The organism is Scytonema sp. PCC 10023 (assembly GCF_963920835.1).
Lineage (GTDB): Bacteria > Cyanobacteriota > Cyanobacteriia > Cyanobacteriales > Nostocaceae > Kalymmatonema.
In genome coordinates, this window is sequence record NZ_CAWUDP010000025.1 from 1 (window position 1) to 57,671 (window position 57,671).

The 57,671-nt window shown below is 42.3% G+C and carries 44 protein-coding genes and 2 pseudogenes (1 of these 46 running past the window's edge); 28 read left to right on the forward strand and 18 right to left on the reverse strand.

The window, feature by feature from the left end:
* From ACM0OZ_RS16710 to ACM0OZ_RS16730, 5 genes are all read left to right on the forward strand, one after another.
* Positions 1-235 (forward strand): WD40 repeat domain-containing protein (locus ACM0OZ_RS16710; RefSeq protein ID WP_414583942.1); only part of this gene is annotated, 235 nt, incomplete at its 5' end.
* A gap of 657 nt (positions 236-892) precedes the next feature.
* Positions 893-1,066 (forward strand): hypothetical protein, encoded by a 174-nt coding sequence (locus ACM0OZ_RS16715; protein ID WP_414583943.1) that lies wholly within the window; start codon positions 893-895, stop codon positions 1,064-1,066.
* Positions 1,067-1,569: 503 nt separating this feature from the next.
* Positions 1,570-3,309, forward strand: a complete 1,740-nt coding sequence (locus ACM0OZ_RS16720; protein ID WP_414583944.1) for an alpha/beta hydrolase — start codon at positions 1,570-1,572, stop codon at positions 3,307-3,309.
* Complete coding sequence (locus ACM0OZ_RS16725) at positions 3,302-3,439, forward strand: hypothetical protein (RefSeq protein ID WP_414583945.1); 138 nt, start codon at positions 3,302-3,304, stop codon at positions 3,437-3,439. Before ACM0OZ_RS16720 ends, ACM0OZ_RS16725 begins: the two co-directional genes overlap by 8 nt.
* A 372-nt stretch (positions 3,440-3,811) precedes the next feature.
* Positions 3,812-4,255, forward strand: coding sequence for an Hsp20/alpha crystallin family protein (locus tag ACM0OZ_RS16730; protein ID WP_414583946.1), 444 nt, complete (start codon positions 3,812-3,814; stop codon positions 4,253-4,255).
* A 114-nt stretch (positions 4,256-4,369) separates the two neighbouring features.
* Here the strand turns inward: ACM0OZ_RS16730 and ACM0OZ_RS16735 are convergent, their stop codons facing one another.
* The 4 genes and pseudogenes from ACM0OZ_RS16735 to ACM0OZ_RS16750 all read right to left on the reverse strand — a co-directional run.
* Entirely contained in the window at positions 4,370-5,008 is a 639-nt protein-coding gene (locus tag ACM0OZ_RS16735; RefSeq protein ID WP_414583947.1) for a transaldolase family protein, read from the reverse strand.
* 56 nt (positions 5,009-5,064) lie between these two features.
* Entirely contained in the window at positions 5,065-5,400 is a 336-nt protein-coding gene (locus tag ACM0OZ_RS16740) for a zinc ribbon domain-containing protein (RefSeq protein WP_414583948.1), read from the reverse strand.
* On the reverse strand, positions 5,345-6,478 hold the full coding sequence (locus ACM0OZ_RS16745; RefSeq protein ID WP_414583949.1) for an RNA-guided endonuclease InsQ/TnpB family protein: 1,134 nt from the start codon (positions 6,476-6,478) through the stop codon (positions 5,345-5,347). The genes ACM0OZ_RS16740 and ACM0OZ_RS16745 overlap by 56 nt, the downstream gene beginning before the upstream one ends.
* A gap of 341 nt (positions 6,479-6,819) precedes the next feature.
* Positions 6,820-7,215: pseudogene (locus tag ACM0OZ_RS16750) on the reverse strand (Uma2 family endonuclease); the annotation flags it as partial.
* 170 nt (positions 7,216-7,385) lie between these two features.
* On the opposite strand from ACM0OZ_RS16750, the gene ACM0OZ_RS16755 reads away from it, so the two are divergent.
* From ACM0OZ_RS16755 to ACM0OZ_RS16770, 4 genes are all read left to right on the forward strand, one after another.
* Positions 7,386-8,198: a sulfurtransferase gene (locus tag ACM0OZ_RS16755; protein WP_414583950.1), complete on the forward strand. Its 813-nt coding sequence runs from the start codon at positions 7,386-7,388 to the stop codon at positions 8,196-8,198.
* A 500-nt stretch (positions 8,199-8,698) separates the two neighbouring features.
* Positions 8,699-10,924 (forward strand): CHASE2 domain-containing protein, encoded by a 2,226-nt coding sequence (locus tag ACM0OZ_RS16760; protein WP_414584024.1) that lies wholly within the window; start codon positions 8,699-8,701, stop codon positions 10,922-10,924.
* A 30-nt stretch (positions 10,925-10,954) separates the two neighbouring features.
* A complete protein-coding gene (locus ACM0OZ_RS16765; protein WP_414583951.1) occupies positions 10,955-11,215 on the forward strand; it encodes a hypothetical protein in 261 nt (86 codons plus the stop codon).
* A 48-nt stretch (positions 11,216-11,263) separates the two neighbouring features.
* Complete coding sequence (locus tag ACM0OZ_RS16770; protein ID WP_414583952.1) at positions 11,264-11,446, forward strand: ribbon-helix-helix protein, CopG family; 183 nt, start codon at positions 11,264-11,266, stop codon at positions 11,444-11,446.
* A gap of 79 nt (positions 11,447-11,525) precedes the next feature.
* Here the strand turns inward: ACM0OZ_RS16770 and ACM0OZ_RS16775 are convergent, their stop codons facing one another.
* The 6 genes from ACM0OZ_RS16775 to ACM0OZ_RS16800 all read right to left on the reverse strand — a co-directional run bounded on the left by ACM0OZ_RS16775 (position 11,526) and on the right by ACM0OZ_RS16800 (position 23,134).
* A complete protein-coding gene (locus tag ACM0OZ_RS16775) occupies positions 11,526-14,831 on the reverse strand; it encodes a GAF domain-containing protein (RefSeq protein WP_414583953.1) in 3,306 nt (1,101 codons plus the stop codon).
* A gap of 276 nt (positions 14,832-15,107) precedes the next feature.
* Positions 15,108-15,485: a response regulator gene (locus tag ACM0OZ_RS16780; RefSeq protein WP_414583954.1), complete on the reverse strand. Its 378-nt coding sequence runs from the start codon at positions 15,483-15,485 to the stop codon at positions 15,108-15,110.
* Positions 15,486-16,056: 571 nt separating this feature from the next.
* Positions 16,057-16,446: a response regulator gene (locus ACM0OZ_RS16785; protein WP_414583955.1), complete on the reverse strand. Its 390-nt coding sequence runs from the start codon at positions 16,444-16,446 to the stop codon at positions 16,057-16,059.
* Between the two features lie 494 nt (positions 16,447-16,940).
* Positions 16,941-17,318: a response regulator gene (locus ACM0OZ_RS16790; protein ID WP_414583956.1), complete on the reverse strand. Its 378-nt coding sequence runs from the start codon at positions 17,316-17,318 to the stop codon at positions 16,941-16,943.
* A 302-nt stretch (positions 17,319-17,620) separates the two neighbouring features.
* Positions 17,621-20,863 carry a PAS domain S-box protein gene (locus ACM0OZ_RS16795; protein ID WP_414583957.1) on the reverse strand — a complete coding sequence of 1,081 codons (3,243 nt, stop codon included), beginning with the start codon at positions 20,861-20,863 and terminating at the stop codon, positions 17,621-17,623.
* 363 nt (positions 20,864-21,226) lie between these two features.
* Positions 21,227-23,134 carry a response regulator gene (locus ACM0OZ_RS16800; protein ID WP_414583959.1) on the reverse strand — a complete coding sequence of 636 codons (1,908 nt, stop codon included), beginning with the start codon at positions 23,132-23,134 and terminating at the stop codon, positions 21,227-21,229.
* A gap of 771 nt (positions 23,135-23,905) precedes the next feature.
* Between ACM0OZ_RS16800 and ACM0OZ_RS16805 the strand changes: the two genes are divergently transcribed.
* Together ACM0OZ_RS16805 and ACM0OZ_RS16810 are read left to right on the forward strand one after the other, a co-directional pair.
* Entirely contained in the window at positions 23,906-24,937 is a 1,032-nt protein-coding gene (locus ACM0OZ_RS16805) for a VOC family protein (RefSeq protein ID WP_414583960.1), read from the forward strand.
* 53 nt (positions 24,938-24,990) lie between these two features.
* On the forward strand, positions 24,991-25,596 hold the full coding sequence (locus ACM0OZ_RS16810; RefSeq protein ID WP_414583961.1) for a YdcF family protein: 606 nt from the start codon (positions 24,991-24,993) through the stop codon (positions 25,594-25,596).
* A gap of 568 nt (positions 25,597-26,164) precedes the next feature.
* On the opposite strand, the gene ACM0OZ_RS16815 is transcribed toward ACM0OZ_RS16810, so the two are convergent.
* The 3 genes and pseudogenes from ACM0OZ_RS16815 to ACM0OZ_RS16825 form a co-directional block, all read right to left on the reverse strand.
* Positions 26,165-26,980, reverse strand: coding sequence for a DUF1838 domain-containing protein (locus tag ACM0OZ_RS16815; RefSeq protein ID WP_414583962.1), 816 nt, complete (start codon positions 26,978-26,980; stop codon positions 26,165-26,167).
* A gap of 178 nt (positions 26,981-27,158) precedes the next feature.
* Positions 27,159-28,343, reverse strand: coding sequence for an AbrB family transcriptional regulator (locus ACM0OZ_RS16820; protein WP_414583963.1), 1,185 nt, complete (start codon positions 28,341-28,343; stop codon positions 27,159-27,161).
* A gap of 301 nt (positions 28,344-28,644) precedes the next feature.
* Positions 28,645-28,860 (reverse strand): annotated as a pseudogene (locus tag ACM0OZ_RS16825) (DUF190 domain-containing protein).
* Between ACM0OZ_RS16825 and ACM0OZ_RS16830 the strand changes: the two are divergent.
* Positions 28,824-28,979, forward strand: a complete 156-nt coding sequence (locus tag ACM0OZ_RS16830) for a hypothetical protein (RefSeq protein ID WP_414584032.1) — start codon at positions 28,824-28,826, stop codon at positions 28,977-28,979. The pseudogene ACM0OZ_RS16825 and the gene ACM0OZ_RS16830 overlap by 37 nt on opposite strands.
* A gap of 438 nt (positions 28,980-29,417) precedes the next feature.
* On the opposite strand, the gene ACM0OZ_RS16835 is transcribed toward ACM0OZ_RS16830, so the two are convergent.
* Positions 29,418-30,269, reverse strand: coding sequence for a hypothetical protein (locus ACM0OZ_RS16835; protein WP_414583964.1), 852 nt, complete (start codon positions 30,267-30,269; stop codon positions 29,418-29,420).
* A gap of 1,199 nt (positions 30,270-31,468) precedes the next feature.
* Here ACM0OZ_RS16835 and ACM0OZ_RS16840 point away from each other — a divergent pair.
* The 3 genes from ACM0OZ_RS16840 (at position 31,469) to aspS (ending at position 34,924) form a co-directional block, all read left to right on the forward strand.
* Entirely contained in the window at positions 31,469-32,359 is an 891-nt protein-coding gene (locus ACM0OZ_RS16840; protein ID WP_414583965.1) for a zinc metalloprotease HtpX, read from the forward strand.
* 194 nt (positions 32,360-32,553) lie between these two features.
* Complete coding sequence (locus ACM0OZ_RS16845) at positions 32,554-32,955, forward strand: hypothetical protein (protein WP_414583966.1); 402 nt, start codon at positions 32,554-32,556, stop codon at positions 32,953-32,955.
* 181 nt (positions 32,956-33,136) lie between these two features.
* A complete protein-coding gene (gene aspS / locus ACM0OZ_RS16850; RefSeq protein ID WP_414583967.1) occupies positions 33,137-34,924 on the forward strand; it encodes an aspartate--tRNA ligase in 1,788 nt (595 codons plus the stop codon).
* A 286-nt stretch (positions 34,925-35,210) separates the two neighbouring features.
* Here aspS and ACM0OZ_RS16855 read toward each other — a convergent pair whose 3' ends face one another.
* A complete protein-coding gene (locus ACM0OZ_RS16855) occupies positions 35,211-36,458 on the reverse strand; it encodes an RNA-guided endonuclease InsQ/TnpB family protein (protein WP_414583968.1) in 1,248 nt (415 codons plus the stop codon).
* A gap of 1,004 nt (positions 36,459-37,462) precedes the next feature.
* On the opposite strand from ACM0OZ_RS16855, the gene ACM0OZ_RS16860 reads away from it, so the two are divergent.
* The 12 genes from ACM0OZ_RS16860 (at position 37,463) to ACM0OZ_RS16915 (ending at position 52,828) form a co-directional block, all read left to right on the forward strand.
* On the forward strand, positions 37,463-37,912 hold the full coding sequence (locus ACM0OZ_RS16860; RefSeq protein WP_414584026.1) for a hypothetical protein: 450 nt from the start codon (positions 37,463-37,465) through the stop codon (positions 37,910-37,912).
* 380 nt (positions 37,913-38,292) lie between these two features.
* The gene (locus ACM0OZ_RS16865; RefSeq protein WP_414583969.1) at positions 38,293-40,512 is read left to right on the forward strand and encodes a GumC family protein; all 2,220 of its coding nucleotides are present in this window, start codon (positions 38,293-38,295) and stop codon (positions 40,510-40,512) included.
* Positions 40,513-40,605: 93 nt separating this feature from the next.
* Complete coding sequence (locus ACM0OZ_RS16870; protein WP_414583970.1) at positions 40,606-41,955, forward strand: flippase; 1,350 nt, start codon at positions 40,606-40,608, stop codon at positions 41,953-41,955.
* Between the two features lie 100 nt (positions 41,956-42,055).
* On the forward strand, positions 42,056-42,994 hold the full coding sequence (locus ACM0OZ_RS16875) for a glycosyltransferase family 2 protein (protein ID WP_414583971.1): 939 nt from the start codon (positions 42,056-42,058) through the stop codon (positions 42,992-42,994).
* 44 nt (positions 42,995-43,038) lie between these two features.
* Positions 43,039-44,301, forward strand: a complete 1,263-nt coding sequence (locus tag ACM0OZ_RS16880; protein ID WP_414583972.1) for a glycosyltransferase family 4 protein — start codon at positions 43,039-43,041, stop codon at positions 44,299-44,301.
* 42 nt (positions 44,302-44,343) lie between these two features.
* Positions 44,344-45,609, forward strand: a complete 1,266-nt coding sequence (locus ACM0OZ_RS16885) for an O-antigen ligase family protein (RefSeq protein WP_414583973.1) — start codon at positions 44,344-44,346, stop codon at positions 45,607-45,609.
* Between the two features lie 45 nt (positions 45,610-45,654).
* Positions 45,655-46,533 (forward strand): glycosyltransferase family 2 protein, encoded by an 879-nt coding sequence (locus ACM0OZ_RS16890; protein ID WP_414584027.1) that lies wholly within the window; start codon positions 45,655-45,657, stop codon positions 46,531-46,533.
* Between the two features lie 82 nt (positions 46,534-46,615).
* A complete protein-coding gene (locus ACM0OZ_RS16895) occupies positions 46,616-47,740 on the forward strand; it encodes an exostosin domain-containing protein (protein WP_414583974.1) in 1,125 nt (374 codons plus the stop codon).
* Between the two features lie 81 nt (positions 47,741-47,821).
* The gene (locus ACM0OZ_RS16900; RefSeq protein ID WP_414583975.1) at positions 47,822-49,012 is read left to right on the forward strand and encodes a glycosyltransferase family 4 protein; all 1,191 of its coding nucleotides are present in this window, start codon (positions 47,822-47,824) and stop codon (positions 49,010-49,012) included.
* A gap of 225 nt (positions 49,013-49,237) precedes the next feature.
* Positions 49,238-49,993 carry a WecB/TagA/CpsF family glycosyltransferase gene (locus tag ACM0OZ_RS16905; RefSeq protein WP_414583976.1) on the forward strand — a complete coding sequence of 252 codons (756 nt, stop codon included), beginning with the start codon at positions 49,238-49,240 and terminating at the stop codon, positions 49,991-49,993.
* Entirely contained in the window at positions 49,986-51,167 is a 1,182-nt protein-coding gene (locus ACM0OZ_RS16910) for an endo-1,4-beta-xylanase (protein WP_414583977.1), read from the forward strand. Before ACM0OZ_RS16905 ends, ACM0OZ_RS16910 begins: the two co-directional genes overlap by 8 nt.
* Before the next feature lie 233 nt (positions 51,168-51,400).
* Entirely contained in the window at positions 51,401-52,828 is a 1,428-nt protein-coding gene (locus tag ACM0OZ_RS16915; RefSeq protein ID WP_414583978.1) for a sugar transferase, read from the forward strand.
* 49 nt (positions 52,829-52,877) lie between these two features.
* Here the strand turns inward: ACM0OZ_RS16915 and ACM0OZ_RS16920 are convergent, their stop codons facing one another.
* From ACM0OZ_RS16920 to iscB, 3 genes are read right to left on the reverse strand one after another with little or no spacing between them, the layout of a single operon-like run.
* A complete protein-coding gene (locus tag ACM0OZ_RS16920) occupies positions 52,878-54,509 on the reverse strand; it encodes a glycosyltransferase family 39 protein (protein ID WP_414583979.1) in 1,632 nt (543 codons plus the stop codon).
* The gene (locus ACM0OZ_RS16925; protein ID WP_414583980.1) at positions 54,487-54,663 is read right to left on the reverse strand and encodes a hypothetical protein; all 177 of its coding nucleotides are present in this window, start codon (positions 54,661-54,663) and stop codon (positions 54,487-54,489) included. Before ACM0OZ_RS16925 ends, ACM0OZ_RS16920 begins: the two co-directional genes overlap by 23 nt.
* Positions 54,653-55,939 (reverse strand): RNA-guided endonuclease IscB, encoded by a 1,287-nt coding sequence (gene iscB / locus ACM0OZ_RS16930; RefSeq protein WP_414583981.1) that lies wholly within the window; start codon positions 55,937-55,939, stop codon positions 54,653-54,655. The genes ACM0OZ_RS16925 and iscB overlap by 11 nt, the downstream gene beginning before the upstream one ends.
* Before the next feature lie 555 nt (positions 55,940-56,494).
* Here iscB and ACM0OZ_RS16935 point away from each other — a divergent pair.
* Positions 56,495-57,671, forward strand: partial view of a glycosyltransferase gene (locus tag ACM0OZ_RS16935; protein ID WP_414583982.1) — the 5' portion only. The gene runs 65 nt beyond the window's last position; only the first 1,177 of its 1,242 coding nucleotides appear in the window; its start codon is at positions 56,495-56,497; its stop codon lies off the right edge, out of view.

The following is a 57,671-nucleotide window of genomic DNA, read 5'->3' on the forward strand; positions in this document are numbered from 1 at the left end:
ATTGTGGAATATCAGCACGGGTCAACTAATTTCCACCTTCACCGGGCATACTGGTACAGTCTTCAGCGTGGGATTTAGTCCGGATGGCAAAACTCTAGCTTCTGGAAGTTCGGACACTACCATCAAATTGTGGAATTTGGACTTAGATAGTTTACTAGCGCAGGGGTGTCGTTGGTTGGATGGTTATTTGGCGACTCGTCCTGATGAGGCGAAGGAGTTATGTCCCAGAGAGTAGGACAAGGATTTTGATTAAATCAAATACAAGTACAGCTGAAAAACTCAGATACCTAACTTCTTAAAGAAGTTAGGTATTTTTTCCATTTTTTGTTCACTTTGGTATTAATCTCATTTCATTTTCGTTTCACTTGCATATATTATTTTTCTCTTTAATAAATTTGTCACTTCAAAAAGTGGCATGGAACAGACCCTTGTAGACATAAAAGCAATAGGGCATGATTATAGCTAAGAGACAAGACAAACCCAGAACGATTAATCAAATCTAAGCATTCTTAGCTAGAAAGACAAAAATTTATCAGCAAAATTAATAATGAAAAAAACACTATTTTTTGCACTTGCTACAGTCTCCACTTTGACATACATAGCTCCTGCTGGCGCGAAAGTTTCAGGAAATCAAAACTATTTGAATTGTCGCCATGTTTTGCTTATACAGAATACTCCCTATGGTGGGGATACCCAATATTATAACCGCACTGTGACGTATTTCCAATAATGATGCTTGGGGTTACGTTAGAAGCCCTAAAGAGTCAAATATAAATCAACATCCTATTTTCCCCTACTGCTCGTTGAAACTTTTTTCAATATTGTGGATACATGAAAACGTTCAACGACCTAACAAGCTTCAACTCACTCAGCAAATGCAAAGGAGTAATCTATGAAAGGTAACATGACTGCAATCACAGACAAGATAGTTGAAATGTTTGCTACAATTGCGACGACTGGTGCTAGTTTACCAGGCTCGAATATTAGACCTCCCGCACAAAGCGCACCGGATGCGAAAAGTGAGCCAGCGAGTAGTGAGCTTAATCGTAAGTCAAACTCCTTGTAATAGTTGCAATAGTGTTTAGCCAATGACTTTTCAAGTTGGATTCATCGGCGAAAGGCTATCTACACAGTGCTGAAGTACTCCAATATCAACGACGATGGAACCTATTTGATATCTTTTGTTATATTCTCAAGGCTAAGATTCTCTGGATTCCATGCTTGTTGATTTTCTTCCTGAAACCTGAGTTCGATATAAGGAAAACGCTTGTAATTTATGCAGGACAAAGGTATCGGCTCATTTGACATCTCGGTGAAACCGAATGCTTATTGATAATTAACCAATTTTATTGAGAACCTACTATCAATTCTCAATATCTTTGGCTTGTTGATAAGAAAACCCGGACGGTTGTTTTCGCCCAAAGTTTTATGGGATAACGATTTGAGGTCATTTTCTTACGTCGAACCCAGGTTCCTGAAGCGTTGATTTTTCTCAAACAGCTTTCCTGCTTATCTTGTGTTTCAAGCAGAGTTCTCAAATAGGTTCTATAAGAGATTTGGGCTAGAACAATGAATCTTTTTAACAGCAAGTTAATCAGCCGATTAACGCTTACATTGTCATGCGTTTTATCTGTTACTGCTGTCGTGCATCCTGCGCGAAGTGCAGAGCGGATTGGAGTATCCTATAGTTTTTTATCAGGCTCAACTTCGATCTCATCTTTGCAAACTTATGCTCGCACAGGTCAGATTGACAGCAAACTCGCTGATTCTGGCAGAACCAGTTCAAAGCAACTCACTCAATTGCAACAATTATTGTACACTAAAATTCCACTCGATTCTGTTGCCGTTTCTCAGTTTTTACAGACTCCAATCGGAGAGAAACTGCTAGGACGTTTAGAGCAAGTGATTCAAACTGATGGTCACGAATCCAAATCTCATGCCCTACGAGACGCGATAATTCTAGCTGCAAGAAATCCACAGGGATTCACAGCTTTAGAGGTTTTACAACACTTTCCCTCTAAAACTGCTTACATCAAGATCGAAGAAGCCCTTGCTTTGGTTGGAGAAGTGAATCAGTTTGTGAATCAGACTCACGATGCAAGTATGGTTGTCAATCAAAAAGCGACGCTAGAGGCACAGTTTCCCTCTGACCTCTCAAAATCTGAAAACTTGCAGCAACCCGGAAAATTGGCTTGGCAGAAGCAAACCTTGACCTTGAGCGATCCAGAGCGCGCTCGACAAATTATAACCGATCTCTATGTTCCGCGTTCGAGAACACGGCATCCGATTGTAGTCATTTCTCACGGGCTGGGTTCTGATCGCTTCAGCTTTGCTTACCTGGCGGAACATCTCGCTTCTTATGGATTTGCTGTTGTCGTTCCAGAACATTCTGGGAGTAATTCAAATCAGCTAGCAGCATTACTAGCAGGAAGAACCAGAGATATCATCCCGCCACAAGAATTTGTCGATCGCCCAATAGATGTGAGCAAGTTGCTGAACAAGTTGGAGCAGTTATCTCACATCGATCCTAACCTTCAGGGGCGATTAGACTTGCAAAACGTAGGGATTGTTGGGCAGTCATTTGGAGGAAACACGGCTCTAATCCTTGCAGGCGCGACGCTTCAAGTGCAAAATCTCAAAGCACGGTGTCAAACGTCTCAAGATTCGCTGAATCCGTCGCTGTTGCTGCAATGCGAGGCAACACGACTCCCTCAACTGCCCTCCCATTTGTCCGATCCTCGAATTAAAGCCGCGATCGCAATCAACCCTTTTAGCAGTGCAATCTTTGGGCAAGCTGGGCTAAGTCAGATTAAAGTGCCAACGATGATTGTTGCCAGCAGTGCAGATATGCTCGCGCCCGCTATACCCGAACAAATTCAACCGTTCACTTGGCTAACAACACCTAATAAATATCTAGCCCTGATGACGGGTGCAACTCATTTTTCTGCGCTTGCTCCCTCTCCAAATGAGGTGGTTCCGGTTCTTCCATTCCTTGTTGGGACTAATCCTGCACTTGTGCATCAGTATATTAAGGCACTCAATGTCGCTTTTTTTAAGACGTATCTCATGAATCAACAACAGTATCATTCCTATGTCAGTGCAGGCTATGCGAAAGCAATCAGTCAATTGCCCGTCCAGCTTGCACTAGTGAAAACACTTAACGCAAGCGATCTATCCAAAAATTTAGAAGACAGGTTGAGCTTATCTTTAAGAGCATTTTGCTTTTGCCTGTATTCACTCCTTTCTCAGGGTAAGAGTATCTCAATTAGGCTTGACACAAGGAATCAGAAGAATCTAATGTATGGTTAATGAAACAAGAACTGAGAACTTGAATCATACGCCAAATCAAACCATTGCTGAACCTGACGGTAGAGAGTGGGATGACAGCAATATGGCAACAGAGAATCTAAAGGAAGACGCTAAGAAAACTTATGGATAGACAGGGAACAAAAAATATGTGTACGGGTTTGAGGCATTCAACCTTGATTTGGCGACAACTTTTAGGCGATTGCCTACGGCAGAGCTACGCTTAACGCTGCCGATCAACAAATCAAAGGATGATTGAGAAAAGCCTGAAGCGATTTTATTTTCGTTGATGCACAGGATAATGAATTTGTACAGTGCGGAAGGTGGGTTATATTATGTCTAATATTTATTATGTCTAATATTATGGTCGGTCATTAAGATTTCTTGGGTGAGAAGAACCGAACCAACAGTATTTTTATCTTGCAATAATATGAGAATCAAAGGAAGGAATTGATTCCTGACTTGATTGAAACAACAACTTTTTATATAAGAGGGAGAAGTATATATGTTAAGTCGTTGGAACGCCAGGCAAGAATTTAACGCTTTAAGCAATCAACTTAACCGCCTATTTGATGAAATAGCGCCAACAAAAACTTGGGAAGGCTTCACAAGATTTCCTGCGGCTGAACTCATTGAAGCAGATGATGCCATCCATCTGAAGTTAGAAGTTCCAGGCTTGGAAGCCAAAGATATAGATATTCAAGTAACAGAAAATGCCGTTTCTATCAGTGGGGAGCGTAAGTCTGAAACCAAAACTGAAGAGAAAGGCTATACCCGCAGTGAATTCCAATATGGCAAATTTCAACGCGTCATTCCTTTACCTACTCACATTCAAAACACCAAAGTCACCGCAGAATACAAAGATGGTATTTTGAATCTGGCATTACCTAAGAAGGAAGAAGCGAAAAACACAGTCGTCAAAGTTAATCTAGAACAAGCTGCTCACTAAATTGTTGTAAATTTCAACTGTGCAGTATAGATTTCTTCCTCATTACTCTGTAACTTAAATATTAGCCTGGTTGCATTATAGCTACCAGGCTTTTTTATTATCCTAAGTAAAGCATTAAATCTTTAAACCAATGCCGTTTTTGGCAAATTCTTCCACGGTTTTGTCGGAGAATTCATGGGTAGTCATGGCTTGTAACATTGGCAAAGGTAAAGTGAGATGATGCGCTCCAGCTTGTAGCGATGCTGCGGCTTCTTCTGGTGATTTGATACTAGCTGCTAGAATTTCAGTATCACTGCCAGTAAGTACGCTAGCCATATCCCGTACCAGGGCAATTCCGTCGCCTAACAACCGGGTTGCACGATTGACATAAGCGATCGCCATTTTAGCACCCGCCTCCCGTGCCACTGCTGCCTGTGCTGCACTGTAAATCGCCGTCACTGAACAAGTTATCTCCGGCGACAGACTCGCCACCACTGCAAACCCGACTTGTGTTGCTGGAATTTTCAACACCGTTTGTTTGCCAATAATCTCAAAAGCTTTCCTCCCTTCCGCCAGCATTCCCTCAAAATCAGACGACACGAGCTGGTAGAATAGTGGTCCTGAGGTTAACGGTGCCAATTTTTTCAGCGTAGTTTCCGGTGGCTCATCGCTTTTAGCTAAAAGTGTCGGATTCGTGGTGATGCCCTTTACCCAGCCCATTTTACTGGCAATTTCAGCTTCAGATAGAATTGCCGAGTCCAAATAGATTGCCATGATTGTTTCGCCGTTTCAGGTTTGTTAACAACACAGGTACTATGAACTACCCGCCCTTACTTCGTATTCGTGCGGGTTTCTACATCCAGCCCAGTAAGAGTAGATTTTTGACGCTTCGCGCGTCCCAGTTGCTTCATGCTTCCAGCTTTTTTGCTAGGGCATGAAGTAGCGCTGGCAACATCAGCGTCTACGAGGCTTGTTCCAAACCCCGGTAGAATTCCTTTTGACCAGTACAGCATCACTTCGGCGGCAGCAATATCCCTGTCTTGTATATATCCACAATGTTGACACTGATGAATTCTTTCATCAAGTGTCTTTTTGTGTTGGTGTCCACATTTAGGACAGGTTTGACGCTTGCTTAACTTTCTTGGTTGGAACTTCGATAAACACACCACCAATTTCTTCTACTTTGTATTTGATCGTGCTTCGTAGCATTCCAAATCCAACGTCAAGTATTGACTTATTTAGCCCGCATGATTGTTTTTTGCGTTTACGGGGTCTTACACGTAAAAAATCGGGCAGCCTTTGTTTTGTTGATCTGTCGGCGTAGTCGGGTACTCGTTGTAATAAGGCTGCCCGATTTTTAGGGGACAATGCGTCGCCTTTCTTTGCTTTACGGGTCATGTTAGTAACTTCTAGCTTTTCAGTTGCAACGAAGCTATTACCGCTTACAATCTCTGCTGCAACTTGATGCACCCAATCTTGCCGTTGGTTAGCAACCTTACGGATTATTTTACTAACCTTTGCTTGGGCTTTCTTCCATCTTCTAGAAGCTTTAACTTTTTTCTTTCTGTTTGGTGGCTGTTTGCGTCTTTTTTGTTTAGACGCTCGTTTTATATCGCGTTCAGCATTACGCAAGAATTTGGGTGCTGAAATTTGAACATGATTCTCCCCATCTGTTATAGACAATGCCGACTTACAGCCTAAATCAATTCCAACTGCACCTACTGGTAGTATTTCAGGCTTGAGTACTTGTTCTAAAACATCAACGGTGATAGATGCGTACCATTTCCCCTTGCGGTAAACAATTGTGCAAGTAGTTGGAGTTCCCCAATACTTAGCTTTGCCCCGCATTACTATTCGTCCAATTTTCGACAGTACAAGATGTCCGTTTTCTCCATTAGACTCAACAGAGTAGCCAGTTTTCGCTGGATAAGTCCATCCCGAATAATGACGAATTGACTTGAACTTTGGACGTTTTCCTAATCCTTTAAAGAATCGCTCAAATGCAAAATCTACCCGCTTCAAAGTGGCTTGTAAAGCTTGAGAATTTATCTCTTTGTACTCATGCCAAACCTCTTTAAATGTAGGCAGACTATTTTGCTGCTCAATATAAGTAACAGAATGGTTAAACTTTTCGTACTGCGTAAATCTGTTGTAGAGAGCAGCATTATACAAGTCTTTGTGAAGTTTACGGTGATACTTCAAAGACTGTTCTATTCGCTTTGTTGGGTATAACCGAAACGTCATTCGCCTTGTTGCCACCCTTTGTTTTACCTCTTTTTCACCCTCGGGTTATACTAACACATAGCACGACATAATAACGACAAGAAAAAAGAAATACTTCAACTTAAGACTGTCAGACCGTAGACTTAATATACTTAGAGAATATGCAGTTATGACGGACAAAACAATGACTGCCGTAATAGAAGATTATATAGATTCGCTCCCCAATGCAAAAATTGTCAATTCATCAGTCATCCCACTCCCTCAACAGCCCAACGGCTGATATCGGTCGGGGATGTCTTCTTCATTGACCGCTATCGATCCCCACCCTACTTCGTAGAGGGTGGGGACTTCCGCGAGTCCGTTAAACCTCGGTCGGTGTCAGCTGTTGCAGAAGAGAGAATTTCCACAATCACGTTAGGATATTTGCCATCCTCTTCCCAAACGACCCAGCTTTTACGGGGTTTGCGTTCAGTATCCAGGACAACAAAAAAGTCGGGACCTCTGAATTGTTCAGAATTGCGCTGACGAGGACTGTAGTAAATTGTCAGGTTCCCAGAAGCGTAGAAGTTATTGCGAGCCTCCTTCAGAGGAGCTTCGCTAACGCGCCACACCCATTCTAAACATTGAATGAGCAGCGTCATTTGTAACCGATGTAAATCCGTTTCTAATGGCGGTTCGTCACTATATAAGTCACTAGGTGGAAAGATAACATCTTCCACAGTGTTTTCCGAATTTCTTATGTCTGGAGCGAAAGACATAGCATCTGCGTATATATTTGACGTGGCGGTTGTAAGTCTAGTTTAGCTGGTGAATGTTGCACCAAGAGTTCTTTGCCAGAGGTAAACTGAAAGCTGTGGTACAACTGGAAGCCGTTCTTCCTGGGCTTTATTGCACAAGCCAAAACTTATAGTCATTGCTTAAAAAAAATATGCAATGGATAGTTAACGCAGACGAAGCCAAGCAATTGATATCTCAAGGGGCGACAATTCTTGACACTCGCAACAAGTTGGCGTGGTTGATTTCACATATTCCTGGTGCTGTTCACGTCACTTGGCAGCAATTTTCAAATAACCAAAAACCCTATCGGGGAACACTCCTTGCAGATGCAAAGATTTTAGAACAAAAACTACGTCAAGTTGGTATTTTTAACTCAAAACCTGTGATTGTCATTGGCAATCCGCCTGACAATTTTGGGGAAGAAGGGCGCATAGTTTGGATGTTACGGACTTTAGGACATCAAAATACAGCTTTTGTTGATGGGGGGTACAATGCACTAGTTAAAGCAGGTGTTCCGACGACTCGCGGACTTAATCAACCACCAGAAATAGGAGATTTTGTTGTTAATCGCACTGCTTTATGGGAAATTCAGCGTGATGAACTTCAAGTCAATCTTTCAGAAAACAAGTTGGCTGTCATTGATACTCGGCAAAAGCGAGAATATGCTGGAGAAACTCCCTATGGTGAACAGCGAGGGGGACATATCCCTGGTGCTGTGCATTTCTACTTTAAAGATTTAATGGATAGTCAGGGAACTTTACTTAAGCCAGAGGAAATTATCGCCAAATTAGAAACCTTAGGAATTCAGCGTGATACTCCTACTGTGACTTATTGTACGGGTGGAATTCGCTCGGCTTTTTTTGTCGCTGTTCTTGTTAACTTAGCCTTTTCTGATGTGAAGAATTATGCAGGTTCAATGTGGGAATGGTCAGCTTGTCCATCTGAAAAATATCCACTTGAATAAATAAGCGTTTCTTGTGAAAATCAATTGGTTTAGATCCCCGACTTCTTAAAGAAGTCGGGGATCTTGCTTACTTTTGTAGGGAACTCCGGACCCCCACGGAGGAGCCAGCGCCCCTTCGGGGTGAATCCTTCGGATACGCTGAGCGCAAAGCGCACGCTCCGCGAACGCGAGCGCCAGTCGCCTGGCTGTCGGGAAAGCCGTCATTCGCGCTGGCTCACCGTGGGCGGGCTGAAAGTGAGGTTTTTTTATGGCAGTGTACGAAGTTCTTTCTAGCAATTAAATTGCTAGAGTGAATAGTACCTGGGATAATCTCAATTTTTCCTAGTCTGTAGTCTGGAACTTCAGTTCCAGGTTTGAGAAGTCTACCACATTTTGGCTAGTGCCGCATCTCCGTGATTACAGGACTATTACAAAAACTGCGTGCTTCATGGGCAAAAAATAGGGGTTGTTTGACCTTTCCAGCCTCCCCATCTCCTTTGCAGATGTTAAATCGTCGCGATATGCTTGTTGAACGCAAGCCTGAGGAACTTGGTTTAACTGAGGCTCCCAAAGAAGGCACTTCTGGGCACAACAATGCTCCTAAAGGCTGGCTGCGAACTGTTCTTGTCGCCAGTTTGGGCGTCACTGCTTTAGTTTTGGGAGTACGGGAACTAAAATGGTTGCAGTCTTGGGAGTTAAGAGCATATGACGAGATGTTACGGTTACGTCCCACTGAAGCACCTGATCCGCGTATTTTGGTGGTGACTGTTACTGAAGATGATGTTCGGCAATACAGATGGCCTGTGTCGGACAATAAAATGAACGAGTTGTTGGCGAAATTACAGTCCTATCAACCGCGTGTCATTGGTGTAAATATATATAGACCAGAACAAGCAAATCTGGGGGCTTCTTTAAAGCGTCGAGACAACATCTTCAGTACGTGTGCATTCAGCAGCGTGGGGACGCCGGAAATTGCACCACCATCGAATTTTCCTATAGATAATGTCGGATTTACTGACCTGATATCTGATGAAGATAGCATTGTCCGCCGCAGTTTGTTGTTTGCGAATTCCCCAGAAGATAAGAAATGTACAACGAACTTCTCGTTTGCTGCTTTAGTTGCAGTTAAATATTTAGAAAAAGAAGGAATTGCACCTGATTTCAGCGATGAAAATAATTTCAAGCTGGTTGATACTCATTCACAAAAGGTAAAAGCCAGTTTTAAAGTTCTCGACAGCAATGCAGGTAGTTATAAAAGGATGGATGATGGCGGCTACCAAATCATGTTGAATTATCGCCATCCGGATAGCCTAGCCCAAGAAGTCACTTTCTCACAAGTCCTGAACGGCAGTATAAATCCTAACTGGATAAAAGACCGTCTCGTCATTATTGGGACTAAGTCTCCTAGCCTTGATCGTGGCTTCTACACACCCTACAGTGCTTTGCCAAACCAACCTGCAAGAATGCCTGCTGTCTTGATTCATGCACAGATAGCTAGTCAGATGCTCAGTACAGTTTTGGATAGGCGACGTGTCATTTGGTACTTTTCTGACTCGTCTGAAGCTGTATGGGTTTGGGTTTGGTCGCTGTTAGGTGCTGCTTTAGCGTGGCGTTTGCGACATCCTTTATTGCTGGTTGTTGTAGGAGGTATGACTCTAAGTGGCTTGGTGGTGATTTGCATTATTTTGTTTGTGCAAGCAGAGTGGGTGCCGATAGTACCGCCTGCTATAGCATTGGTAATCAGTGGAGTCAGTGTGATGGCTTACACCACATACCAAACTCAGCAGCAAACAAAAATCATTGTTCTGCAAGTAGAAAAACAACAAGAGGCTATAGAACAGTTAAATACACTGTTAAAAGAAAGTACAGCAATTAAAGACAAACATCTTCACAGTTCATCAAAAATTGATACTCTAGAAAAAAGAACTGGTGATACGGTCTTAAGCGGACGCTACAAAATTACTAGAGTTCTTGGTTCAGGTGGATTTGGTTGCACTTATTTAGCAGAAGATACTCAGCGCCCAGGCAATCCTATCTGTGTCGTTAAACAACTGATGCCCGCCCGCCGGGATACAAGATTTTTGCAAGTTGCAAGAAGATTATTTGATGCCGAAGCCGAAATTTTAGAGGCTTTGGGAAAACATGATCAAATTCCGCAGCTCTTAGCATATTTTGAAGACAATCATGAATTTTATTTAGTACAAGAATATATTGAGGGACATACTTTAAGTGAGGAATTACCACCTGTGCGGGGGGTGCAAAATGAACTGTTTGTTATCGATATGCTTAAAGAGATTTTAGAAGTTCTTGCCTTTGTTCACGAGCGTCGTGTGATTCATCGAGATATTAAACCAACTAACATTATCAGGCGTGCTACAGATAATCAGTTAGTACTGATTGATTTTGGTGCAGTTAAGATGATGCAACCACTCAATCAGGAGGAAACTGAATTAGCGACAGTAGCTATTGGGACGCGGGGTTACGCACCACCAGAACAGTTTGCTGGTCATCCCCGTTTGTCCAGTGATATTTATGCTTTGGGGATGATTGGCATTCAGGCGGTTACTGGATTGTCACCTCACGAACTCCAGCCAAATAATGATACTGGTACTGTAATGTGGCGTCAATGGGCGCAAGTGAGCGAGGAGTTGGCGGAGATTTTAGATAAGATGGTGCGTTACCACTTTAGCGATCGCTATCAATCAGCTTCTGCTGTATTACAGGATTTGAGGGTTGTGGAAAATTGACGCTCTCACGGCTCCACTTACGTTAAAGCCGTGGGATTCTTGTCTCTACGAGTCCACTTACCACAATCAGTTACCCGACTGCGCCAGAGGTGGTTCTCTCCTCAAGCTTTTTACTCCATTACAGAAGCCCGTTCCGGTGCGCCCCACCGTACGGTTTCAACCATAAATCTTGGTTTTCGCCTTCCTTGGTGCATGAAGATTTTACCTAGCAGTGCCTTTCCTGCTAGAACCCCATATCTTCAGTTTTCAAGGTGCGTTGCCCAAGGGCGACTGGGTTTTTTAAGTGGTTGATTACCCTAGCCACTATAATTAAGATACCTTTAACTGTGGTATCCGTCAATGCCTAAGCCCGAAGTATTTATCACGTTTCGCGTCACTCAAGACGAGAAAGAATTACTAAAGAAATATTGCGATCAAGAAGTGAGAAATCAAACTGAAGTGCTAAGAGAGCTTATTAGGGGACTGCGGCGTAGACTTAAAAGGACTGACCCTAAAGGGTCAGCAGATTCATCCCACGACTAGAAGCCGTGGGCTTTCTCTGCGATTTTCTGTAAAAAATTCTTTTGACTTTTGACTTTTGACTTTTGACTTTCATCCCCATCTAATTCACCTTGAATGTCCGCACACTTTCTTGCAATTGCTGGGAAATCTCCACTGTTTCTTGGAGAGATGTGGAAACTTGACGAGATGAATTGCTGGTCATTTCAGATATTTGGGCGATATCTTGCATGAGAATGGAAACCTCTTGGGAAGTTTGCACCTGAGATACTGTAGCGTGAGAAATTGACTGCACCAATTGGTCAATTTGGCGACACACCTCAAGAATGTGGTTGAAACTGTACTTACTATTTTGAACTAGACGCGTCCCTTCAACAACCTGCGTGGTTCCCAACTCCATAGCCTTAACAACTTCCCTGGTTTCGCGTTGAATATTGGCAACAATTTCTTCAATTTCCTCAGTTGCTTCGCTACTTTGAGCTGCTAGTACGGCGACTTCTTCCGCAATCACCGCAAAACCTTGAGCTTCTTCACCAGCACGCGCCGCTTCAATACCCGTGTTGATAGCTAACAAGTTGGTTTGCATGGCAAGTTGCTTAATCAATGCCACCACACGCGAAATTTGTTGCGAAGATTCTCCAAGACGCTTGACTTTTTTCCCGGTTTCCCCTATTGTCTCACGCAAACTTATAATATTTTCGACTGTTAGGTCTATTGCTGTATCTCCGGTTTCGGCGGCGTGATATGCCGTACGGGCAACTTCTTCGGCTTGCTTCGCATTTTTTGCTACGGCTTTAATCGATTGCCTCATTTGGTCAACAGCATCGAGGGTACGGCTAATTTCCTCTGCTTGTTTGAGTGCTTCAATTGCCAAATGACCCATCGATCCTGAGTTGTCTGCAATTGCATTATTTACCTGAGTAGCGGCTAGTTTGACTTGGGTAACAATCTCCTGCCAACTTTCCAACAAGGAGTTGAAAAAGTCAGCCACAGTGCCAATTTCTCCAGCGGTGACTTGCGCACGCACTGTCAAGTCTCCTTGAGATGCTCCTTCAAGATCGTCTATTAATCTTAGCAGTTGCAGTTGCAGCCTTTCTTTCTGCTGACGTTGCAGTTGAGAAGCTTTTTCTGCTTCTTGGCGTCCTTGTTCGGCTTGCTCTAAAAAATTGGCTCGCTCTAAAGCCAGTCCCACAATTCTGGCAAATTGCTCAAACAAATCAATTTCAGACTGTTGCCATAAACGAGGTTGCTCACACTGATGGGCAATTAACAAGCCCAGCAGTTGGTCACCGATCAGGATCGGTGTGACCAAATTTGCTTTGACTGCAAACGGTTCTAATTGGTTGATGTAACACTCGCTCAAATTAGCTTGGTAAATATCGTTAATGGCGACAACACGACCTTGCCGATACTTATCAACATAATTTTTCAAACATGGGTCGTAAATTTCTGCCCCAAGAGAAGCCGGCCAGCCCGCAACGACTGATTCTGCAATTACGCTTCCTTGCAAATTTTCGTCTATTTTGTAAATGACTGCTCGCTCCACCTTCAAGGCTTTGCGGATGCTTTGAACCGCCAAATTGTAGATATCTTGCGAGTTATGAGTTCTAGACAAGTGGATAGCAAGGTCTTTGAGTGTCTGTGTTACCTCCAATAAACTGACACGTTCTAAAGTCAGCCCAACTTGAATTGCTAACTGCCGCAAGAAATTAATTTCATAGGGCTGCCAAGCATGAACTTCTTGACAGTGATGAGCAATCAAAAAGCCTAAGACTTGGTTATCTTTTAAAATTGGCGTCACCAAGTTCGCCTTGACTTGCAATCTTTCCATGAACTTCTGATGTTCGGGAGAAAAGCCTGCTTCACTGACGTTGTTCACAGCCATCACCCGACCTTGTCTGTAAGCGTCTATGATGTCCTTATGAATACAACCATCTTCAACTATCTCCCCAAAAGCCACAGGCAAACCAGGATTCACTGATTCAGCTATAACTTGTCCGCCTCCATTAGCATTGAAGCGATAAATCACGACTCGATCCGCTTTGAGGGCAAGTTTTGCTTCTGTGACTGTAATGTTGAACAATTCTTCAGAATTGACAGAGGAGCGAATTGAGAGCAAGATGTTTGTCAACAACTTTAATTGCTCAGCTTCCGCGGTTTGTTTGTGTAGGAAGCCTTGCACTTGGTCTGCCATTTGGTTGATGTGAGAAGCCAAGATTCCAAGTTCGTCTTCGCCTTTGATGGCAATTCGGGTATCAAGATTACCTTTACCCAATTTTTCCACTGCCATAATCGCAGCTTCAATTGGCTTGAGCACACGAGTAGCTATAATTGCCGCGATGCTACCAACCAGCAATGCTGTTATTAGCGTCCCTATCTCCAATGCCAGTAATAATTGTTGTTGCGTTGCGAATGCAGTTGCTGTATCTAGACTCAAAAGTAATGTCCATTTTAAATCTGGCAACCCTTCTACTTTTTGCCAAGGCACGTAGGTTACTAGTTTTTCAGCATTGTCCTTTTTATTAAATAAAATCTGAGTCGTTATTTGCTTCTTTGCTTGTATTTCTTTCCACTGAGGAATTTCTTGTTTTACATTTAAACCTGTTTTCCTCCCTGTTCTAGACAGGAATATGTTTCCAGAACTATCTACAACCTTGTAATCATCTTGATTAATTTGCGGGTTCAGGACTACCTTTTCTAAAGATTTCACGGGTATCACTGTCCGAACAATATAAATTGTTTCACCCGTGTCACTATCTTTGACAGGCGCAGCCATGTAAATTTTAGATTGATCTACGCTTTTTGTGGCTTTCGGCTGGCTAATATAGGGCGTTTTAGTTTTGAGTACTTCTTGAAAATACTCTTCGTTTTTTTGGTTAGGAATAGATTCTCCTGCTGAATCGGCAACCAGATTACCCTTGATATCAAAAACCGCAATGCTTTCATAACTGTTTTCAATATCTAAATAGTTCCTCAGCCGTGCTTGCATCTGCTCACGGCTGATCACTGCCCTCAATTGGCGATTTTGCAGAAATGTCAGTCTAGAGAGGATTTGAATATCTCCATACCGTCTCAGCATGAAACTGCTGATATTGTTTGCCAACAAAGAAGCTCTATCTTGCTTGTTGTTAACAATTTCCTTTGTCGTTGATTGGTTTACCAAGTAATAGGTGATTGCCCCAATTCCAAATACTGGCAAAGTACCAATAATAAAGATAAAAGCGATCGCTTTGGTACGTAAGCTTGTCCGCCTCAGCCAAGAAATCATACGACGGCGGCGGGAATTACGAAAGTTAACTTTAGGCTGTATGACAGTATTTTGCTGTAACGATGTTATGAAGAAATTCTGTTCAATATCTTCATTTTTGCCCATAGCATAATTTGTATCTTTGTCAACTATTCTAACCATCTACCAATCCTCAAGAACCTTGTGCTTAAATGAGTAACGTTTAAAAATTGCTAGTGGTAGATGCAAGTTTTGAGATGAAAACAAAGACTGAACAATAGCTTATAGGTGTCACACAAATAAAATTAAATGGTTTCGCCTACATTAACATTAATAGGGAAATAAGCTAAATATTGCTTGTAGCTTAGTAAATTAAATACTATCAGAAACTCATTTTTTTGTATACTCTGTTTCTGTCACACTCAAAGAAAAAAATGTGATGAGATTTACACTGTAACTTTACATTGATACTGCCACTGATTCAATAGCATCTAGGAACTGTTCGCGGGTAAAGGGTTTAGAGACATAGGCGACAGCGCCTTGCTTCATCCCCCACAAACGGTCAACTTTCTGATTTTTGGAACTGCAAATCACAATTGGCACTTTTTGAGTTGCTGGATTCTTTTTCAGGAAACGGCACAACTCAAACCCGCTCATTTCAGGCATAACGACATCAGTAATTATCAAGTCAAGTTCTTCTTGTAAGGCGATTTTTAAAGCTTGTTGAGCGCTAGTCACTTTAATAATGCGGTAAACACTATCTCTAAGATAATGACACATGAGATCCAATTGGCTCAGAGAATCGTCTACAATAAGAATTTTTTCAAGCAAAGCCATACTCCTGCCTTAATTTCAATAAGAAAATTATTAATTATTAACTTTTAAGAAGGCAGAAGTACGAAGGCAGAAGGCAGAAGGCGTCCCCACGAATGAATTCGGGGGATTTAATAAAGTTGCTACGCGTTTATTTTTCTCCATAAATAAATTCAGGGGCTTTAAACCTTATGGCAGAGAACAGAGGACTTATTTTTGTATCAAAGCTTACCTTCTTTCCTTCTGCCCTCTGCCCTCTGCCCTCTGCCTTTCTTCGGTAATTACAATGCCAATAAATTAGGAATTCCAAATTATATTCTTGCTGAAAAAACGAGATTTAATTAGGTTGAACTACTAACAATGCTGAATAATAGACCTCTTGCATAAGTCAAAAATGTCTATTTTTCTCTGCGTTTATCTGCTAAAAAGTGCTGTTTCATATCCACTTCATCATGAACTTTTGCAAGAAGTTTCATGTAATTCTTAGATAGAGGTTACAGTAATACTTAGATATCCCAAAAATCTTGAACATCTAAATAAACTCATTTAGTATGACAAAAAATGTGGAAAGTTTTTTAGTTTAGTGCATTATTTCTTAATTCCAACCAAGAAATTTTGCAATCTCAGGAACCAGAGTCAAAGCGTTAAATGGTTTAGCGATCGCCCCCACAGCACCCAACGCTGAAAACCGATACCGTTCAGTGATATTCCACCTTGATGTTAAAAAAATTACTGGTATGGTTTGAGTCTTGGCATTTAACTTTAGTTTTTCTAAACAAGCAACACCATCCATTTCGGGCATAATCACGTCTAAAATGATCGCATCTGGTTTCAACTCCTCTGCTTTAACTAAACCCTCTGTGGCTGATTTCGCGACTTCTACCTCCCACCCTCCTAATGTCTGGAGACAGGTTTTCACAATCAGTTGCATATCCGGTTCGTCATCAATATATAAAACTCTTTTAGTAACAGGTTTTACCATCATCTCTTATTCCTGCTGATTTATAGTCAAAAAATATACATCCCTTTCAGAATTACGAATGTATTCAAACCGTAGAATTTTTTTGCAGAACAATTAAGAACTCACAACTGTTTAGAAAGACAGGACTTACGCAAAAATCGCCCCTAAGCTTAATTTATGGTAGACGCGCAGCGGTGAGGCAGCGCCCTTTGGAGGGTTTCCCGACAGCCAGGCGACTGCGTTCGCCGTTCGCGTTCGCGAAGCGTGCCCCGACAGGGACTCAGCGTGTCCGAAGGACTCAGGCGTGTCGAAGACATACCCGAAGGGCGTGCCGCAGGCTACCGCCAAGACGCTAAGAGCGCCAAGAATTCGTAGAGTGTGCGTAAGCCCTAAAAGATTTGGATCGTTATTTTATGAAGTTATGCAAAAAGAATGAGGAAATTCTGAGGATTGCCAAAAACTTGTAGTGCTTGGAATTTTGTGTGTATGAGGGTAATATGAATGAAACTAAGGCAAGCTTATTCCCATCCCAGCAATTCGGCTACCTGATCCGCCAACTCTAGAGGGTCAAAAGGTTTGGGAATAACCCCTACAAAGCCTAACTGTGCAGATTGATTCAAGTTTACAGGCTGTGGTTTAGCAGTCAGTAAAATCACTGGAATTGTTTCGGTAACCGGATTAATGTGCAATGTATGTAACACAACCAATCCGTCCGTATCTGGCATCATAACATCTAGTAGAATAGCATCAGGGAGTTCAGTTTCAGCTAATACCAGTCCTTCGCTACCAGATTGAGCTATCAGCACTTGCCAACCCCCTATGCGTTCTAAACAAACCTTAATAACAGTACACAGGTTTATTTCGTCATCGATAACCAAAATCCGCTTTGCTAACATAGTTCAGTTTTAGCTTTCAAGCCATTTGCGAAGACAGCCAAGTCAAAACAACACATTTTTTCACAAGCTTTTGAGCGCAAATTCTGTAATTACCTAGAAATGCTATAGCCCCGTAAGGGCAGCTAACCCATGGACATAATGATTTTTTTCTAACTAAGTAAGTATAAGCGATTCAGCGCAGTATTAAAGATAAATAAAAAAAATAAGAAAATAATCAGGGTTTTGTAGCTATTATTGCTTATAATTATGTGTCTATTCGTACATAAATTTTGATTCTGCAACACCTACGGTTCTCAACAGCCTTAGCTCTCAAGCGGTTGAGGTAGAGTAAAATAGAAAACAGTACCGAGTCCTAACACACTCTCAGCCCAAATTCTGCCGCCATGCTGTTGTACTATACTACGGCAGATAGCTAAACCCAAACCTGTTCCTCCTTTTTGGCGGGAGTCACTCGCATCGACTTGTTGAAAGCGTCTAAAAATAGTTTTTAGCTGGTCATGGGGAATGCCTCGTCCTTGATCTTGAATTTTAAATAAAACGTGGTCTGGCAGCGCTTGGACACTCAGCGTTACTGTACTCTCGGTCGGCGAAAATTTAATTGCGTTGCTTAGCAAATTAACAAGAGTTTGAATCATCCGGTCTGAATCTGCCCATACTTGCACCGAAGAAGGCACAACACAAAGCGTAATCTTGTTTTCTACCGCTAGAAATTGCACGGTTTTTAGAGACTGATGCATTAATGTCGTAGCATCGCACCATTGCTTTACGAAAAAGACTTTGTTCGCTTCCAAGCGCTCTAAGTCGAGAATATCATTCACCAAACGTACCAAACGTTCTGTGTCCTTGGCGGCGATTTCTAACATTTGTTTTGCAGTGTCCGGTTGGTCTTTGAGTACGCCAGCGGCGAGTAATCCCAAAGAACCGCGAATTGCAGTCAGAGGGGTTCGTAGTTCATGGCTGACAATCGAGATAAATTCTTTTTTCATTTTCTCAATTGCCCGACTTTCCGTGATATCTTCTACTATGCCAACATAACCTGTAAGTTCACCAGACTCGCAAAAGATGGGAACTGACATAGTTCGACCAAACCGGATAGTTTTGTCCTTGTGGATACAACGAATTTCACTGCGGTATCCCTGCTTTGCTGCCACTGCTGCAGCCCATTGGGGCATAATAGTTTCTAAATCCTCTGGGTGAAGAAATTGCATCCAGCCATACCCCAAACCTTCCTCAAAGGTATAGCCAAAAATTGCCTGACAGTGAGGATTAGTATAGATAATTTGCCCCTGAGCATCACATCTGAAAATGCCCACGGGTGCAAACTCCGTTAGAGAACGAAACAAGGCTTCGCTTTGCCGCAATGCGACTTCTGCCCGTTGGCGATCGCGTAGTTCTTCCTTAAGTTGCTGATAAAGTTCTGATTGTTGAATGGCGATCGCCACTTGGCTACTTAATTGCTTGAGCAAATCTATTTCCCAAGTTTGCCATTCTCTTGGTTCACTGCACTCGTGGACAATCAGCAGTCCCCAAACCGTGTCTTGTTGGATAATGGGAACCACCAGTTCTGCCCTAACTTGAATTTTTGCTAAAAAGTCCGCAAAACAGGGTAATATTTCCTCGTTATCACGATTGGTAAGGGTGTAAATCTGTCCTTCGAGATCCCGTTTTTGGGATCGTTCGGGGAAAATCTCTTCGGGAAATTTCTGGTGTAAAATCCTAGTCCAGTCTCCCACAACAGCTTCGGCAACGATACTGCCAGTACCATCTGGCTGAATTTGGTGGACTAAAACTCGGTCAGATGCCAGCAATTTTTGGACTTCAGTAACAACAGTGTTAAGGATTATTTCCAAGTCGAGGGACTGGCGTATTTGTTGCGTGAGCCTTTTGATTAACTGCTCTCGTCTGAGCTGCTGTTCCAAAATGAGTTGAGAGCGTTCTAACTCAACAGTCCGCTGTTTAATTCGGATTTCTAACTCCTCATTAAGTTGCTGTAGGGCAGCTTCGGCAAGTTTACGTTCTGTGATATCTTGTGCTATTCCTGTAATGTACTTGACTTGCCCTTCATCCTTAACCGGAAATCCTCGGTCTCGAATCCACCGCACCGTTCCATCTGGGCGCACAATGCGATACTCATGCTCAAACACTTCTAAATGTGATTTTTCAACAAAAGTCGCTAGCACTGCTTCCCGGTCATCCGGATGGGTACTATTAATAAAGTTTATGTTACTGGCGTATAAGCTTTCTATGGAACGCCCCCAAATTTTTTCGTATGCTGGGCTGATGTAGAGCAACTGGGGCTTTGTGGGGTCTGATATCCAAAAAACATCTTCGATGTTCTCTGCAAGGTGGCGAAATCGCTCCTCGCTTTCTCTCAAAGCAACTTCTGAGAGCTTCTGCTCTGTGATGTCCTCTGCTATCCCTGTTATACGCTGGAGTTGTCCGAGCTCATCCTTAACCGGAAACCCTCGGTCTCGAATCCAACGCACTGTTCCATCTGGACGCACGATACGATACTCATGCTCAAACAGTTCTGTGTGTACTTTATCACCAAGAATCGCTTGCACTCTTTCGGTGTCATCAGGATGTATGCTATTCATCCAATCCATTCGAGTGGCATACAAACTTTCACACTTGCGCCCCCAAATTCTTTCATAGACAGGGCTAATATAAACTATTTCGCGCTTTTGAGGATCTAATATCCAGAAAACATCTTGGATATTCTCTGCTATTTGGCGAAACCGCTCCTCGCTTTCTTTCAAAGCAGCTTCTGTCTGCTTACGCTCAGTGATGTCCCGCCCCACTGATACCCAATGAGTCACCTGATTGCTTTCATCCTCTATCGGGAAAATATTAACTTCAACCCAAAATTCTCTGCCGTCTTTGGTATAGTTAATCCCTTCAACCTGCACTGGTTGACCACTTTGCCGTGCTGTACGAATTTTATCTAAAGTTGCTGGGTCAGTTTTTTCACCTTGGAGAATACGCGATGTCTTGCCCAAGACTTCCTCTAAGGTATAACCTGTCATTTGGGTAAAAGCAGGGTTGGCGTAGACAATCGGGGAAGCCATAGGGTCAGTGGGGTTTGCCTCGCTAATTATTACTCCGTCATTTGTATGAACGACGACAGATTGCAACAGACGCAGTTGTTCTTCTCTGGCTTTGCGATCGCTAATCTCCATTACAGTTCCCAGCATCCGCACCGCTTGACCTTCATCGTTATAAAAAAATCTTCCCTTTGCCTCAATCCAGTGGATACTACCATCAGACCCAAAAATCCGTAGTTCTTGATGATAATCATGCCGCTCAACACGTGCCTGATTCAAACATAAAGTCGCAGCTTCTAGGTCACTTGGATGAACACGAGCTATAGCAGATTCGTAAGTTTCTGGAAAACTTCCAGGTGCCAACCCAAATAATTCTTCTTGACTGCTTGACCAAACCACACAATTAGTGAGCAAATCCCATTCCCAAATCACCATTTTCGCGGCTTCCAAAGCCATGCTCAGGTGCTGACTAATCTTGCTTCTTTCATTAACTTTACACATAATAATTACTATAATTTACTTTAATTAATCAATTTATTTTACTTTTGTTAAAGCTACTAACTGAAAGCTTATTATATGTTGTGAATGCAAACTATTTATTACGCAATTTTTCTCAAATTATAAAATCATTTTTAACACCTTACAATTGAGCCGTTTTTACCTGTAATATCAAATCCGTTTAATTATTTACACCGCTGATTCTATGATGAAACCACAAATCTGTCGGGTCAGCATTGCTTACAAAAGTGAGCAATACTCACCTAACAGAAAACTACTATATCATTCAAAACTTTCCGCGTCCCCATGTCTATTCATCTCCCTTGTCTTATTCACTCAATCTTAACCAGATAAATTGCACGTTATTTAATCTGTAATCCTTCTAATTTTTGTAATTGTTGTCTTTTGTTGTGTCCGTTCTAGCCTATTAAGAACACGGGTTATCAGTTCTTGTTCCACTATTGGCTTACGCAGATAATCATCAGCTCCTACCGCGTACACTTGACGCACTATTTTTGCATCGGAATGGACAGAGAGAAACAGCACGGGTAAATGATTCCAACGGCTGTCAGTGCGGACTACTTGGCATAGTTCAATGCCATTAAAATTTGGCATCTCAATGTCTAAAATCAGTAATTCGGGGCTAAAAGTTTCTAATTCCTTCCAAAAATGTTGAGGCTGTTGCAGTGTAGTGACTTGAAATCCCAAAGGTAAAAGCAACGATTTCACATGATTTAGCACAACGGGGTCATCATCTACAACCATAATTTTAGCTTCATCAGTAGCAACAGACTGATTCAGTGATTTCCTGACAACAGAAAGCACTTCATCCACAGGCGTAGTTTTGTGGAAAAAGGTATGTGCCCCGAGACGAGCAGCTTCTACCCGACAACGAAATTGATGGGTAGCGGTAAAAATTATAACAGGTATTTTAGGATGATTCTGGGTAATTTCTGATAGGAAGTTTAAACCATTTTCCTGTGAGTTGGAAAAAGTCAAGTCTAGTAAAATCACATTGGGAGAGTATGAGGCAAGTACGCTTTTTGCCGTGGTCAAGTCTGTAGCTATCTCTACCTGTAAGCCCCAAGCTGCGGCATCTAATTTGATTCGTTCTGTTAGAATAGTATCATTATCAATGATCAGCAGTCGCGGCAATGGTAGTTTAGAGGTTGCAAGGGTAGCAGCTTGAGATGACTGCTGCAATATGTTTTGCAGTGATGTTATTAATTTCTCCAATCTCTCCAACTGCCAAACTGGGTACTGCTGCCAACTTGTTAAACTTTGCAGCACGACTTCGATTTGGCGTGCTAGTTTTGAACCTTCATGAAAGCCGTAACAGCCTAAAGTACCAGCCAAGCGGTGAGCCTCTGTCTGTGCTTGCTGCATCAGATAGCTGTCTGGGTTTCCAGTGGATAAGTGTGCTAGCACTTGTTCAAATAACTGCAACTGTTCCTGTAGACGGCTCCCTTTAAACTCTTCCCACATCTTTTTGACAAGAACTATAACTTCTGCTTCGGCTTTGCGCTTTTGCGAAAGCTCAGAAGATGATAAAGATCTGCGCCTATTGTGCTTGTTTGAGTCTTGTCTAATAGTGTCTTTTTCATGTTTTCGGAGCCGATAACCCAATCCGTAAAGTGTCTCAATCAAATCTTGGGTCATTCCCACTGCTTTTAACTTTTGCCGCAAACCTTTAATTTGGGTTGTCACAGCTTCCTCTCCAGAAGATTCAGAGGATAACCAAACGCTGTCGAGCAAAGCACTGCGAGTGAATATTCTGCCAGGATTTCGCAAGAAAAGCTCTAATAAACTATGCTCTTTGGGGGTGAGGTGCAAACTCTCGCCGTTATAGGTAACAACTCTTGTGTTGGTGTCTAGAGACAAGTTTTCCCAACTCAATATTGTAGGTAATATCACCTTTGCCCGCCGCAGTAAGGCTTTCATCCGAGCTACTAACTCTGACAGGTCAATAGGCTTGGTTATGTAATCATCAGCACCCGCCTCCATACCTGTAACGCGAAGGCTGGTAGTATTATTTGCAGTCAGCATCAGAATGGGCATATGATAACCCTCTAGACGCAGTTGCCGACAAAGGTTAATGCCATCCATCTTAGGAAGCATCACATCTAGCAAAAGCAGGTCATATTCAAACATTTTTGCCAACTCCAGCCCAGTTTGACCATCTTTTGCAGTCTCAATCTGGTAGTTGTATGCCTTGAGTGCTTTTTCAAGCAATAAAGCATTAAACTCATCATCTTCTACCAAAAGAATTTTCATCTAAAATTCTCCCCTTTTGAGACATTCATGCCTGCTGTATTGATTTTATAAATTCTTGATAAGTAGGATAGTGGTACTGCCAAAACGAGAGCAGCCTGTGTTATGCTCAAATATCCGGCAGCAGTGGTTGATCCCTACATTTTTTCATTCTAAATATGCGCGCTGCAATTTTGCCCCCACTTGAAGAGCACAAGGTAATATCTTTATACATCTAATGAGAACACACTTTTAAGTTGTATTTGTATAGAGAGTCACCCTGAATATCTCTAAGTGCCAAGTTCTTGAACTAGTCGTAAAGTACAAGAAGTTGACTATTGGCTACCAGAAATCCAGTATATCTAGAATAGTAGAAATTTTTTTAAAATCTATCCAAGATTAAGCTCATAGTTTCCAAAATTGGTCAAAAATCTATAAACACTATGACAATGAAAAAAAAAGAATGTTAAAAATCGTAGTTGCCAAGCTTAAATTGTTACAACTACTTACTTCTTACTTAGTAAAGATAAACACTCATTTATACTGTTTGTAAGTATTATAATATACTTGTCTGCGGTTTGCGGTTATGTTTTGTAAATTTTTTTCTATTAATAAAATATAAAAATATTGAGTAACAGTAAACAGTTATAATTATCATTTGCATTTACATTTGTAAAATCAATATTAAGCTAATAAATTGATTTGTGGAGAAATTCCAAAAATCCTTAGTGACAGAAACTAACTGATAACTGAACACTGCTAAAAAAGCACTTGAACAATATGTAATAACTAACTATGAATCAGGGGCAACAAACGGCTATTGAAGGCATCTACGAAGTGTGTATTGGGGTTAAAGAGCCAATTTCTGCCATTCAGTATTGGGAACTATTTGGCTACCGCGTTGGTCAAGTAGGTGAATTATCACAAGCCGCAGCTTACCAATTATATGGAGTTAATTCATCTTTACGTTCGATTCGCCTTTACCACCAGTATACAGATCATGGTTTGCTTCGTCTGATGATTTGGCAAAACCCTACTAATGAGGGATTAGGGATGGGGTCGATGAAAGTGAAGGGAAATCGCTGGGCAACGAGCTTAACGGATGATGTGTTAAGCATCTTAAATCATGTAGAAGAGGCTAAAACAGCCGGTTGGGCGATTAAATATACATACCCTCACTGGGAAATTATTTACAACAAGGACAAGAAAAGCCGTCCTTTTATCGAACCAGTGATCGGGGTGCGAGAAATGGCTTTGTTGCAACCCTTGACGCGACAGGTTTTCTTTCAGAGGTTTGGTTATACTCTGCCACATTACGGAAACATCAACAAAAATTGTACCCTCAAAACCAGCCAGTTTACTCATATGGGCATGGTCATTCAGGATGACAGCAAAGAAACTCTAAAGTTTTATGACGAAGTTTTGGGTTTGCTGCGGGTACGTGACGATGTAGAAACAAGCTACGAATCTTCCTTAGCAGGTCGAGAGATTTTTGACCTCCAACCAGGGGAAAAGTTTTCTCTTACCGCCTTTGATGACCCCAGATCTTCAACAACAAACGTGTTTGCTGCCCGTTCCGGTAGACTTTACATCATTCGCTTTCCTGATTTTATCAAGTTAAATTCCCAGTTTGAAGCCGCGCAACCAGGTTGCTTGGGAGTTTGTCTTTACACTTACCGGGTACGAGGACTAGATCTGTACTGCGATCGCATTAAAGCAAGTCCTGTGCAGAAGTATACAAACATAGTTGCCAACGAGTTTGGAGAGCTGAGTTTCTCCTTCGTTGCACCAGATGGCTACTTTTGGACGTTGTTAGAAGCTGTGTAAAGTTGTTAAAACGGAGATGAAGTGTTGTAAATTTACATTGGGAGATATTAACAATGCCCAGTTACCAAACTAAAACACAATGGCTAGCTTTGGTTGTACTTGGGATTGTGTCTGCACTCCTACTGGTAGTCGCAATCACAGCATTCAGAATATACTTTTACGGCAGCGCTAACCGTATTGTCAAAGCTGATGCTGCAATAGTTTTGGGAGCAGCAGTTTGGGGAGAGGAACCATCTCCAGTTTTCAGAGAAAGAATTAACCACGCAATAAACCTTTACAAAAAAGGAATTGTCCGCAACATTATTTTCACAGGTGGCGTTGGCAAAAACGATCATCTCGCTGAAGCCGTTGTGGGCAAACGTTACGCAATGGCGCGGGGGGTAAAACCAGGCAATATTCTCATCGAAACAGAATCGCACACAACTCACCAAAACCTAGAGTATGCTCAGAAGGTGGCTTCTAAGTACCGTTTCTCCAAGTTTCTCATTGTCAGCGACCCCCTGCATCTTAAGCGAGCCGTGTTAATGGCACAAGACTTGGGAATGGATGCCTATCCATCCCCTACACCCACCACTCGCTACCGCAGTTTCAAAAGCCAGTTTGATTTTCTGATGCGAGAGACATATTTTTACTTTGTCTACCTCGTGTTAAAGTACTGACTCAGAACTCAGAACTCTGAATTCTAAGTTCTTTTCAAATTCTTGTGGAGTGGGCATCTTGCCATTGGTGTCAATTTAAGCCAAAACCCTTCTAAAATCTTGTTTCCAGGTTCCACCTGGAAATGCCCTTGAAGCGGCTCTGCCGCAAGTAATACCATTTCACTAAATTTTTGATACAAATGCACCCCACCGCCTGCGGCACCTCCCCGATGCCTTGGGGAGGTTAGGAGGGGTTATATCATGTCCGATTAAATAACCTTACTAAGTTTGTAGTGAGGACAAGAGTCCTCTTGGACGAAAACAAGGACTCAAGTCCAAACTACATATAAGTTTTATTATGGGTAATTTGCCGGACTTGATATTATATGTTTCAACCAAAAAGTGAATTGGTATAAGGCAGGCAGAGCCTCGCAATGGTATTCCCAGCCAGAGACTGGGAACAAGGCAATTCTGAGTTCTTTTCAAATTCTTGTGGAGTGGGCCGGAAAGCCTGCCCAGATAATGCAAGCTTATTGTGGAACAGCTTCAGAGTTAACTCTTGACTTTTCCAAGAGGCTTAATGAGAAAACTAAATCTCCTCCGCTTCTGGTAGCGGAAAAGTTTCACCGGCTAAATAAGCATCAAAGTGCTGTTGGAAGTAAAGCCAAGAAGTCATATCTTCCACATCAAGAAACGATTTAGGTGCATTCTTGTACAAAGGAACGCGGGTATTGATTTCATCTTGCAGCAATTGCGGCAACTCGCTAAAGCCATTCACTTTGCTTCCATAAGCACTGTAGATCAGATGACCGAGGCGTGCGCCCATCTTCATCCAAGGAAGCCATTGACCAATTCTATCCCAACTCAGCTTGAGTTCAGTCACACTCTTGAGTTCAGAGTTGAATAAATCTGCGGTTGGAACTGTTAATTTAAACAACTCTGCCGCTTGATAAATGCTGTGTGGGCTATATTCTGCAAACTTGGGATTTTCCCCCAAAGGATTGGGATAAGTGGGAAATATATCAAACACGAAGGTTGTACTGTCTCCTTCTACAGGTGCGGGAAACTTGCTTTTAAAATGACCCTGCACAGGATTATTGGCGACGTGTACCACTGGGACTGTTTCTCCTGTCCAAGGATTATCCCACTTGTGCAAAATTTCACTTGTTTCTGGGCTGAGGTAATAAGTCAGTTCCCTAGAGGTAAAATCCCAGCTCCCCTCTCCTGTAGGAATACACCTACTGACGCTCATGCCGACAATTTTAAATAAGAGTTTTTTCTTTTCACCTGGGACAAAAGCGTAAATATTGCCTTTCCAGACGAGAAAGGTTGATTCGTTGGGGTCTAGGGATGAACGAGTTTTCACCCAGTGCTGGGCATCAAATTCTTTGATTTGTGCGACCATCTACAGCATCCTTGGTTTGTGAGTGAGGGAAAAATACCTTTTGAACCAGGGGTAATTTAGCAGCAGCTACCAATTTACACTAGATTTCGGTCAAAAATGCGGTTTAGGGCTATTTGGAACCGCAGATGCACGCAGATAAACACAGAACAATTTATCGCACGTTGATTTGACCCCATCCCTAGGTAGGTTCTTCTAGTTGATTGTCAAGACGGCGAAATAAATATACCCATATTGGCAGGGAACTGTTAATCGCGATCAGTCGCACCAAATGACCTCCTGTTACAATTTCAACATTATGATGCAATGTTAAGGCAACTAAAATCATTTCTGCTGAACCTCCGGGTGCTGTTACTAACAAACACGTTAACCAGTCCCAGGAAGTTAATTCCATAGCAAGGATGGTGGCGAGTCCCCCTGCAACAAGGGTCATTCCTACAGACATCAAGGCGTAGGCTATACTCCTTTTCCCAAAAGTGGGTTTGTCACCCCAATACTCACCGATGGTAATTCCCAGAAGCATTTGACCTACTATGTTGACTAAAGGCGGCAAGGTAAAGTTAATATCACCTATAAAAGGCAGCCAATCCAGCAAGGGATTAAACGCGATCCCGGCAACTATTGCACCGAAAAATTCACCAGCCGGAATTTTGAGTAATACAGCAAGATATACTCCTAAGGAGCCAAATAGCAATGCCAATAATAGGAATCCTAATTGGGATGGGTCGAGACTGAATAAGACAGTTTTAATGGGAAGTGCTTGTGGGTAAACTTGATGACCGGATAAGACTTTAGCAACTAGGGGAATGAGAAAAACTACGCTCGTCACGCGAATCGCTTGTACGAGTGCTACAAGGGTAACATTTCTGTTGTAGTCTGCGGCGATCGCTGACATCATTCCTACACCGCCAGGAACTGTAGCCAACATTGCCGTTAAGAAATTCGTTTTGCTTAAGCGTGAGTAAATATAGCCAATCAGAGTACCACACAGCAACAGGAAAAAGGTAAGAAGAGCAAAAACAGGAAAACAAGAAGCAACATTAGCTAGATCCGCGTGGGCAATAGAAAAGCCGACATTCAGCCCAACAAGTGCCATTCCTGTCTTTCTGGCAGTTCGGTTAGGTTTGGGAGTATAGCCACCCCAAACCCGATACGTCTGAAGCACCACTGTACCAGAGATAAGACCGCCAAATATCCAAGCAATTCCTCCAATCTGGAACCTTGTCAAGATTAAACCTAGGGGTAAGGCTAGAAGTATTTCCCACCCTAAGACAATCAATGGCTTGACAGATATTTGCTTGGCAACAATGACTTGCTCTTGAGTACTAACTTGTTTGGGAGTCGCTACGCTTAAGGTGTGATTCATCAATTCGCGTTTTTTAAATTAATTTACGATTTACCCCAAGCTAGCGCGATCGCACAAAATACGCAGCGACTCATTGACGTAAATCTTAAGTAAATATAAAACTTTAGAACGCAGAACACAGAACGCAGTTGTCAACTGTTAACTGTTAACTGTTAACTGTGAACCGTCAACGGTTAACATTCTGATACTCTCGCTGCGTGCGTGCCGTGCGGGTTTCAAGTACAATCTTGCAGTAAAATTTCCTCTGTGTCTGGCTTTTAGACAAGAGTACTCTACTTCATTGACTTGTAATCTACTGTATCTAATGGTACATAACAGGAGCATGATGAAGAACTTCTACATTTTGGATAGTGACTAATCCATCTCTGACCATTTCTCTGACTTGGGGTAAAAGTTCTGCAAGTGCTTCTTCGCGGTCAATCATTGTCACTACTATCGGTACGTCAGAGGACAACTCCCATCATTGAGAGGTGTGACAAGTTGTTTGTTTGCCAAACCCTGCGATCGCTTGCGTCACCGTTGCACCAGCAATTCCCCGTTTTCGGGCAAGTCCAATTAAAGCTGCCTACAACGGTTGATGATACCAACGATCCGATTTCCCGATGTAGATTGTCAGTTGTTTCCAGACTGCCATAACAATTATCAACCTCCACAATCTAGCTATGGCTGCGCCTAACTAAATGCTGCTCATTTCCAGTATTGCACGTATTGGGTTATGTCTGGGTTTTGGTGAGCATTACCCGAAAGATACTGAAATCTTTTCAAAAATAAAACCGGATTGCTATATACTCAAATATTGCTTCAAAATTCTGACTACTGAGTTGTGAGTTCTGAGTACTTTTTTGGTAAGCCTTAAAACAGTGAACAGTGAACAGTGAACAGTGAACAGTGAACAGTGACCAGGAGTGACGCTTTCTCGGGCTGGTGTGGTTGTACTGACACCAACGCTCTCTGGTGCTCTTGGTGGGGGACTTAAACATGCAAAGGATGAAACTGATAACTGATAACTGATAACTGATATAAGAATGTGCCAGAAGCTCACACCATAACTGTACTCAGTTTGGTGTGGGTAGTTCACAGTAAAACTTTCACCAAATAATCGATTAAATAGTTAAAGTACGCTCTCAACTCCACAGCTGCTTCAGTTGAGACTTGCGCTGAATTTTCCCAATAGCTTATGTACTTATCTTGAATTAACTTGAATGCTTTCACATATGTCTCAACTGACGGCTGATGGTGAGTGATGATTCCTTGATAAAGTAAACGGGCTTCAATTCCATTTTCCAAACAGCTTCCAAGCAGCTTTAAATATCTACCAAGGTTATGACGAAATACTTCTCTTTGGGGATGTTGCGAACCCAATAACTCATCTGCTACTTCTTGTGCTAATTCTTCTCGATGAGCTAGTAGCCAAAATCCTGCTTCTAGACAAGCTGGTGATTGTCCGTCTAAGCTTGGCAGTGAGGTAGTGAGCTGTTGGATCTGTGCTAGAGATTGTTGGAGTTTGTGGTGTTTGCCTTGAACATCTGCAAGGCTTGCTTTCCCCTCTGAACGCTTATTATCCTCTAGCTCGCGGATTAAATTTTCAACACTTGGTTTGATGTTCTCAATAATGATATCTGTCTGCTCCTTCAGCACGTCCAGCACTTGCTGACGCAATTCGTACTCTAATAACCTGTCTAACCGATTTTTTGTACTATCTTGCAGAATGTTGAACTGGTGTTGTAACTGCCGAATAAGTAACTCCAGACGTTGTTCTGTGTTTGGTAAACCTTGATAAAAATGCCGTTCCAGAGAATCGACTCGTTTTTGCAGAGATTGGACAGATGCTCTATTTAACCAAGGGCTGATGATAAATACTGCAAAGTCCTGCAAAATCTTGATAGACTTCTGCACAACTCCTACTTTGTTTATGTTTTGCGCCATTAGACTTGTCCTCGGAGGTAATGACTGATCCATTCGATTCCCAGGGCTTAGCCCATATTTGGGTTATTGTCTAGAGCAGTCAAAAATATGACTTATATGCCAATAGTTCCTTCTTTCATGCTTAGAATGCTGTTATCCCAAGCAAATACACTTCTCAACCTAGTCATTCAACCTTGTAACTAGCTATACTAGCCTAGTTGTCATAAATATCACGCAGCAATAATTGATTAATTTCTAAGTATAAACTACTACCAGAAAATTTTCTACATTTTAGGAAGAAAAAGAGAGATAAGTTTTAGCCTTTTTTTAGGAGAATACTTCTATTTTTTTGTTTTTGGAAAAAAATACTCAATTTTTTGCTTATTTACCGAAGAAAGGCAGAGGGCAGAGGGCAGAGGGCAGAAGGAAAGAAGGTAAGCTTTGATACAAAAATAAGTCCTCTGTTCTCTGCCATAAGGTTTAAAGCCCCTGAATTTATTTATGGAGAAAAATAAACGCGTAGCAACTTTATTAAATCCCCCGAATTCATTCGTGGGGACGCCTTCTGCCTTCTGCCTTCGTACTTCTGCCTTCTTAACAAATTGACTCACGAAATACTATAGGGAATATCCACAAATAAACCTTTTTTACTGATTTTTGTAATTTTACTAAAAATTTTGTTTAGGACAGAATTTTTTGTATTTTGGCTCTGCCCATGTCCGGAGGATGTTTAGTTAAACAACTGTAGGAATATGCGAGGATTTAATTTATAGCCAGAAACAAAGTTCATACTATAAAAGATTAAAATTTACTACTTAAGACAGTTGTTTTTATTTCATAAACATATACATTTTCAAGTGTAGGGATGCTGGTTATACTCATCATTTGTCTAGCAGCCATGAATTATTAGTAATGGCAAAAGACAGCTTTGAATGAACATCTTAGAAATCATGTCGAATGGCTATTTTGTTAAATAAGGTATATGAATAAGTAAAATTATTGAAATTTTAAATTGTATTGGTAAATACCAAAAATTGAAATTGAAGTTGCATTTTGAAATAAAATGTCAACACTTGAGTGGGAAAACCGTACTCAATTGGAGCGCAATTTCTACCTGGTAGATCTGTGGTTGGGTCGATACAATGAAATTGCGGCTTAAGTAATGCTGTTGCTATAAGCAAATTACAGAATCAGTACAGCATTACAAGGAGAGCAAAAACATGAGAAATCAAATCAAAACAGCTGCATTACTAGCTTTATTAAGTGCAATTTTGATTGCCATCAGCTACTGGGTGATTGGCGGAACCAGTGGTATTATTATGGGAATTGTCATAGCAGCAGTGACAAACTTATTTTCTTGGTATCAATCGGATAAAATTGCGCTGGCGGCATACCGTGCCCAGCCAGTATCACCGCAGGAAGCACCAGGGCTGTATCAGATGGTGCAAAGATTGTGCGCACGCGCCAATCTGCCGATGCCTCAAATTTACATCGTTCCCAGCCCAGCCGCCAACGCTTTTGCAACAGGACGTGATCCAGAACACGCTGCTGTCGCAGTAACAGAAGGTATATTAAATTTATTACCAGAAGACGAACTCGAAGGCGTCATCGCCCACGAACTCACCCACGTTGCCAACCGTGACACCTTAACACAAGCTGTTGCGGCAACAATTGCTGGTGCTATATCGTTTTTAGCCCAAATCGTTAGCTACAGCGTTTGGTATACTCCATACTCACGGGATGACCGTAACAACGGTCCAAATCCTTTGGGGATGCTGTTAACAATATTCCTTGCCCCAATTGCTGCAACAGTGATTCAACTGGCAATTTCTCGCACGCGGGAATTTTCTGCAGATGCAGGTTCTGCGAAATTGACTGGTAATCCTCGCGCCTTAGCCCGTGCGCTGCAACGTTTAGAAGCGACAGCAAGGCAACTGCCTCTGCAAGCCAACCCAGCCTTTGAGCCACTGTTGATTACAAATGCGTTCTCCGGACAGTTCCTCGGCAGCTTGTTCTCTAGCCACCCTTCTACTGAAGCACGAGTTGAGGCATTGCTAAAGTTAGAACAAGAACAACTGTCTAGAACATCAGAGTTTTCATTTAGGCGATAAAGGGACTGGGGAATAGGGACTGGGGACTGGCGACAGTTATCAGTTATCAGTTACCAGTTTTCAGTTATCAAGTACCATGCTGGTACTGTTCACTGTTCACTGTTCACTGTTGACTATCCCTAATCCCCAATCCCCAATCCCTACAGGGTGCAGCTATCAAAGACAACTACAGTATTGCATAAAGGAGCCTAACCATGACTTACAATGCAGATAACGAAAACTTAGTCGTCGTACATGTCAGCCCTCAAACCAATGAAATGGTGGAAACTGAGATGGCAGGCGAAACCGATGAAGTGAAGGATGAAACCAAAGCACTGATTGAGGCGATTAGAAGACGTGCTCAATCTGAGGCAGAATCAGCAGGGACTCTCACGCGTGAAACTTATTTGAATGCAGTACGTCAAGCACGGGAAGCCCTGGAAGGCGACAAACTGATTGAGCGCGATCGCATTGAACACGCGTTTGCAGTCCTCCAGCAGGAAGCCGAGAAAAACTGGCACTTGCTGTTCAAAGAAATAGCAGAAGTAGGCGATCGCTTCCAAGCTGCTGCTAAAGCTGCATGGGATGCTTTCAATGCTCCTCGCCCTCAACGTTAATGTTTCACCCACAAAACAAATGCCATGCTGTAGAGACATGCAATTGCGCGTCTCTACATTTTTGCGTTTTTGCATGAGATTTCTTGAGGTGGAATGACTAGAATTACAAATGATGCTAGATAATGAAAAAGCTCTAACATTGACTTGGATTCTCTAGCTCGGTTATTAAGAATTAACACTTATGCGAACTTACTATTGCGGCGAACTCCGAAAAGAACACATTGGAGAAACTGTCACCTTGTACGGATGGGTAGACCGTCGCCGCGATCATGGGGGTGTGATATTTATAGATTTACGCGATCGCAATGGCATCGTCCAAATCGTCAGCGATCCGCAGCGTACTCCTGATTCCTACGAATTGGCAAATACCCTACGAAATGAATACGTTGTTGAAATCACTGGTAGAGTGACGCAACGTCCGGAAGAATCCCTCAACCCCCGCATACCTACAGGCGAAGTTGAAATTTACGCCGATAAAATTAAACTCCTCAACTCAGTCCGCAAACAGTTACCATTCCAAGTTTCCACCGCTGACTCGGATCAAGTGCGGGAAGATTTGCGGCTGAAGTATCGTTATTTAGATTTGCGGCGCGATCGCATGGCACATAATATGCAGCTGCGTCATCAAGTCGTTAAAGCTATGCGCCGTTACCTAGAAGACGTGGAAGGTTTCATGGAAATCGAAACCCCCGTCCTCACCCGTTCCACTCCCGAAGGTGCGCGGGATTACATTTTACCCAGCCGCGTCAACCCTGGCGAGTGGTTTGCCTTGCCGCAATCACCGCAGCTATTCAAACAGTTGCTGATGGTATCAGGTTTTGACAGATACTATCAAATTGCGCATTGCTTTCGTGATGAAGACTTACGCGCCGACAGACAACCAGAGTTTACTCAGTTGGACATGGAAATGAGCTTCATGTCCCAAGAAGAAATTATCGAACTCAACGAAAAGTTAGTTTCTTATATCTTCAAGACAGTAAAGGGCATTGAAATACAGCTTCCCTTTCCGCGTCTCACCTACGCCCAGGCGATGGAACGCTATGGCAGTGATAAACCAGATACACGTTATGGTTTAGAACTCGTCAATGTCTCGGATGTCCTTAAAGACTCTGGTTTCAAAGTCTTTCGCGAAGCCGTTGCCAATGGTGGTATTGTCAAAATTCTTCCGATTCCCAACGGGAACGATCTCATTTCTAACGTGCGTATCAAACCAGGCGGCGACTTATTCAAAGAAGCCAGCGAAGCCGGTGCCAAAGGTTTAGCTTACATCAGAGTTAGAGATGATGGTGAAATTGACACCATTGGCGCGATTAAAGACAACCTCACCGCAGAACAAAAACAGGAAATTTTGCGCCGTACAGATGCAAAACCTGGTCATTTGCTGCTATTTGGGGCTGGTGACGCAGCTACTGTTAATAAAACTTTAGATAGGTTGCGGCAAGTTGTCGCCAGAGAATTCGGGTTAATCGATCCAGAAAAAATCAACTTACTCTGGGTGACAGATTTCCCAATGTTTGAATGGAACGCACAGGAAAATCGCTTAGAAGCCTTGCACCACCCATTTACAGCACCTAATCCCGATGATTTGAGCGACTTGAAAACTGCAAGAGCGCAAGCTTACGATTTAGTGTTTAATGGGTTTGAAGTTGGCGGCGGTAGTCTGCGGATTTATCAACCAGAACTACAACAACAAGTGTTTGAGACAATTGGCTTTTCTCCTGAGGAAGCGCACAATAAATTTGGCTTTCTGTTGGAGGCGTTTGAATATGGCACACCGCCTCACGGTGGTATTGCCTACGGTTTGGATCGCTTAGTGATGTTGCTAGCTGGGGAAGAATCAATTCGGGATGTCATTGCTTTTCCGAAGACGCAACAAGCACGTTGTTTGTTAACAGATGCGCCTTCGCAAGTGGACGCGAAGCAGCTTAAAGAGTTGCATGTTGCTTCAACCTACAAGCCAAAGTCGTAGTTAAGGACTCATTCTTGACACTCCCCCTCCTAGAAGGAGGGGGATTGGCGCGAAGATTTCGCGTTGCTTATCCTAATTGCTTGGGTTAAGTGGCACACCCCGTTCGCCACAAAGGCAGAATGTTGTCTTCTAAATTTTAGATTGTAGCATTTCACAAGAGCAACGCCCATTTGCTGGCTCCTCCCACCTTGCGCAAGAACCGTACTCTGCTGAAACTTTTTCGAGTAAGTAAGTAGGCGTTATTGACATCCTCCCCGCCCTATAGAGGGACGGGGATTCCAAAGAATCACTTCTTGGTTTTCCTGGTTGCTCCCTTACGGGATTTCGGCACTTGCCTAGCCGTTTCCGACCCCGGTAGTACGCCTGCACAGGCAGTTTCCGTTCCCCGATTGTCCACGGGTACTACATTCAGTCCACGCAATAGCACCATCTGGGCCGCCGCATGATCTCGATGAGTCTGATATCCACATTCAGGGCACTGATGCTCCCTCACATCGAGGAGCTTCCGCACCGTTGCACCGCAATGTGGACAGGTTTGGGATGTACCGTTAGGGTTGACGCGCATAAAAAATGCACCACGCTTCCAGCACACCCATTCTAATAAACTCAAAAACTGACCAAACGAAGCATCAATACAATCTTTGCGAAGCATCCCGCGATTAAGTCCAACTGCGTTGAGATCTTCTGCAAAGATGGTTTCTGCCTGGTCACAAAGCTTGTGAGCGGTTTTGAAATGGAAGTCTTTACGAGTTTCGGCAATGTGATCGTGCAATCTGGCTACTTTGATTTGAGCTTTTTCCCAATTGGCAGAACGTTTCTGTTTTCTAGCCGCTCGACGTTGCAGCAATTTCAGCTTGCGATGTTGAGACTTAAGAAACTTGGGACGTTCAAAAAAGCTGCCATCGGACACCGTTGCAAATCGTTCCAGCCCAAGGTCAATCCCAATAGCTCTACCGTGCAGCGGAACGTCGGGAACGGACACATCGGACTGAATCGAAACAACCACATACCATTGCGTTCCACGCGCCTTGTTTTGAACCCGAACCTGTTTTACCTTGAATCCGTCAGGAATTGGGCGACTCATGCTAATCGGAATACTACCAATCTTAGACAAGTTGATGCAATTGCCAACGATGGGGTTCTCTCGAAACTGTGGATACACAAAAGACTTGAACTGTCCAAACTTCTTGAATCGTGGAAATCCATGTCCCCGTTCTTGAAACGCCTCCCAAGTATCGTGCAAGCGGCGAATCGTTGTTTGCAATACTTGAGAGTGGACATTCTTAAGATCTGTCCACGACTCTTTGAGTTTTGGTAAATCGTTCTGTTGACGATGATAGGACGGAAACGGCACATCGGCAGGAATAATGTATTCCCGCTCGATAGAACACCGATCCACCATACCAGATCGCGAGTTTATCCAGTCCTTCAATTCACGCAGCGCACGGTTATAAACTTTGCGCGACGTTTCAAGCCAATCAAGCATCAGCGCCGATTGGTGAAGGTCTGGGTAAATGCGATATGTGTAATTCATTGTCAACATACGCTTCTGTTACCACAAGTTTGTCGAGATGGTAACGCTATATATGATAAGAGATTGGTGACAAGTCGAACACCCCAGATAACAATAACTAAAAGCCATTGTTATCTGGGGTGTATCTCCTTGTCACCCGCCTTACATCCCCACCGCACAGGCGGATGGGGAATTACGGCGCTAGGTTAAAGCGAGCTACGTTAAGTTTTGTAAAGATGGTTGGAGCCTTTTAAAACAAGCTTTTTGTCATATTTTACAAATTGTTATATAGGTTTGTTTATTCCCGCCTACCTACTTAATAAAGTGTAACTGGTGGGCTTCCGCCTTTGAGTCCTCATAGTAATCAATATTGCCGTTTGCATTTGCATTCAATATAGTTCTTCTGGCTGGGGGGCTTATCCTGCCTGTGATAGATGAATCAATGATTTTAGTCTGTATATTTATCTCCACTAACTGAAAAGCAATTTCGTCAATTATTTTTATTAGTATTCCTACTATCGGTATTCAAACAAACATGATATTATTGTTTAGTAGTTAGGCTGTCATAGTCTACGTAAAATTGCTGTATTCTACATCACCTTCTTATTGTGTGTGACGTGTCTACCAATAATAAAAATCAAATTGCACAGAAGGTGTAACCGACTACTGTCGAGTTAATCACGCTACATCGATAGTGTGAGTCAAAAGTATTGATTGTTTGCAGTCGCTGTGATTGGGGTGCGATCGATTAGCCGCTGGGTGTTCTGCACAAATAGTATCCTCTTGTAGGTTCAGTTAAGTTGAAAAATTAAGTTTGAGCTACTGTTAAGCCTGAGGTTGGAAATCCTTTAAACACTAGTAGTGTATTGATTTTCAGACTATCTAAGGCTGACTGTATATTGGACTGCAATTAAATAGCTGATTGTTGACGAGCGGAGTTGGGCTTCGATGGTCTTTTTGATCTCAGTCCCTCCAACGTAACCTTCTTGTTGTGTGTAGTTTGTTTACCAATGAGGGAGGTCGGATTGCAGAGAAGGTGTGACCGAAATCGAAAACGTTCAAAGCGACGGGCTATCTACTGCCCAATTGATGGATGCTATCTCCAGAGTGTGAGTCAAAAGTATACATTGTTTGCCGATCGCCCCGGACAACTCCAGCAACGGGGAGTCAGCCGACAGAATGCCTTAATGTTGCTAGCGGCTAAGACCGCAGTTTCCTTAGAAGATGAATGGTTGGAAGCATTCTGGTGCGAACAGTGCCAAGAAACGAAGTGGTATCACGTCCAAAAGCACGTTAGCAAAGCTTCTCACAAAGAGGGTTGTAGCTATGAGGTGTCAGTAGCATCCGTAGAACATTGGCAACAAGCGATTGGGGTAATTGACCCCAAGGGAAATCCTTCCGTAGGCGAGTTTACTCGTAGGAATGCAAGGATGGTTGGCTCTCAAGGCAACAAGTATTTCTTGTTTGGAGGTTAAGCGTTAAAGGCAGTCGCAATTCAATGCATCATATCATGTCCGAATGAACACTTATAAAAAACGAAGAACCTCAAGAGCCTTCCTTCCCCTCTCCGAAATCGCCCAGAGGGTTGGGGTGAGGTCAAAACAATTCAAAATTCAAAATTCAGAATTCACGCATTAATACCCCATGGCGCGCATCCAGGGGCTTGAAACAAGGATGCTGCGCTTTTTTGTTTTCCATGTCGCGCATCCAGGGGCAAGATCCCAACTGTCAATTCAAAATCTTTTTCTTAAATTTTGAACGAGCGAATGCGTGAATTTTGAATTCAAAAGGTGGTCAAGGAGGAATTATAAGTAATTAAGCAGACTTGATATCATTACGATTAAAATTTGCCATTATGGAACCTATACCAAACTTTGAAGAGATAGATTTTCAAAAACACTTACTTGTTCTGCAACGACGCTGGCTACCTGCAACAGGGGTTTTTGCTGTAGTTGTTGCCTTTGCATCCTTGTTGGGATTCTCATTGAAACCCTCATATAAGGCAGAGGGAAGTGTATTGATTAAGACCAATCGTACCCCCTCACTAACGGGTTTGGGGGAAGGTATAGGACGGCTTGAGCCTTTGGCTATGACAGGCGATCCGTTAGATACTCAGGCAGAGATAGTTGTATCTGTTCCGGTTATTGAAGAAACAATTGAGGAACTTGACCTTAGAGACGACGAAGGCAAACGCATCAAAATTGAGGACTTGACCAAAAATATTAAAGTAGAAGGTGCAAAAGGAACTGAAGTCCTGCAAATTTCCTACTCTGACAAAAATGCCGAACTGGCTGCAAAAGTTGTCAATAAGGTAATGCAGGCTTATATCAAGAATAACATAGAAGCGAATCGCGCTGATGCAGTCTCAGCCCGCAAGTTTATTCTGCAACAATTACCTGCAACAGAGGCAGCTGTAAGGCGAGCAGAGTTAGCCCTGCGTAAGTTCAAAGAGGAGAATAGAATCATCTCACTGCAAGAAGAAGCAACTGCATCAGTTAATGCAATTGCCACTTTAGACGACCAAATTTCTCAAGCCCAAACTCTACTAGCAGATGCCAACGCTCGATTACAGAAGTTACAGACTCAGGCGAAAGTCGATTCGCAGCAAGCTGTGACCTTTGCTGCATTAAGTCAAACCGAAGGAATTCAACAAGTGCTCACTCAACTCCAGGAAGCGCAAAGCCAGCTTGCACTTGCGCGAACCCGTTTTCAGCCCGGACATCCAAGCATCATAGACTTGGAAGAAAGAGTTGCTGCTCTCAATACATTACTAAAGGAGCGGAGCAACCAGGTGGTTGGCAACAATCAGCAAATCCCTGTAGGGAATTTACAGACAGGACAACTGAGACAAAAGTTACTTGAAGATTATGCTCGCACTGAGGCAGAACGCGTCGGTTTAGTCAAACAAATCATGACACTGTCCGAAAAGCGGTCTAGCTACAAAGAACGAGCAAATGTCTTGCCCAAGCTAGAACAGACGCAACGTCAGCTTGAGCGGAAGCTGAAAGCGGCTCAAACAACTTACGAAACACTCTTGACGAGACTGCAAGAAATCCAGGTAGCAGAAAACCAAAATATTGGAAATGCTCGTGTCGTCTCCCGAGCATTGGTACCAGATAAACCTGCAGGTCAAAGAAAAGCTCTGATGATTGGGGGTGGAGTCGTTGTCGGTGGCATACTTGGTATCATTACTGCCTTCAGTTTAGATTTGATTGACCGCTCGATTAAAACGCTTAAAGAAGCCAAAGAACTTTTCAAATACCCCCTGTTGGGCATTATTCCTTCTGTAAGTAGCAGTGGCAAAAAGAGTTATTCCGTCAAAGGTATAAAGCAACCAATTCCCAGAGTGATTGGCAGAGACATTCCCCAGTTTCCTGTTGGTGAGGCGTACCAAATGCTGCAAGCCAACTTGAAATTTTTAAGTTCGGATAAGGAAATACAAACGATTGTGGTTACCAGTTCCGTGTCTCGTGAGGGAAAGTCTGAAATAGCTTCAAATTTAGCTGTCGCAATAGCTCAAGTGGGGCGTCGGGTGCTGCTAGTAGATGCTGATATGCGTCATCCAGTCCAGCATCATGTCTGGAACATGACGACTGGGCTTGGTCTGTCGAATGTCATTGTTGACCACGTTTCTATTGAAAGAGCGATAGAGCAAGTCATGCCCAACCTATACGTTCTTCCCTCTGGAGTCTTACCCCCTAATCCAGTTGCACTATTGGATTCCAAGCGGATGGCTGCATTAGTCACCTCCTTTGCAAAGGAATTTGATTTCGTAATTTTTGATACCCCCAGCTTATCGGGAACGGCAGACGCTGCTGTTTTAGGCAAGCTAGCTGACGGTATCTTACTGGTAGTTCGTCCTGGCGTCATTACAGTGGAGAGTGCGATCGCTGCTAAAGAGTTTTTGGCTCAGTCAAGTCAAAACATTTTGGGTATGGTGATTAACGGTGTGAATGTCAAACAAGAGCCTAACAGCAACTTCTACTACACGAAAGCATATCTAGAGCATGATTTGATGTTGCCCAATTCTGTACCAGATAAAGTAGCTCCATCAAAAATTAAAGAAGAGCGGTAAACCAAATTTTAGATTTTAGATTTTAGATTTTGGATTTTGGATTTTAGATTTTGGATTGAACTAATCCAATTTAGGCAAAAAAACCATAACAAAATGATTCATAAGCTAGCTACAGTAACCCAGAAGCTAAGTCCTAACTTGCTCAATATTATCAGCAATACAGCCTGGCTATTTGCTGATAAAATTCTACGGATGGGTATAGGACTGCTGGTAGGGGTTTGGGTGGCTCGCTACCTAGGACCGAAGGAATTTGGTATTTTCAATTACGCGATCGCCTTTACTGCCATATTCAACACCGTTGCTAATTTAGGGCTTGATAGCATTGTTATACGTAACATTGTTCGTCAACCATCCTGCAAGGACGAAGTGTTAGGTACAGCCTTCGTCCTCAAGATGATTGCTCAAGTCGCAGTTATGGTATTGGCGCTTCTAGTTATAGTGGTACTCCGTCCTAATGACACCTTGAGCCACTGGTTGGTTGGAATCATCATAGCGGGAATGTTTTTTGAATCATTTAACGTTATTGAGTTTTGGTTCCAATCACAAGTTCAGTCAAAATACGCAGTTGCGTTTAAGAATGTAGGCTTTGTGTTAGCCAGTTGCGGTAGAGTTTTGCTGCTTCAAATGAAAGCTCCATTAATTCTATTTGCTTGGGTATACTCAGCCGAAATGGTACTGAGCGCCGCTGGACTGCTGATTGCATACCGCTTTCAAGGGTATTTACTTAAAGCTTGGCGGTTTAGCTTTCGCTGTTGCAAGGAGTTACTGAAAGATAGCTGGACACTGATCCTTTCGAGTTTTGTGATCATGATTTATATGCGAATGGATCAGCTGATGCTAGGGCAAATGATTGGCGATCGCGCCGTGGGCATCTACTCAGCAGCAGTGAAGATATCAGAACTTTGGTATTTTGTGCCAATGGCTATCACTAATTCAGTTTTTCCATCGATTGTGAAAGCGAAAGAAGAAAGTACAAATTTGTACTATGAGCGGATACAGAAAGTTCTTGATTCCCTATCAATTTTGTCCTTTGCAGTTGCCATAACAGTATCATTCCTATCTGATCACTTTGTGAATTTGCTCTATGGAGAAAATTACATAGAGGCTGGAGTCATACTGACAATTCATATCTGGACTGGAATATTTGTCTGTTCTGGACTAGTCAGAAGTTTGTGGACAACAGCAGAGAATCTCATGTCGTTTGCATTTATGACAACAGCAACTGGTGCCATTGTCAATTTATTTTTGAACTACTTCTTGATTAAGAGCTATGGAGGTGTAGGTGCTGCTATTTCTACTCTTGTTGCTCAATGTATAGCGTCGTATGCCACTAATGCATTTTTTCCAGAAACAAGGATGTTTTTTATTAGACAGACAAAAGCGCTTATATTACCCAGTCTCTTTATGAGAAATGTTGTATATCTCAAAAAAGATAAAGGATAAAATTTTATGTTTTTCATGAATACAATTAAAGGCACAATACTGTCTTGAAAATACATTGAATGACTCGTATTAAAAATTGTGAAATGATGTAGGAATTATAATGTCAGATTTTCAGTTGAAAACACCGATAGCTTTTATCATATTCAGACGACCCCATACAACTGAAAGGGTGTTTGAAGCCATTCGCCAAGCAAAACCACCGAAACTTTTTGTCATTGCAGACGGACCGCATGCGGATCGTGTTGGTGAAGCAGAAAAATGTGAAGCTACTCGTGCAATTATTGAGCGAGTTGATTGGGATTGCGAAGTTATCAAGAACTACTCTGACACCAACTTGGGCTGTGCAAAATGTGTCTCTAGTGGTATTGATTGGGTCTTCAGCAATGTTGAGGAGGCGATTATTTTAGAGGATGATTGCCTACCGCATCCTACATTTTTTCGCTTTTGTGAAGAATTACTTGAAAAATATAGATACGATACCCGAATTGCCTCAATCTCTGGGCAGAATGTTCAGTTTGGGCGTAGGCGAACAAATTACAGTTACTACTTTTCACGCTATAACCACTGTTGGGGCTGGGCAAGCTGGAGACGGGCTTGGCAGCACTATGACCTTTACATCAAGCACTGGAAGGAGATTCAATCGAAAAGTTTTCTCACTGATATCCTAATGGATCCCCTAGCAGTGAAGATTTGGAGCGATATTTTTCAGTCTGTTTCTGAGAATCCTTTAGGTATAAGTTGGGCTTATCAGTGGACGTTTACCTCCTTTGTGCAGAATAGGTTAGGCATTATCTCGAATGTAAATTTAATTTCTAATATTGGCTTTGGTTCAGACTCAACTCATTTCACTTCTGGCAAAAAAAATCCATACGACAGTCTCCCCACGGAGCCAATAGAGTTTCCTCTAAAGCATCCACCATTTGTTATTCGAGATGATAGAGCAGATAACTTTACGCAAAGTACTCTATATAATCCAGGTCTGCTGCAACTGTTCAAGAATGAAATCAAGAAGATGCTGAAAGGTTTCAAAAAAGCATGATGAGAACCTGAAATTGGAATTTGATTCACAATCGTTTGCACAAAATGAAAGTTTTGCATATTAGCACATCTGATACCAATGGTGGAGCAGCAAGAGCTACCTATCGTTTGCACAAGGGGTTGCAGAATATAAATGTAAACTCGCAAATGCTGGTGCAAGAGAAATATAGCGATGACACAACGGTGCTTGCACCCAAAATTAGACTATCTCAAGGCATAGCACGGGCAAAGCTGACGTTTGATGTTTTGCCATTAAAGCTTTACAGCCAGCGTGATAGAACTACATTTTCTCTCCAGTGGCTACCAGACGGGGTTATTCCCAAGGTGACTCAGATTGATCCAGATATTATTAATCTGCACTGGATGAGTGGAGGCTTTATACAGATTGAAACAATCGCCAAGCTACCGCGCCCGTTAGTTTGGACTCTTCATGATATGTGGGCGTTTACTGGCGGGTGTCATTACAGTGGAGAGTGCGATCGCTACACAAAATCCTGCGGTACCTGTCCTCTGCTTAAAAGCAGCAAAGACTGGGATTTATCCCGTTGGGTATGGCAACGCAAAGCAAAAGCTTGGAGAGATTTAAATTTGACAATTGTTACACCTAGCTCTTGGTTAGCCAAATGTGCCAGTTCGAGTTCCCTCTTTCAGGATTTGCCCATCGAAGTCATTCCCAATGGGCTTGATACTCAAAACTATAGACCTATTAATCAACGTGTAGCACGACAACTACTAAACTTACCTCAAGATAAACAACTTGTTCTATTTGGAGCATTAGAAGCGACAAGCGATAGGAGAAAGGGATTTCATCTATTGCAAGCAGCTCTTGTAGAACTCAGCAAATCTGGCTGGAAAGATAAGTTGGAGGCAGTTATTTTCGGCGCATCTCAACCTCAAAGTCCGCCTGATTTAGGCTTAATAGCAAACTATCTGGGACATCTTTCTGATGATCTCTCCTTAGCAGTTGTTTACTCAGCAGCGGATGTTATGGTTGTGCCATCTTTTCAGGAAGCTTTTGGACAAACTGCCTCTGAGTCTCTGGCTTGTGGCACTCCCGTTGTTGCCTTTAATGCTACAGGTTTAAAAGATATTGTTGACCATCAATTCAACGGCTACTTGGCAAAACCCTATGAAGCTGAGGATTTAGCAAAAGGAATTGCTTGGGTACTAGAAAATCCGGATAGGTATCAGAAATTGTCGCATCGTGCTCGTGAAAAGGCAGAAAAAGAATTTACTTTAGAAATCCAAGTGCATCGCTATTTAGATATTTATTTTCATTTAAAAAAAGAAATACGCAAGCAACCGTAAGCAATGTGAAATTTAACAACGACAAAGCTCGGAGTGTAGAAATTGAACCATCAAGTATTTGGACGTTTGGTACAGACGTTAGAAGTAGCAAGCGTTATTTTATTACTTTTATTTGGCGAAACAGTTGTAGTACCAGACTTTGTTAGAAGTGCCATAAATGTTCTTAGCTATGGAATTGTAATTGTTTTAGTTGCTTCGCAATGGAAGCGAGTTGCATATGTTGCTACGACAAATAAAACTCTATTATGTTTAGTTGCAGTTGGTGTATGTTCAGTTTTCTGGTCTGAAAGTCCACCCGACACTGCAGAACAGGTTAGAGCATTAGTACGTTCAACTTTATTTGGAATATATTTGGCTACGCGATACACACTCAGGCAGCAGATACACTTATTGTCTTGGGTTGGTGGTATATCGATAGTTAGCTGTCTGATTGCTGGTTTTGCTGCACCGTCTTATGGCACTCATATCGTAAACGACCTTGTGTCTTGGAGGGGTATTTATGCCCACAAACAACATATGGGTCGCTTTATGGGTTTCGTAGCTTCAATTTTTCTGATGAATGTCCTCGATAAACGCAGTAATCGCTGGATAGCTTTGGTCGGAATATTCTTTTCATTAATTCTGGTTCGGCTTTCTACTAGTAAAACAGGCTTAATAGTTTTTCTTTTTTCACTATCTATTTTACCTCTTTACAAAATTGCTAAGCAAAAGAAGTATAGGGCATTTTTCCTGATAATAGCATTATTAATATTAAGTACATTAGCGACTTTAATTTTAGTCAATTTAGAAACAATCGTGGTTGATTTTCTAGGAAAAGATATTGAATTTAATGGACGTACTCCATTATGGACACTCATTATCGATAAAGGATTGGAACGGCCTTTAACCGGTTATGGTTATAACGCGTTTTGGACTACAGATGCTTGTTATTATGTCATCAAGAATACATGGTTAAGGTATGAAGAATGGGATCCGAAAAAGCCCTTCCAAGCTCATAACGGGTTTGTAGACTTATTTGTCCAACTTGGTTTTGTGGGATTACTACTTTTTACATTTGATTTTTTTAAAGTTCTATATAAAGTCGTCAATATATTGTTTATAACTAGAACAATAGAAAGCTTTTGGATGTTCCTTTTTTTGGGGCTTTATTTAGTTGTTAATAGTAGTGAAGTGATTACAATAATGGCAACAAATAGTATATTTTGGATTTTTTATGTATCAATAGCTTTTTCATCATCTCTTCAGATAAAGCAAATACGAAAAAATCAACTCATGACATCTTCGAGTCAAGTAAAACTAGCACTTTAGTTGTCATACCTTCTTTAAAAAACGGATATGTCTATGACAGATGAAATGGATTCTAAAAAACTAGCTGTGTTAATGACCTGTTATAACAGGCGCGATACAACCTTGGTATGTTTGCAAGCACTGTACAAGCAAAATACAATTTTTGATGTTTATCTAGTTGATGATGGGAGTTCCGATGGCACTTGCGATGCGGTAAGGGCAAATTACCCAGCAGTTAAGATTCTCAAGGGTACAGGCGACCTTTTCTGGGTAGGAGGAATGCGGCTGGCATTTGCCGAAGCTCTCAAGGAGAATTATGACTATTATCTCTGGCTGAATGACGACACTATAGTTGACCCAAATGCCCTGAGCAAACTGTTTGCAACTCACAATGACCTTATAGAAAAAGGTTTCCCAAATTCCATCATTGTTGGTTCAACCAGAGATGCAATCACAGGCAAACCGACTTACGGTGGTGCTGTACGTTCAAAGCACTGGTACTCCAACAAGTACGAGTTTCTACAGCCAAGTCAGGAAATTCAAGAGTGCGACACAATGTATGGCAACTGCGTACTCATTCCCCGTTCTGTTGCACAAAAGGTTGGTAATTTAGATCCTGCTTTCATCCATAGCCTGGGAGACTTGGATTACGGACTTAGGGCACGCAAACTAGGTTGTTCAGTATGGGTGGCACCTGGATTTATAGGTACTTGCTCTAAAAACTCTGTTCAAGGTAGCTGGGTGGATACTAACCTTCCCATAGGCGATCGCTTAAGAAAGGCGCTTCAACCCAAAGGTTTTCCAATACGAGCATGGACTGTTTTTGCCAGACGACATTCTGGTCCGTTCTGGTTTTTGTATTGGTTCTTGCCTTATCTACGTGCAGTCATTGGTTACAAAAATTTGAGTGCATCTCCTAGTTTTTCTGTAGAAATGAAACAATAAAGTTCAAAAGTTGAACTCCAAATTTTCACAAAAAGCTTGCCAAATTAACTCTATAACTTCACAATTACAGCACTTGTTTCAGATGAAAATAAAGATATTTTCAGATATCCAATATCTTCCTGCAGGTAAGCGTCCTGTTCATTTACTTGAACCTTTCTGGTTAGGACAAATAGGAGAAAATCTTCCTTTTTGGGAGAAAGGGCTTATCAATTATGCAAACCTGAGTCACTCCCTGTTTGAAATTTCTTCGTTAGAAGAAGCAGATATAGCCGTTTTCCCCTGTGATTGGATACACGTCTCAGGAAATACATGGAAAGATAAGGCTAATAAATCACTATATACTTTAGCCATTCAATTTGCCCAGATGGTACAGCAAGCTGGCAAGCCAATTGCTATTTTTTATTGTGGCGATCGCTCTCATGAACAAGTCCCCATTCAGGATGCTTTTGTTTTTCGTCAGTCCCTTATAGCCTCTAAAAGGCGACCCAATGATTTTGTATTTACGGCATTCTACGAAGACTTAGTCGAATTTTACTTGGGAAATGAACTTACCATCCGGCAGAAGCAAGAAAAGCCTGTAGTGGGATTTGATGGTTGTGCTGATCCAGGCAGTTCCACAACGAGGTTAAAGGACTTGATCAGCCAGGGAGTTATGTTGGCAAGGGGTAAAGAATTCTTTTCACCTTATGAGGGGCATCGCCTACGATATGAGGCTTTGAAGTATCTAAGCAACAGTCCATTAGTTGAGCCAAATTTTAAAATTCGAGACAACATGGTATTTTATGACGATGCCAACAACCCGGATAAAAAGCAGAAACTGCGCCTCGAATATGTGCACAACATGGTTGAGAGTGACTACATTCTTTGCAGCCGTGGTCGGGGCAACTTTTCTCTCAGAGTGATTGAAACATTGTGCTGTGGACGCATTCCCATCATAGTTGATACTGGTTGTGTCCTACCTTATGACTTCAAAGTTGACTGGAAAAAATATAGTGTTTGGGTAGATAAAAAAGACTTACCACAGATTGCAGAGAAAGTTGCAGATTTTCACAAAAATCTTTCTTCTCAGGAATTTATAGAACTGCAATATGAGTGTCGCCATCTGTGGAAAGAGTGGTTGTCTTATGAAGGATTTTTCACCAACTTCTGGCAACATTTTCAGATCAATACTTCTAAAAAAGAAGCAGCTTATATAAGTCCACCATGAAGCGTTGATTATAGGTGACTGTTGGCAGCAAAGCGATGGTGAGCAGTATTCAGGTTTTTTTAATACATTTGGAGTAGCTAGATGAAGCAACAGCTATGTTTTCTAGCTGGAGGACCACGTATCTCAACTCATCCCTATGCGGAAATGTCTGGACCTCGTTCCCGTATTTTGGGATTGATAAAAGGTTTTGAATCACTCGATTGGGAAGTCAAGCCTTTCATTGTAGGAGATAGATATCCCAAAAAATGGTCTGCGATGGGTTCTGGGGAGGCAATCAGCAGTGGATTTTTCCGCACCCTAGCAGTGGACATAGTACGTTTGGGACTCGGTGTTGTGAATGCATGGAGAAGTTGGCGAGAACTGGGTAAGCAAGTGGATTGGGTTTATGAATACGCTGCGACTCTCCAATGTCTCGGCTGGATTTTTCAGTGGCATGGAATACCGTGGATTTTACAAGCTGAAGCGCTGTTGTTCTATGAAGCTAAAGTTGAGCGAAAGGCTTTAGTATTAGACGGCATAGCTCAGTGGTTGGAAATTTGGGCTTACCGAAAGTGTGATGTTTTAGCCTGTGTGAGCGAAACCTTGAAGGAAATTCTGGTTCGTGATTTCAATATCCCTGCTGAAAAGATAGTCTTGGTGCCAAATGGCGTAGATACTGATTTTATTAACCCTGAGCGACATTCAGCCAAGCGGGTATTTACAGGTTTCACAGTGGGGTTTGTCGGTAGTTTATATGCCTGGGCAGGGTTAGATTTGCTGCTTGAAGCTTTGTCTGAATTACGAGCCCAAGGAATGGATTTATCACTGGTCGTGGTGGGGGACGGCTTTATGAAAGCTGATTGGGAAACGTATGCTCACCAACTAGGTCTCTCCAGCAATGTAGCTTTCATAGGTCAGGTGCCTTGGTCAGATGTGCCGCAATATATATCTGGATTCGACGTAGGTTACTCCGGACAGGTGCAACTACAAATGGGGAAAATGTACCTTTCACCCATGAAACTCTATGAATACATGGCAATGGCAAAGCCGGTGATAGCTTCAGCTTTTGAGGATGCTCAACGGTTAGTTTGTGAAGGAAAAACAGGTTTTTTATTTCGTCCTGGTGACAAAGATGATCTCAAACGTGCTTTAGTTGAAGCATTTCATCAGAGAGCTGTGTTACCTGAAATGGGATACTTAGCTCGCAAAGAGATAGAAACAAACCATAGCTGGACAGCTAGGGTTCAGGCTTTAGTTGAAGGCGTTGAGCAGATATTGAAGAAACGGTTGTGAAGCGATTGTTGTCTTTACTCCATTGAATCCAGGTTTTACCAATTTGTTGTTAACCAGCAGGGAATACTCCACTGCTGATATTTCCATATCGATGCAGTTTTCCATAAACACATAACGGACTAAATCTTCTCTTCACTCAGCACTTAAACCTTAAAACTGGCAGGGGAATTCCTTTGCCAATGCACTATGTTGCCTAAGTTTATAGACCTTGATAAGGAACTATCTATGAAGCGATTACCGCACACATTTCTCGGCATTCATGTGGATGCACTTTCTATCCCTGAACTCAATTCGTTGATTGCACAATCTATTGAGCAAAGTAAAAAATGGATTATTGCTCATCACAACCTGCATAGCCTTTATCTCTACCATCACGACTCCAAAATGCAAGCCTTATACGCCAAGGCAGACTATGTTCATATTGACGGTATGGCTCTGGTATTGTTAGGGAAGCTGCTTGGTTTTCCACTAAAGCGAGAGCAAAGAGTCACTTATGCTGACTGGGTGTGGTCCGTGATGGCAGAAGCTGCCCAGAAGAGATGGCGCGTGTTTTACCTCGGATCAAAACCAGGAGTCGCAGAGCGCGGAGCAAAAATACTACGGAAAAAGTTTCCGGGTTTACAAATAGCTACAGCTCATGGCTACATCAATACTCAAAAAGGCAGCCAAGAAAATCTGGCTACAATGGCTGCCATTAATGATTATCAACCCCACATATTAATGGTGGGAATGGGTATGCCACGCCAAGAGTACTGGATTTTAGACAACTTAGAGCATATCCATACCAACACCATTCTGCCTTGTGGAGCCTGCATGGATTATGTAGCGGGAGCCATTCCCACTCCTCCTCGTTGGATGGGAAAAATGGGCTTGGAGTGGTTTTATCGCCTATTGAGTGAGCCTAAAAGACTCTGGAGGCGTTACTTATTGGAGCCCTGGTTTATAGCCGGACTATTCTTACGGGAGATTCTCAATGCGTAGTAACCGATTACTGACTAGGCGACATGCCCTATGGCTAGGTTTGGCTAGTTTAACAACCGTAGGGGCTATAGCTACAGCTAAAGGTGCATACCAAAATAAACAGTATCAAGACCAAAAGCTGCAAGCGCTTGGTAATCGACAAAGAAACTTTACAGTTGTTGGCAAAGGGACTCTACGACAACGTGCTGCTGCTAAAGGATTGATTTATGGAGCAGCAGGTCATAAGGAAAAGCTTTCCTCAGATTCTGCTTTTGCAACCCGCTTTGCTCAAGAGTGCGGAATTTTAGTGCCAGAAGGGGAACTAAAGTGGGCTGGTGTGCGCCCTGCCCCAGACAAGTTCGACTTCACCTACAGCGATTGGTTAGTTAAATTTACCCGCACTCATAACATGCTTTTTCGAGGACATACTTTAGTTTGGTATCAGGGTCTGCCTAAGTGGTTTAAAGAAACAGTTAACCGTCAAAATGCTGAAAAATTTTTGGTGGAACATATTACAACTGTTACCAAACACTATGCTGGGCAAATGCACTCTTGGGATGTGGTCAATGAGGCGATTGAACCAGAGCACAAACGAGCTGACGGTTTGCGAAAGTCACCGTGGCTTGAGTTTTTAGGTCCGGAGCACATTGAGCTTGCCTTTCGTGTGGCTGCCCAAGCCGATCCTAAAGCTATGTTGGTCTACAACGATTTTGGGCTAGAGTATGATACCCCCAAAGAAGAAGCGAGAAGGACTGCTGTTTTAAAACTGCTAGAACGTTTGAAATCTAGAGGAACACCAATTCACGCCCTTGGTATCCAAGCTCACCTAAGAGGTCACGAGGCTCGTTTCAATCCTAAGAAAATAAGAAAATTTCTGGCGGATGTCGCTAGTCTTGGTTTAAAAATTCTGATTACCGAACTAGATGTAATAGACCAAAAATTACCTGGAGATACTGCTGTTCGCGATCGCATTGTCGCTAGTACCTATGAAGACTATCTTTCAGTGGTGCTAGATGAGCGAGCAGTCATTGCAGTATTAACTTGGGGATTGAGCGATCGCTACACCTGGCACTCATCATACATTCCACGTTCAGACAAAGCGCCAGTGCGTCCTTTACCACTGGACTCAAACCTCAAACCTAAGTTGGCATGGAATGCACTGGCAAGAGCGTTTGAGGGAGCTCCAAAACGTTAAACCCAGCTTTCCATTTTATTAGTGTATTTCTTAGTGTTCCCACCTTGGCTGTAATGAGTGTGACTACCTGTAATGACTTACAGAGCAGTCAATATGGCTCTTGCGTTCCTATCTACTGAATGCTTTGAGTAGCTAAATATCGCAATCCGCATTGTTTTGTCAATCAAGCATATCTGACTTATCAACCGAATCAAGAGTACAGCTAACAGCAAAAATACAGGAGGGTTAGGATCGTGGCTTCCAGATATTTATCAGTAGCAAGTTTAAAACCAGACTTAAGGTCAGCTAAAGGCACAAGGATACAGAGAGGATTAGCTATAAGATTTCTGCGGGTAGTAACACTTATCTTTTTAGATGTTACTGCTCTAATATTAGCATGGAAGTTGGCAGTATTTTATGGAACTCCATTACAGTCTCCTTGGACACAAAAAACATCTTTTCTACTACTTACTCTTATAGTTGAAATAGGGATATTAGCAGCCCAAGGACTATATCGGGCTGGCATACATCGTCGTAGCTATCCTAATCTGATCAAATCAGTCTCCCTGTCAGAAGTTTTCCTCTTACTGATTGCTTTCCTCTACGAACCAAATCACTATGTTTCGCGCTCGACTTTTCTACTTTTTTGGTTCTTTTCTATAGCCTTTGTTTGTAGTACTCGTTATCTGTTTGATGTTACCACTAAACTAATCCGGAAGAGAGGAGCAGTTCTTCATCCCGTTTTTCTCATTACTGATGCACAAGAGCAAGAGGATCATACTAAGTTAATAGCGCAAGAAAACTGCTACCTCATACTGGGAAGTGCTGACTCTAGTTGCCTGGATCTACGTAACAGAGAGACAACCTTTGAATATCTTCACAAACTGGGCATAGTAGAGGCTTTTGTTTCTTGGAATGCAATCAAAAATCGTCTCTATGTTTGCTGGCATTTCCATACAGCTGGCATTACCCTAAGAATACTCCCAATAAAGAGTGAAGTTCGTCACCCTAAATCCGTATTGTGGATGATTGGTGAAGTCCCCTGTATGACAATTCCAGCACCAATTATTACAGGTAGCGACTTTTGGGTAAAGCGGTGTTTTGACCTTTATTGTTCCATCATTTTGATCATCATACTCTCACCAGTCTATCTGTTGATTGCCCTGCTGATTAAGCTAGATTCTCCTGGTCCAGTGTTTTTCAAGCAAGACCGAATTGGTCTGCATTGTAAGAAGTTCAAGATTTGGAAATTCCGTACGATGGTTGTAAATGCAGAAAAGTTGCAAGCAACCCTAGAAGCAAAAAATGAAATCAAGGATGGTGTTCTGTTTAAAGTCAAAGACGACCCTCGCATCACACGAGTAGGCAAATTTCTGCGCCGTTACAGTTTGGATGAATTGCCGCAACTGTTTAATGTTTTACTTGGGCAAATGAGTTTGGTTGGTCCGCGCCCTCTTCCTGTCAGGGATGTAGAGAGGTTCCAAACAGCGCACTTTATCCGACAAGAAGTTCTGCCCGGTATCACTGGATTGTGGCAAGTTTCTGGTCGCTCGAATATTGAGAACTTTGAAGATGCGGTAAAATTAGATATCGCCTACATTGAGAACTGGTCCCTCTGGCTAGATTTGAAAATTTTGCTGCAAACTGTCAAGGTTGTTCTGCAAAAGACAGGTGCCTACTAATACGAATTCCCCATAAAGATGCAATTTAGGGGTATGTTTCTTCTGTTCACTATTTTACTAATTTCCAAAGCCCTAGCTTTTTGGGGTAAACATCCTCCTCTATCTTGTATTTCTGCTCTTTCTCAAGCTTAGATTCCAATATCGGCATAGGAGGATTGTGATAAGGATTGTTGTAGAAAAACACATCACTGAAAGTATTAGGAATTTGGGGCACATTTGACTCTTTCACCAACAGAAGCCGCACTTTTGGAGCAAGCCGATACGAAAGAGCTAATTCATCACCCAGAGGCCAAGTTCCCTGACAGGAAGTGATCACAAGTGGCTGGGGAGCTTGGTTGATGATCCCAACCACTTGGGGAGTATAAAGATTAAGCTCCTTATACCACCAAGTCTGTGTTTGAGAAATGATTGCACAGGATATGACACCAGCCGTCAGGAGCGTAACCATGACAAGCTGCCAAAGCTTCCGTCTTGCCATGGTGACAGACCTGGAGAAAATTTGAGTTGCTAGGAGGTAAGAAACAGCTAGCTGAATACCTAAATAAGCAGGGATGAGATACCGAGGAGTTTGCGATCGTATCCCACCCAAAATGAAATCTGGTATTGCTAAGGGTAGCGCTGTAAACCCAATCAATGTTAAGACAAACAACCAAACTTGCTTTGGAGACTTACGACAGAGAAAATAAATTGAATATCCGACAAAAATTAAGATAAAAGGACTTGAATATTTTATTAATAATTTTAACCAAGAGCCTTCAGCACCACGTATCAAATCGTAGTCAAAATCAACGAAAAAATAGCTAAGGTTAACAATCCACTCTTTAATCTGAAGTAACCGAGGTATTTTAACTTCAGCTGTCCAGCCTGTTGTTTTATTAATTTGAGTTGATTGACTCAGAATAACCACTACCCAAGGTGTGAAAGCTAGAATTGCTATTAAAGACGCAAGCAGATAAGCAATAACTCTCTTGGTTAATCGGAATCTTTCAGTTGCAATTACATAGACACCATGAGCAATGGTCACTAACCCAGAAAACAGAAATGTATACAGTCCTAATGCCACAGTGACTGCATACATTCCCCAACTGAGCTTTGTTTTTAATCGCATTGCCCGTAGTAGTGTTGCGCTTGATAGCAAAATTGTCAAAGTCCACAAACTATACTCCCGCGCTTCCTGTGCGTATAGCACATGGAATGGCGTCACAGCTAGCAGTACAACTGCAACCCACGCCACAAGCGACGAGTTAAATAATTCCAGACATAGCCAATAGATGCAGGGTAATGCCAGCAAGCTAAACAGGGCAGTCAAACTTCTCATTACCGCAACTGAATTACCAAACCATTGCACCCAAAATCGCGTCATCACGTAATAGAGCGGTGGATGCTGAGGGTCTTCTACTGCTAGAGATTTAAGAGTATCTGTTAAGGTTTTCTCTGGAGTGAGACGCTGATATTTCTGTAAATCTTCAACGCCAATTTCTTGACCATTGCAAACTTGCGCGATCGCTTCTCTTTCTGTGTAGCCAGAAATTCGTAATGAGGTAAAAGTCTCATCGAACCAGTAGACTTTTCGGTCAAGATTGGCGAAGCGAAAAAACACGCCCAGTACCAATATGACGATGACTAGAAACCGTAACCAAGTCGGAGGGAGCGCCCAGCTATGCGTTGATTTGCCGTTCATCTAAAACCTCCAGGAGACCCCCACTGTAGCGGTACTCCGTGAGCGTGGTGGGAGGAATGGAGGGGGAGTTGTGAAACGTCCCGTAGGTGTTTTTGTGCGTTAGCACAAACAGGCTAGGGGGCAGTTGAGCAATTCCTAATTTTTTAGGTTGCATACGAGTAACCGTCCTTCTTGTGAATGTGTTTGCAATATTTGTAAGAGATGCCTTGGACTAATCCGTTCTTAGTTGAGATATTGAAACTACCTGACGAACGAATGGCTACTTTACCAACATATTTCCCTACCTTTTTACCAGTTTTGACAATTGCTTTAACAATGTCTCCAGTTTGAAAACCAAAATGTATTTTATTTCTTGGTACGTGTCGGTTTGGAAATCCATATTTATCAGTTCGGCATGATTGCCTAGAACCGTGTCCTACTGCTTGAATGAGCAATGGTTTAACTCCTTTGACAATTAATTTTTCTGGTGTGGTACCAACACAAGCTGCATCTATCCAATGAGTTTTTTCTAAGTTTTGTTGATTGCGGTTGAATTTAGTTAAGCCACCTGAACTAGTTTCAACTGGCAATCCAGTCGCTTTTAAAACTTCAAACAATTTGAATCTAGTTGTATTGACTGCTGCTGCATCCACCAACGGTTTTTTAGCTTGTTTAAGAATTCTTTCTAACCTTGATGAGTCTTTTTTAAGAAAATCCTTAACATCTTTAGTCCCCTTTTTGATGTTGCATTTTTCACAACTTAGAGTCAGGTTCGTAATCGAATTAGTTCCTCCTTTAGCTCTTGGATGAATGTGTTCTATTTGAAGTGGAACGTCTTTAATTCCGCAATAAGCACATTGTCTATTCCACTTCTCAAGTAAATATTCACGTGTTTCGTAACCAGTAAGTGTGCCTTGCTGATATTCTTTCCCTTGGATATCTGGATTACGCATTAACTCCATATCAAAACGTACTAGTTCTTGGCTAATCGCTTCTAAGGAGTGCAAATCGGCGTAACTTTGTAACCCAAGTTTTGATATTATCAACACGACAATGCATACGCTTGGCGCTAACCATCCCTGCCGCCGTGTTCTATTTAAGAATCGTGGTTGACGATATCTAGTTTTACGATTTCTTGGGCTACGACGCAATGACCTTCTTGATTCCAAACATTCTCGAATTGCAAAGCCTCTATGCTTTAACTCAGAGGCAAATATAACTTCACCTGTAGAATCGTTTACTAATGCAATCCCAGTTGTTTTTGCGCCAGGGTCTATCTTGATTCTTAAAGGTTGAACAAGAGCATCTGGACGCGCTTCTTTCAATATCAAGGTAAAGGGAAATTGACGAAATATTGCGGCTTTACCATTTCTAAGAAGCTGTCTAGCTTGCGCTGGATAAATCGGATTGAGGGGTCGTTTGTCAGTGTCAATTATTAATACTTTGGACATAAGTCCCTCCTTTCGGGTAATGTGAACCTGGACAATGATTTAAAGGCTTTTTACATCAACGACACTAGCTTCAACCCAATATGCTTGTTTAATCGTTAACCTCAGAGCTACAGACTGGCATCACGTATCTGTAGGTAAGATGACCTTAAAATCGTAGTGATTTAACACTTAGTCCGGTAAACTCTGGTCTTTTAAAGCCCCCACTGTAGCGGTACTCCGTGAGCGTGGTGGGTAGTTTACATCCTTAAAGGAATGGCGATTTCAAAGACAAAAATCAGTATTATTAGCTATTCAATAGAGAGTTTAAGTGTAAACTCTTACTTTTATTCCAGATAGTGAAGTACTACGTCAAAAAAATAAGTAGAATTAACTATATAATTTAGAGGAAAACTTTACAAATTAAACTTATACCAATTAAAGTCATACCTAAGAGATACCTCTTTGGATAGAAGAAAAAACCGAGAATAACCAACTATTAATTTTGACTAAAACCATCAAAAGCAGGCTCGAACATATTTACTAAAAGCGCTGTTTCCCCCACAAAGTTCTCTCTACATGAATAGCATCGAACCTAATTCCCTCTTGTCAGTACCCACTGGTGCATTACGAATTCCAGAATTGCCGGCTGCAACCAGAAACGCAGATCGTGAACCCCTGTTGTCTTTGGTAATTCCGACTTACAAAGAGGCTGGAAATATCCAAAAAATCGTCTCTGTATTGAGTAACTTGCTAGATGAGTCAATACCAGGAAACTACGAGCTAATTGTCGTAGACGATGATAGTCCAGATGGGACTTGGAAGATAGCACAGTCTCTGATAAGAGAATATCCGCAACTGCGGGTGATGAGACGACAGAATGAGAGGGGACTATCCAGTGCAGTGATTCGCGGATGGCAAGCAGCCACAGGAAGTATTTTAGGGGTGATAGATGCCGATTTACAGCATCCACCTCATGTGCTGTTGCAACTATTGCAAGCGGTGGAGGAGGGAGCAGATTTAGCAGTTGCTAGTCGTCACGTGGACGGCGGTGGAGTCAGCAGCTGGAGTTTTATCAGGCGTTTTTTGTCACGAGGCGCTCAGCTATTAGGATTAATAATCTTACCAGAGGTTCTGGGAAGAGTGTCAGACCCGATGAGCGGTTATTTTATGATCCGTCGCCGATGTATAGTCGGTCAAACTCTCAATCCTGTGGGATACAAAATTCTGCTGGAAGCCATCGGGCGCGGAAACGTCGGCAAAATTGCTGAAGTCGGCTATGTGTTCAGTGAGCGCAAAGAGGGTGAAAGTAAAGTAACGTGGAAGCAATATGTCGAGTACATCCACCACCTCATCCGTTTGCGCCTGTCTACAGGGAAGGTGGGACAATTCTCTCAACGCATCGGTTTTCCGATTGATCGCTTCCTCCGCTTTGGCTTGGTGGGACTATCGGGGGTATTTGTAGATATGGCAGTGCTTTACTTGCTTAGTGACCCGACAACTTTGGGTTTGCCTTTGACGCGCAGCAAAATCATTGCAGGTGAAGTGGCAATTGTCAATAATTTCTTGTGGAATGATATGTGGACTTTTGCCGATGTCAGCAGCCACCAGCAGCAATGGCGTCAGCGCTTGAAGCGGTTTTTGAAATTCAATATCATCTGTCTTGCGGGATTGGTGTTGAATGTGTTGGTGTTGAACTTGGTGTTCAATTTCCTCATTCCCAATCCCTACATTGCTAACCTGATTGCGATCGCGG

Coding starts and splice junctions, on each gene's coding strand:
- ACM0OZ_RS16715 (WP_414583943.1), top strand. CDS start 893: ATGAAAGGTAACATGACTGCAATCACAGACAAGATAGTTGAAATGTTT.
- ACM0OZ_RS16720 (WP_414583944.1), top strand. CDS start 1,570: ATGAATCTTTTTAACAGCAAGTTAATCAGCCGATTAACGCTTACATTG.
- ACM0OZ_RS16725 (WP_414583945.1), top strand. CDS start 3,302: ATGGTTAATGAAACAAGAACTGAGAACTTGAATCATACGCCAAATCAA.
- ACM0OZ_RS16730 (WP_414583946.1), top strand. CDS start 3,812: ATGTTAAGTCGTTGGAACGCCAGGCAAGAATTTAACGCTTTAAGCAAT.
- ACM0OZ_RS16735 (WP_414583947.1), bottom strand. CDS start 5,008: ATGGCAATCTATTTGGACTCGGCAATTCTATCTGAAGCTGAAATTGCC.
- ACM0OZ_RS16745 (WP_414583949.1), bottom strand. CDS start 6,478: ATGACGTTTCGGTTATACCCAACAAAGCGAATAGAACAGTCTTTGAAG.
- ACM0OZ_RS16755 (WP_414583950.1), top strand. CDS start 7,386: ATGCAATGGATAGTTAACGCAGACGAAGCCAAGCAATTGATATCTCAA.
- ACM0OZ_RS16760 (WP_414584024.1), top strand. CDS start 8,699: ATGCTTGTTGAACGCAAGCCTGAGGAACTTGGTTTAACTGAGGCTCCC.
- ACM0OZ_RS16770 (WP_414583952.1), top strand. CDS start 11,264: ATGCCTAAGCCCGAAGTATTTATCACGTTTCGCGTCACTCAAGACGAG.
- ACM0OZ_RS16775 (WP_414583953.1), bottom strand. CDS start 14,831: ATGGTTAGAATAGTTGACAAAGATACAAATTATGCTATGGGCAAAAAT.
- ACM0OZ_RS16780 (WP_414583954.1), bottom strand. CDS start 15,485: ATGGCTTTGCTTGAAAAAATTCTTATTGTAGACGATTCTCTGAGCCAA.
- ACM0OZ_RS16785 (WP_414583955.1), bottom strand. CDS start 16,446: ATGATGGTAAAACCTGTTACTAAAAGAGTTTTATATATTGATGACGAA.
- ACM0OZ_RS16790 (WP_414583956.1), bottom strand. CDS start 17,318: ATGTTAGCAAAGCGGATTTTGGTTATCGATGACGAAATAAACCTGTGT.
- ACM0OZ_RS16795 (WP_414583957.1), bottom strand. CDS start 20,863: ATGTGTAAAGTTAATGAAAGAAGCAAGATTAGTCAGCACCTGAGCATG.
- ACM0OZ_RS16800 (WP_414583959.1), bottom strand. CDS start 23,134: ATGAAAATTCTTTTGGTAGAAGATGATGAGTTTAATGCTTTATTGCTT.
- ACM0OZ_RS16805 (WP_414583960.1), top strand. CDS start 23,906: ATGAATCAGGGGCAACAAACGGCTATTGAAGGCATCTACGAAGTGTGT.
- ACM0OZ_RS16810 (WP_414583961.1), top strand. CDS start 24,991: ATGCCCAGTTACCAAACTAAAACACAATGGCTAGCTTTGGTTGTACTT.
- ACM0OZ_RS16815 (WP_414583962.1), bottom strand. CDS start 26,980: ATGGTCGCACAAATCAAAGAATTTGATGCCCAGCACTGGGTGAAAACT.
- ACM0OZ_RS16820 (WP_414583963.1), bottom strand. CDS start 28,343: ATGAATCACACCTTAAGCGTAGCGACTCCCAAACAAGTTAGTACTCAA.
- ACM0OZ_RS16835 (WP_414583964.1), bottom strand. CDS start 30,269: ATGGCGCAAAACATAAACAAAGTAGGAGTTGTGCAGAAGTCTATCAAG.
- ACM0OZ_RS16840 (WP_414583965.1), top strand. CDS start 31,469: ATGAGAAATCAAATCAAAACAGCTGCATTACTAGCTTTATTAAGTGCA.
- ACM0OZ_RS16845 (WP_414583966.1), top strand. CDS start 32,554: ATGACTTACAATGCAGATAACGAAAACTTAGTCGTCGTACATGTCAGC.
- aspS (WP_414583967.1), top strand. CDS start 33,137: ATGCGAACTTACTATTGCGGCGAACTCCGAAAAGAACACATTGGAGAA.
- ACM0OZ_RS16855 (WP_414583968.1), bottom strand. CDS start 36,458: ATGAATTACACATATCGCATTTACCCAGACCTTCACCAATCGGCGCTG.
- ACM0OZ_RS16865 (WP_414583969.1), top strand. CDS start 38,293: ATGGAACCTATACCAAACTTTGAAGAGATAGATTTTCAAAAACACTTA.
- ACM0OZ_RS16870 (WP_414583970.1), top strand. CDS start 40,606: ATGATTCATAAGCTAGCTACAGTAACCCAGAAGCTAAGTCCTAACTTG.
- ACM0OZ_RS16875 (WP_414583971.1), top strand. CDS start 42,056: ATGTCAGATTTTCAGTTGAAAACACCGATAGCTTTTATCATATTCAGA.
- ACM0OZ_RS16880 (WP_414583972.1), top strand. CDS start 43,039: ATGAAAGTTTTGCATATTAGCACATCTGATACCAATGGTGGAGCAGCA.
- ACM0OZ_RS16890 (WP_414584027.1), top strand. CDS start 45,655: ATGGATTCTAAAAAACTAGCTGTGTTAATGACCTGTTATAACAGGCGC.
- ACM0OZ_RS16895 (WP_414583974.1), top strand. CDS start 46,616: ATGAAAATAAAGATATTTTCAGATATCCAATATCTTCCTGCAGGTAAG.
- ACM0OZ_RS16900 (WP_414583975.1), top strand. CDS start 47,822: ATGAAGCAACAGCTATGTTTTCTAGCTGGAGGACCACGTATCTCAACT.
- ACM0OZ_RS16905 (WP_414583976.1), top strand. CDS start 49,238: ATGAAGCGATTACCGCACACATTTCTCGGCATTCATGTGGATGCACTT.
- ACM0OZ_RS16910 (WP_414583977.1), top strand. CDS start 49,986: ATGCGTAGTAACCGATTACTGACTAGGCGACATGCCCTATGGCTAGGT.
- ACM0OZ_RS16920 (WP_414583979.1), bottom strand. CDS start 54,509: ATGAACGGCAAATCAACGCATAGCTGGGCGCTCCCTCCGACTTGGTTA.
- ACM0OZ_RS16925 (WP_414583980.1), bottom strand. CDS start 54,663: ATGCAACCTAAAAAATTAGGAATTGCTCAACTGCCCCCTAGCCTGTTT.
- iscB (WP_414583981.1), bottom strand. CDS start 55,939: ATGTCCAAAGTATTAATAATTGACACTGACAAACGACCCCTCAATCCG.